Raw genomic sequence first — 54,606 nt, 5'->3', positions numbered from 1 at the left:
TACCAGAAAAGCCAGCGCCTGCTGGCTGCTGAACAGGCGGCAGGCGATGCGCTGCGCGATCAGCGGCTGCGCGAGCTGACCAAGCGCCTGGACGATTACCAGAATCTCAACGTGCGCCTGGGCGAAGCACTGCACGAGTTGCGCGCGGTGGTTGGGCCATTGCCGGAGAAGCTGGCCCAGCTCGAGCAACGCGACCCCGGCAGCCTGTCGTTTGCCCAGGCGGGCAAGCTGGTGGCCATGGGCGCGTCGGTGGATGAGCTGACCCAGGCCTGCGGCCTCACCCAGGCCGAGGCCGAGCTGATGAGCAAACTGCACCGCGGCTGATCGCCTAGTGTCTGTTGCTCGTCAGCATCCGGCGGTGTCACTCAGGTGTGGGTCCAGCTCAGGCTGCTGCCTACCCGCGAAAAGCGGTTGAGTGGCGTGAGTGTCTGATACGCATCGTTGAACCCCGACCAGTCGAGGACGCCGTTGATGTCGCGGATCGGCAACGCCGCCAGGTTCCACGCTTCGCGGTACTGCGCCAGCTCAAGCAACCGCTGGCTGATGGTGTGGTTGAGTGCACCGGGCCCGCTGATGTGGTTCAAGGTAATGGCATAACGCTGGAAGCCTTCGGGATCGGTTGCCCGATCCGGACGGCTATCGTAGAACCGTGGCTGCGCCTCGAAGCGCTCCAGCATCGTTTGCGACACTGCATCCAGGGTCGGATTGCCCGCGTGGCTGCCGATCATGCTGTTGCCGAACTGGATGTTCATGCCCAGGGTTTCATTGGACAGGGGCACCGAAAGGATCAGGCCTCGGTCCGACGTGCGCAGCGGTACGCTATCGATGGGTTCGGCCAGCTGCCCCATGGGGGTTTTCTCTCCGGGTGCGAGGATGCTGTCGTCCATATCCATGTACAGGCCGCCTTCGCTTTTCAGAATTCGATAGCGCAGCACGTCGGATGCCGAAGCGTAGTTGGTGGCGATGCCGCCGTTGCCTTCGATGGCCGCCTGGTATTGCCGAAAATAGCGACTGCGTTTGAACGCCGTGTACAGCGGATGCGGTTCGAGCGGGATGACCCGCAGCGAGGGCGCATGCTGGGCCAACAGCTCGACATTGCGCGCATAGGCTTGCGGTGAGGTCGTGGAAAGGAACAGGCGGTATTGGTAACTGCTGTCGCGCAGCAGGGCGGCATTGCGTCCTCCGTTTTCCAGCAAGGCAGCGCTGATGACCTTGTCGCCGACCCACAGGCAGGAGATTTTCTTCGCGATGGCTTTCATGACCGGTGGGCGCAGTTCGCCAAGGCTCAGCGGCAGTGTCAGATCGACCCCCAGCGCCCGTAGGGTCTGCGCGCGCTGGGCGTCGGTGACGGGCCGCGCGACGTTCGGCAACCGCGACAGCGAGCGCCCGCCAGGCTGCGGCGCCACGTAGCACGGCGGATCGATCTCGTTGAGGTCGGTGCTCTGGACGAAGGCGTCACGCTCCACATCGTAGTGAACGGCAGCGACGTATCCGTCTATTTCACATTCCAAAAGGTCGTGCCTGCCACTGTAGCTGGGCACGCGAATGATGGCATCGCCAAGCGCCTGGTCCGCCCCGGCCACGGGTTGTACCGATTGCGGCAGGCTGAAGGCGGTCTCCAGAACCGGCTCCAGGGCCGCAAGGTGCGGAGCCTGCACCGGGCTCAGCGGATAGCCGAGCTGGCCGTTGATGCGTGCCGGGATGACGAACTCGGCACGCTTGAAGCGGAAGATTGCCGGTCTTTGGGGAATCTGCAGGTGCAGCAGTGGGGTTGCATTGAGCATCCCCCAGACCGCATCGCCGGCGCCGGCGGCGCGCTGCTCCAGGTTTTTGCCGTTGATTGCCCGATCCAGCCCAAGGCCTAGTTGAGCAAGGCCGCCCAAGGCAAAGATTGGCGCCAGTTCCGGCACCACCATCGCGATCGGGGCCAGGGTGTTGATGGCCGAAGTGAAGTAGCCGCGCCACTTTTCCTGGGTTACCGAGCTGTCGGTGTCGATGATGAACGCGGCGTCCTGCTCGCTGCGTTTCTTCTGTTGGCGGGCCATGGCCATGAACAGGTCGCCTTCGATGGGCGGGCTGTAGTAGCTCGTCCGGTAGTTGACCGTATCCTCGGGTACCCACAAACCGCTGGTGGCGAAACCGGGATGTCTGTCGGGATCGAAATGGTGGTAGGCGGGGTACAGGCCCAGACCCGTAAGCGCGGTGGCGAGGCCACTGAAACCCAGCGTGTCGGCTTCGTCGCCGGGTGGAAAGTGTGCTTCGAGCGCTCGACGCGTGTGTGGATGCTTGCAGTGCTTGGCCACCCACCGCTTCATCGACGATTCGTCGGTGAATTCGTGGAACGGCGAGCTGTTGCCGGGTATGTACAGCACCGTCAGCCCGGTCGCAGTGTTTTTCAGGCACAGCAGATTGGTCGCTGCATAGCCGTAGATATTCAGGCAGGCGACGTGTACGGCATGGGGCCGCGGCAGCAGGCCTGCAATCTGCCAGGCCAGAACCCGACCGGCATCGCTCAGGCTCGCGTGGCTCGTCTGCCTGTTGCAGGCCGCGATGAAATTGACTTTGGCCGCGTCGCGGTAGGCTTGCAGTCCGTTTTTCCAGTAGCCCTTGAGCATGTGCTTGTAGGGCGTCTGGAAGTCCATGTGCCAGATGAAGCGTTGAAACTCTTCGGCAGGAAGGCGTACGTGGTTGGCCGGGTCGTAGCCCGCCGACGATGTCTGCCGGTACAGGCCGTTGTACACCAGGTACTCGCTGCCATAGTCGAACAAACCTTTTTCATCCAGATGGTCGACCAGGGTGATCGGGTAGGGCGGCGGGGTGCCGGCCCAGGCAGCATGCAGGGCGGCGCCGATCAGATCATTGTTCGATTCGCCCTGCCAGTTCGACAGCAGCGCCTGGGTCATGGTCAGCTTGCGCACGACCTTGGCGATGCAGCGCTGGCCTTTGAATTGATAGTGCAGGGTAACGGCGTCGACCTTGTCCGGATTCAGCTCCAGGCCCTGTTTCGACGCCCACTTGCGTACCGCATCGGCAGCGGCGCGATCGGGCCTGGGGTAATCCTGGAGGGCGTCGCGGACGGCTTGCACACCCTGCGGGCTGATGAATCGGGAAGTCATGGCGGTATTCCTTTCAGAGCACGGAAAGTCGTGCCAGGCCATGATTCGTTCGGCGCATCGGGTGGACGTGGTAACTATTTAGGGCGGTTTAGGGCGGCCGCCGCCGGTGCCGATAGCAAACCGGCCCGGTAAAGTCTATCGACGCGATCGCCGTAGACTCGATTCGAGGGGTGGGAAATAGCCTTCTGGTCCAGGAGCTACAAGGCTTTGGGCGTGATGTCTCGCTCGGCCGGCGCAGGCGCCAGTTCGAAGCCGGAAGGGGTCTTGCCTTGCAGGTGCCAGGCAAAGGCGATGATCTCTGCGATGGTCAGGTACAACTCGTGGGGGATGCTGTCGCCCAGTTCCATGCGTGCCAGCATCTTCACCAGCTCGGCATTTTCATACACCGGTACTTCGTATTCGCGCGCCATGGCCAGGATCGCTTCAGCCAGCTCATCGTCGCCCTTGGCAGTGAGGATAGGTGCCTTCTGGCCGTCGTAGCGCAGGGCGATGGCTTGGCGCGGGGCTCGTTCGTTCATGCGGTTTCATCCACCCAGCGTTGTTCCAGTCGCGTACGAGCGCCTTGGGGGGCGGTGCCTTGATGGCACTGCAGATCGGCCACGTTCAAACCGCTGGCCTGCAGGCGCTGCCGCAGATTGTCCAGTTGGTTTTCGATGAGCAGGGCGGTGGCTGGTCGTTGCGCCCATAACTGGCTGGAGAGGCTGCCGTGGGCCAGTTGCGCCTGCACCTGCAGCGGGCCCAGTGCATCCAGATCGAAAGCCAGGTCCAGGCGCCAGATCTTTTCCTGGGCGGGCCTGGGCTCGTTCTTGTCGTGGGGCTGTTGGTCCGGTGGTGGGTCTTCGCGTTGCACCTTGACCTGCAGCGGGATGAAATCGTGCAGGTGGCGCATGGGGATCTCCAGTTGCCAGGTGGTCTGCGTGGCGCCATCTGGGGTACGCCCGGTCTGTTCCAGTCCCGCGAGCTGATGACTCTGCAGGCGCGCCACCGCCGCACCGGCCAGGCGCAGCAGGTGTTCGAGATCGTCTTCGCCTTCGCTTTTCTGCGCCGTGCGGGCGGGCAGGGGAAAGCTTGCCGGGACGATTTTTTCGCTGACCTGCCCCCAGGCATTCAGGGCATTGCGCACGCGCCCCGGCAGCACCTGAGCGAGCACATTGGCCGCCACCGCCGGTTGCGCCGCCGGATTGGGCACCGCAGCAGGCGCGATCTGCGCCATCAGGCGCAGCAGCGCCGACTTGAGATCGGGTGCCGGTTGGCCGTTGAGCAGATTGGCTTCCAGGAATGCGCCGCTGGCGACCACGGCCTGTGCAACGGTTTTCGGGTCGGCCATTTGCTGCATGTCCGGCAAGCTGGCCAACAGACGCTCCAGGCCCGCCCGCGTCGGCGGCGCGAGTTCCGGGTTCTGCCGCAGGCTCTGCACCGCGCTCAGGAGGCTGTCCAAGGAACCCTGCCGAGCTTGCTGGGCGCCCAATTGCTGGGCCACGGCCAGTTGGTCCATGCGCCCGCTCAAGGGCACGAAATTCAGGCTGCGGTCGCTCATCACCTGGGCGCTGAGCAGGCTGCCCAGGCGCAGCGGCTGAGGGCTCTCGATGGCCAGGATATTGCCCGCCTGAGCGGTGTTGAGCAGGGTCACCATGGCCCGATACACCGCCGGCTGCCCGGCGATCTGCGGCAGCATCTGGCTGCTGCTGACCTTGCCCTGCAACAGCGTGCCCACCGGCAATGCCTGGGTGTCGATTCGGGTCAGGGTCAGCGGGGCGCCGTTGCCGCGCTCCTGGGTGGCGACCAGGGCCGCGCCGCCGGCCAGGTGCGAAACCAGCAATGCAGTGCCCTGGGGCAGCGGTTGCAGGCTGCTGGCGGTGATCGTCGCCACCCCGCCACCGGCCAGGCTCAGGCGCAGCAGCAGTTGAAAGTCCTGGGCGCCGGCCTTGACCGACACCACCTCGGCGTCGACTGTCTCGCCCAGGGCCAACAGGTTGTCCAGTGGCTGGGTGATCTTCACCATCTCGGTGTTCGAGGCACTGGCGCGCGCGGCTCCGCTGGCAGACGGCAGCGCGGCTAGGTTGCTGATCAGGTCAGGCATGGATGAAACCTGTGTCGGTTGCGCCCTTGGGCGTGAGCTGCGCATGTATAATGCGCGGCCACTGCGGCCGGCTCTGCTATACAGTGCCATGGAAGTATAGCGGCCATGCCCTGCAGAACTTGAACACGGCTCGACGCCGTGACGTGCGATCCGATTTCATAAGGCCGAGTCTTGACCCCATACCTGGATGCCACCGATCTATCCTGCGAGCGCGATGGGCGGCTGCTGTTCGAGCGTCTGCAGGTGCAGGTGGCAGCCGGCGACATGCTTCAGGTGTGCGGCCCCAACGGCTGTGGCAAGACCAGCCTGCTGCGCCTGCTGGCCGGGTTGATGCAGCCCGCTGAAGGGCAGGTCGCGCTGACGGCGCAGACGCAGACCGCACACCGGCGCGAACGTGGCTGCCCGCTGGTATGGATCGGCCACGCGCCCGGCATCAACGAGACACTCAGCGCCGAGGAAAACCTGGCCTGGCTCTGCGCGCTGCACACCCCGGCCAGTCGCGAGCGCATCCGGGCGGCATTGGCGGCGATCGGCCTGCGCGGTTTCGAAGACGTGCCGTGTCACCGGCTTTCAGCCGGCCAGCGGCGCCGCGTGGCGCTTGCTCGCCTCCATCTGCCCGGCCCGCCGCTGTGGATTCTCGACGAGCCGTTCACTGCACTCGATGCACAGGCAGTGGAGCAGTTGGAACGGCACCTGGTCGGACACTGCGAGCGAGGCGGCATGGTCGTGCTGACCACCCACCATCTGCTGGCGCAGACCCCCGGCAGCTACCGGCGGCTGGAACTGGACGCGCAGGCGGCATGAGTGTTTTCGTCCTGTTGCTCAAGCGCGAAGCACGGCTGCTGTGTCGACGGCCCGCCGAGCTGGCCAACCCGCTGGTGTTTTTCGCCCTCGTCATTGCGCTATTCCCGCTGGCCGTGGGTCCGCAGATGCAAGTGCTGCAAGGTCTTTCCCCCGGCCTGGTATGGGTAGCGGCACTGCTGGCCGTGCTGCTGTCACTCGACGGCCTGTTTCGCAGCGATCTGGAGGACGGTTCGCTGGAACAATGGATATTGTCCGAACATCCACTGCCCTTGCTGGTGCTGGCCAAGGTGCTGGTGCACTGGCTGTTTTCCGGGCTGGCGCTGGTGCTCGTCTCCCCGCTGCTGGCGCTGATGCTCGGGCTGCCCGAGCGCTGCCTGCCGGTGCTGTTGCTGTCGTTGCTGCTCGGCACCCCGGTGCTCAGCCTGCTCGGCGCAGTGGGGGCGGCGTTGACGGTCGGGCTCAAGCGCGGCGGCCTGCTGTTGGCGCTGCTGACGCTGCCGTTGTACATCCCGGTGCTGATTCTGGGCAGTGGCGCCCTGCAGGCGTCGTTGCAGCAGCTGCCAGCCACGGGTTACCTGTTATGGCTGGGCAGCCTGACAGCGTTGTCGGTGACCTTGGCGCCTTTCGCCATCGCGGCGGGGCTGAAGATCAGTGTCGGCGAATGAACGGGCCAGGCCGCGTGTGCGTCTGGCTCATGCTTTTGGATACGGGGTCATGAAGAACAAGGTGATGAACTGGACGTGGTTTCACAAGCTCGGCTCGCCCAAGGCTTTCCATGCCCTCAGCGGACGCCTGCTGCCGTGGTTGAGCGCGGCGGCGGCACTGTTGATCGGCACGGGCGTTGTCTGGGGGCTGGCTTTCGCGCCGCCGGATTACCAGCAGGGCAACAGTTTTCGCATCATCTACATTCACGTGCCAGCAGCCATGCTTGCCCAGTCCTGCTACGTGATGATGGCGCTGGCCGGCGTGGTCGGGCTGGTGTGGAAGATGAAGATCGCCGACATCGCGCTGCAATGCGCCGCACCGGTGGGCGCCTGGATGACCGTGTTGGCGCTGGCCACGGGCGCCATCTGGGGCAAACCGACGTGGGGCAGTTGGTGGGTCTGGGATGCGCGCCTGACCTCCATGCTCATCCTGCTGTTTCTCTACCTGGGGCTGCTTGCCCTGGGGCAGGCCATCGGCAACCGCGAGAACGCGGCCAAGGCTTGTGCGGTACTGGCCATCGTCGGCGTGGTCAACATTCCGATCATCAAGTATTCGGTGCAGTGGTGGAACACCCTGCATCAGGGCGCCACGTTCAGCCTGACCGAAAAACCGGCGATGCCCGCGCAGATGTGGTTGCCGCTGCTGCTCACGGTGCTCGGCTTCTACTGTTTCTTCGGCGCCGTGCTGTTGTTGCGCATGCGCCTGGAGGTGCTCAGACGCGAAGCTCGCAGCCGCTGGGTCCGGGAGTACCTGGCCGGTGCCTTGAAAACGAAGGCCGCGCCATGAGCTTCGATTCGTTCGGCGAGTTTCTGAGCATGGGGCGCCACGGCGTCTACGTCTGGTCGGCCTATGGCCTGTGCGTGCTGGTGCTGCTGGTCAACGTGGCCGGACCGCTGCTGGCCCGGCGACGTCACCTGCAACAGGAAGCGCGACGTCTGCGCCGGGAGGGTCGACCGTGAATCCGCTACGCAAAAAACGCCTGACGCTCATCCTCGCCCTGGTGGCAGGTGTCGCGCTTGCCGTAGGCCTGGCCCTGGGTGCATTGCAGCAGAACATCAACCTGTTCTACACGCCGACCCAGATCGCCAATGGCGAGGCGCCGGTGGGCACGCGCATTCGCGCCGGCGGCATGGTCGAGCGGGGCTCGCTGCAGCGTTCCGGCGACTCGCTGGATGTCCGCTTCGTGGTTACCGACTTCCAGCGCAGCGTCACCATCACCTACCGCGGCATCCTCCCCGACCTGTTTCGCGAGGGGCAGGGCATCGTCGCCCTCGGCACCCTGAACGCTGCCGGTGTGGTGCAGGCGGACGAGGTGCTGGCCAAGCACGACGAGAAATACATGCCCCCGGAAGTCACCAAAGCCTTGAAAGACTCCGGCCGAACGGAAGCTTCGCCATGATCGCTGCACTGCTGGTGCCCGAACTGGGCCAATTGTCGATGATCCTGGCGCTGTGTCTGGCCTTGGTGCAGGCCAGTGTGCCGTTGGTTGGTGCCTGGCGCGGCGACCGGCTGTGGATGGGCCTGGCGCGGCCAGCTGCGTGGGGCCAGTTCACGTTCTTGGTGCTGGCGTTCGCCTGCCTGGCCGCAAGTTTCCTCAACGACGACTTTTCCGTGCGCTACGTGGCCGAAAACTCCAACAGCGCCTTGCCCTGGTACTACAAGTTCAGCGCGGTATGGGGTGCCCACGAGGGCTCGTTGCTGCTGTGGGCGCTGATTCTGGGCGGCTGGACCTTCGCCGTGTCGATCGGCTCGCGGCAGTTGCCGCAGGTGATGCTGGCGCGGGTGCTGGCAGTGATGGGCATGATCAGCGTCGGCTTCCTGCTGTTCCTGATCCTGACGTCCAATCCCTTCGCTCGGGTGCTGCCGCAGATTCCCGCCAACGGCCGCGACCTCAACCCCTTGCTGCAGGACATCGGCCTGATCGTTCACCCGCCCATGCTGTACATGGGCTACGTCGGTTTTTCGGTGGCCTTTGCCTTCGCCATTGCCGCGCTGCTGGGCGGCAAGCTGGACGCGGCCTGGGCACGCTGGTCACGTCCATGGACGATGGTGGCGTGGAGCTTTCTGGGTATCGGCATCACCCTGGGCTCATGGTGGGCGTACTACGAACTGGGCTGGGGCGGGTGGTGGTTCTGGGACCCGGTGGAGAACGCCTCGTTCATGCCCTGGCTGGTGGGTACCGCGCTGATCCATTCGCTGGCGGTCACCGAGAAGCGCGGCGTGTTCAAGAGCTGGACGGTGCTGCTGGCCATCGCCGCGTTTTCCCTGAGCCTGCTGGGAACGTTCCTGGTGCGCTCGGGCGTGCTGACCTCGGTGCACGCGTTCGCGTCCGACCCAACGCGCGGGGTGTTCATCCTGATCTTCCTGTTGTTCGTGGTGGGTGGTTCGCTGACCCTGTTCGCGCTGCGCGCGCCGGTGGTCAAGAGTCACGTGGGCTTCGGCCTGTGGTCGCGCGAAACCCTGCTGCTGGGCAATAACCTGATTCTGCTGGTAGCCGCCTCCATGATTCTGCTGGGTACGTTGTATCCGCTGGCCCTGGATGCCCTGACCGGCGCCAAGCTGTCGGTCGGCCCACCCTATTTCAATGCGCTGTTCGTGCCCTTGATGGCGCTGCTGATGCTGACCATGGCGGTCGGTGTGCTGGTGCGCTGGAAACACACGCCAACGGCCTGGTTGCGGGGCATGCTGGTGCCTGTGTTGATCGGCAGTGCCTTGCTGGCGCCGCTGGCAGCGTGGTGCCTGGGGGATTTTGCCTGGCCGGTATTGACCATCTTTGCGCTGGCTGCCTGGGTGCTGCTGGCCGGTGCCCGCGACCTGCACGACAAGACCCGTCACACGGGCTTTCGCCGAGGCCTGGCTGGCTTGCCGCGCAGCTACTGGGGCATGCAACTGGCCCACTTGGGCATCGCCGTCTGTGCCTTGGGCGTGGTGCTGTCTAGCCACGACAGTGCCCAGCGCGACCTGCGCATGGCACCGGGCGATGCAGTGGAACTGGGTGGCTATCAATTCATCTTCAACGGTGCCGAGTCTCATCGCGGGCCGAATTTCACCGCTCAGCGTGGCAGCATCCAGGTCCTGCGCGAGGGTATACAGGTCAGCTTGCTGCATCCCGAAAAGCGTTTGTACACCGTTCAGCAATCGGTGATGACCGAGGCAGGCATCGACGCCGGTTTTACCCGCGACCTCTACGTTGCCCTGGGCGAACCGTTGGAAAACGGTGCGTGGGCCGTACGCATCCACGTCAAGCCGTTCGTACGCTGGATCTGGCTGGGCGGGTTGCTGACGGGGCTGGGGGGATTGCTCGCTGCGCTGGACAAGCGCTATCGGCTCAAGGTCAAAGCGCGCGTGCGTGACGTACTCGGCAAAGGAGCCCCGGTATGAAGCGTTGGCTGCTGGCGCTGCCCTTGGGCGCATTCCTGATAGTGGCGGTGCTGCTTTACCGCGGCCTCCACCTGGACCCGGCACAGCTGCCGTCGGCGCTGATCGGCAAGCCGTTTCCCGTGTTCAGCCTGGCCGATACCCCGGGCGAACGGATATTGACCCGCGCCGACCTGCTGGGCAAGCCCGCACTGGTCAATGTCTGGGGCACCTGGTGCGTGGCCTGTCGGGTCGAGCACCCGCTGCTCAACACGCTGGCCCGGCAGGGCGTGCTGATCTACGGCATCAACTACAAGGATGACAACGCAGCCGCGCGCCGCTGGTTGGCGGACTATCACAACCCCTACGCGCTGGACATCAATGACAAGGACGGCACTCTGGGCCTTGATCTGGGCGTTTACGGCGCGCCGGAGACCTTTCTCATCGACGCCCGCGGGGTGATTCGCCACAAGTGGGTGGGTGTCATCGACCAGACCGTATGGCGCGAGCAGTTGGCGCCGCTGTACCAGGCGCTGCTCGACGAGGCCCGACCATGAACCTGAAACGCTGGCTGCTGACCTGCATGCTGCTGTCGAGCCTGGCCGGAGCGGCGCACGCCGCCATCGACACCTATAGGTTCGCCAATGACGACTTGCGCGAGCGCTTTCACCAGTTGACTCAGCAGTTGCGTTGTCCGAAGTGCCAGAACCAGGACATCGCCGATTCCAATGCGCCCATTGCCGGCGACCTGCGCCGCGAGATCCATCGGCTGTTGACCGAAGGCAAGAGCGACGAGCAGATCATCGAGTTCATGGTCGACCGCTATGGCGAATTCGTCCGCTACAGACCGGCGCTGACCGCGCGCACCGGTCTGCTCTGGTTCGGCCCGGCGGCCTTGCTCGTGGCCGGCGTGGGGGTGATCGCGGTGACGGTGCGCCGCCGACGTCGGCAACCGGCCACCAGCCCGCGCGATCTCGACCCGGGCGAGCGGGCTCGCCTGGCTGACTTGCTTGCCCAAAAACCGCTGGATGAAGACCGCCCATGATCGATTTCTGGCTCGCTGCCGGGCTGTTGCTGCTGGTTGCACTGAGTTTCGTGCTGGTGCCGTTGCTGCGGGCTCGTCGCGAGCAGCCCGAGCAAGACCGTACGGCACTCAACGTGGCGCTGTACCAAGAGCGACTGGCCGAGCTGAACACCCAGCAAAGGGCGGGTGTACTGACTCCCGCACAGCTGGAAAGCGGCCAGGCGGAAGCGGCCCGTGAGCTGCTCACCGATACCGACGGCAGCCAGACGGCGTCGGATGTTCGCCTGGGCCGCGCGGTTCCGCTGGCTGCGGCGCTGCTGGTGCCGGTCGTGGGGCTGGTGCTGTACCTGCATTACGGCGCCAGCGACCAGGTCGAGTTGAGCCGCGAGTTCGCCGTGCCGCCCACGTCCGTGGCGCAGATGACGGCGCGCCTGGAGCAGGCGGTGCAGATGCAGCCAGAGGCCGTAGAAGGCATTTATATCTTGGGACGAACCTACATGGCGCAGAATCGCCCAGCGCAAGCAGCGGCGCTGTTCGAGCGTGCGGCGTCTCTGACCGGGCGGCAGCCCGAGGTACTGGGGCAGTGGGCGCAGGCGCTGTATTTTGCTGCGGGCAGGCAGTGGTCCGAACCCATCCAGGCGTTGACCGACGAAGCCCTGCTGGGCGATCCGAAGGAGCCAACCAGCCTTGGCTTGCTCGGCATCGCCGCCTTCGAGAGCCAGCGCTTCGAACAAGCCATCGGCTACTGGGAGCGGCTGCTGGCAACGTTGCCGGATGCGGACCCGGCACGCACGGCATTGCAGGCTGGAATCGCGCGCGCTCGTAGCCAACTGGCGTCCGCCGACACACCGCCAGCCTCCCGGCCCACGCCCGCGCGCGCCGGGTTGAAGGTGCGGGTGACGCTGGCGCCCGCGCTGGTCGCCAAGGTGCAGCCGGGTGACAGCGTGTTCGTCTTTGCTCGCGCGGTGTCCGGGCCACCGATGCCGCTGGCGGTCAAGCGCCTGACGGTCGCTGACCTCCCGGCGCAGGTCGAGCTGGCGGATAGCGACGCGATGATGCCACAGCTGAAACTGTCGAACTTTGCCGAAGTCCAACTCATCGCCCGGATATCCAGGGCCGGCCAGCCCACTCAGGGCGAATGGCTGGCACGCGGTGCGCCGATTGCCAGTGACAGCGCCGCCGTGCAGCAATTGCTGATCGACAGTCCCGACCTTTAGAGAGATGCCATGAACCGTTTAGCTCGAATGGCCGTGATCGGCCTGGCCCTGGGCATGAGTGCCTGCGCCGTGCAGCGCCCGTCCGAACCGGAGCCACGGCCGCCGGTGCAGACCCTGCCACCAGCCGGACCGAGCACGGCGCCGACCCCGCCTGCGCCGCCCGCACCGCCTGCACCCAAGCCCCTGCCGCGCACCTCGGCCAGCTTCGCGCCGCCGCCCGGTGGTGCCAGTCACTGGGACCCGAGCCTGGGCGTCTACGTGCTTGAGGACCAACCCGACACCTACTACCGGCAGCGTACCTACTACCGGTGGAATGATGGCTGGAGCTGGGCCACCAGTCCCAAGGGGCCTTGGGAAGCCACCGACACCACCGGCGTGCCGGCCGGATTGGGCCGCAAGCATCCCTGAACCCTGGCCGCCGTGAAGCAGGCCAGCCAGCGTTGACCGCCGTTACTGGCCGGTATAGATCTGGTCGAACACGCCGCCGTCGTTGAAGTGGGTCTTCTGCACGCTGCGCCAGTCGCCGAAGGTCTTCTCCACCGAGAGGAATTCAACCTTTGGAAAGCGGTCGGTGTACTTGGCCAATACCGCAGGGTCGCGGGGGCGCAGGTAGTTGTTGGCGGCGATCTCCTGGCCTTCGGGCGACCACAGGTACTTCAGGTATTCATCGGCTGCGGCGCGCGTGCCTTTGCGGTCGACCACCTTGTCGACCACGCTGACCGGCGGCTCGGCTTCGGCGGACACGCTGGGGTAGACCACTTCGAACTGATCGCGGCCGAACTCGCGGGCGATCATTTCCGCTTCGTTCTCGAAGGTGATCAGCACATCGCCGATCTGGTTGGTCATGAACGTGGTGGTTGCACCGCGGCCGCCGGTGTCGAGTACCGGCGCCTGCTTGAACAGCTTGCCGACGAAGTCGCGGGCCTTGTTTTCGTCGCCGCCGTTCTTCAGCACATAGCCCCACGCCGACAGGTAGGTGTAGCGGCCGTTGCCGGACGTCTTGGGGTTGGGGACGATGACCTGCACGCCGTCCTTGAGCAGGTCGGGCCAGTCCTTGAGCGCCTTGGGGTTGCCCTTGCGGACGATGAACACGGTCGCCGAGGTGAATGGTGCACTGTTGTTCGGCAGGCGCGTGACCCAGTTGTCAGGCACCAGCTTGCCATTGTCGGCCAAGGCATTGATGTCGGTGGCCATGTTCATGGTGATGACATCGGCCGGCAGGCCGTCGATCACCGAGCGCGCCTGCTTGCTCGAACCGCCGAAGGACATCTGCACGGTGATCGCTTCGTTGTGTTCAGCCTGCCAGTGTTTCTGGAAGGCGCTGTTGTAGTCCTTGTAGAAGTCGCGCATCACGTCGTACGAGACGTTGAGCAGGCTGGGCGCGGCCTGGGCCAGGCCGGTCAGGGTCAAGCCTGCCGCCAACAGCGAGGCACCGATCAATTTCTTCACTGCAGTTCCCTCTTCGAGCGTTCTTGGAAATAGGCGGCATTATGCCTGCGCGGCTACCTCGACATGATGGGCACGGTTAGATCAAAAACTGCTGTGCTTATAGCGCTTTTTTGAACAAGGCATTGCCGCATTGCGAGCAGAAGGACGCTGCCTGCTCATGGCTGCCTTTGTGACACACCGCGCACTCGTGCTGCAGGCCTTCGCCACGCATGGCGTTGGCCAGTTCGGCGGTAAAGATGCCGGTGGGCACCGCGATGATCGAATAACCGGTGATCATCACCATGGCCGAGAGCACCTGGCCGATCGGCGTGGTGGGCACGATATCGCCGTAGCCGACGGTGGTCAGGGTGACGATGGCCCAGTAGATGCCGGTGGGAATGTTGGCGAAGCCGTTCTGCGGCCCTTCGACCACATACATCAAAGTGCCGAATACCGTGACCAGGGTGCTGACGCTGACCAGAAACACGATGATCTTCTGCTTGCTGCCGCGCAGGGCTGCCAGCAGGTAGTTGGCCTGCTTCAGATAAGGGCTGAGCTTGAGTACGCGAAAGATCCGCAGCATGCGCACCACGCGCACGATCATCAGGTACTGGGCGTCGCTGTAGTAGATGGCCAGAATGCCGGGCACGATCGCCAGCAGGTCGATCAGGCCGTAGAAACTGAACGCGTAGCGCAGAGGCTTGGGCGAACAGTACAGGCGCAGCAGGTATTCGACGGCGAAGATGAAAGTGAAGCCCCATTCGATCCAGGCAAACAGGTCGGCATACTGGCTGTGGACGGTCTCGACGCTGTCGATGATCACCACCAGCAGGCTGGCGAGGATGATCAGCAACAAGGTCTTGTCGAAGCGCCGTCCGGCAGGGGTGTCGCTTTGAAAAACGACGACGTACAGGCGATCACGCAGAGTGGTCATAGAAAGGTGCTTCCCGAAGAGGCGCACAGCGTAGGAGCTTTGCCGCGCGGGTGCAAGGCCGTGCGCCAAGCCTTGCCCAGCCTGGGCTAATCCGGCGTACAGCCTTTGAGCACCAGGCGCGTGATGGTGTCGATGGCGGCTTCGTAATCGGCGTCGTCCAGTTTCGCCTTGCCGGTGATCGAAGCGATCTGCCAATCGAAGTCGGCGTAGGTCTGCGTTGCGGCCCAGATGCTGAACATCAGGTGATGGGGGTCGACCGGGGCGATCTGGCCGCGATCGATCCAGGTCTGCAGGCACTGGATGTTGTGCCGAGCCTGGGCATTGAGCAGCTCCACCTGATCGGCGCTCAGGTGCGGCGCGCCGTGCATGATTTCACTGGCGAACACTTTCGAGGCGAAGGGCAGGGCGCGGGAGATATGGATCTTGGAGCGGATATAGGCACGCAGCACCTCCTGCGGCTCGCCTGCCGTATCGAACGGCGTGGACGCCTGCAGGATCGGCTCGATGATGCTTTCCAGCACCTCGCGGTAGAGGTTTTCCTTGGACTTGAAGTAGTAGTAGACGTTGGGCTTGGGCACGCCGGCCTTGCTGGCGATGTCGTGGGTCTTGGCGGCGGCGAAACCCTTGTCGGCGAATTCCTCACTGGCCGCGCGCAGAATCAGTGCCTTGTTGCGCTCGCGAATACTGCTCATGGTGGGCAAAAGTCCTTGTTTCTGCGCAGTGGACCCCGGCTGTGTTGCAGGGTCCGCGATGGTAGCACCGGCGTTGCCGGGCCCTCAACAATGGCCCGGCAGGGAACTTAGCCGACCCCCGTGCGTCAGCCACCTAACTTACTCATGAGGATGCTCCCCGTGGCCGCAGGCAATTTGCTGACGCTTCTCGACGATATCGCGACTCTGCTCGACGACGTTTCCCTGGCCGCGAAGAAAACCGCCGGGGTGCTGGGCGACGATCTGGCGCTCAATGCCCAACAGGTCACCGGGGTCAAGGCGGATCGTGAACTGCCGGTGGTCTGGGCGGTGGCCAAGGGTTCCCTGCTGAACAAGGCGATCCTTGTACCTGCAGCGCTGTTGATCAGCGCATTCGCGCCCTGGCTGATCACGCCGCTGTTGATGATCGGCGGCGCGTACCTGTGCTTCGAAGGCTTCGAGAAGGTCGTGCACAAGTTCCTGCACAAGGATTCGGCCGCCGACCTCGAGCAGCGCAAGGCCGCCATGGCCGATGCCAAGGTCGACATGGTGGCGTTCGAGAAGGACAAGATCAAAGGTGCGGTGCGCACCGACTTCATTCTCTCGGCGGAGATCATCGTGCTGGCATTGGGCGTGGTGTCCACGAGGCCCTTCCTGGACCAGGTCGGCGTGCTGGTGATCACTGCTGTGCTGATCACCGTAGGTGTCTATGGGCTGGTGGCCGGCATCGTCAAGCTCGACGACGTTGGCCTCTACCTCAAGCAGAAGACCGGCGCGGCCAGTCAGGCGCTGGGCAACGGGCTACTGTGGTTGGCGCCCGTGCTGATGAAGGTACTGTCGATACTGGGCACCATTGCCATGTTTCTGGTGGGCGGCGGAATCATCGCGCATGGCCTGCCGTTCGTGCATCACCTTAGTGAGGCGGCGGTGGCGCTGGCTGGCGGTGGTCTGATGGGCACGCTGGCGAGCACTCTGGTCGACGCGTTGACCGGCATTCTTACCGGCGCCGCGGTATTGGCAGTGGTCAGCCTGGGCAAGAAACTTTTTGTTAAATCCCGCTGACTGATCGAGTGTAATCGTGGCAGCGGGGCACGCTGAGTCTGGGCGCGACAGTGTGCTCCCGGCTCACCGTGTGGGCCGCCGACGCGGCTTGCGCCGCTGCTACAGGGTTGCGATTACTGCCTGGTAATAGAGGTTTTTGCGTAAAGTTTTAAACTATCCAATATATCGTACGCAAACTACGAGTGCTGTGGGTCAAATCAATAGGCCAGTAGTTATTCTCTGCAAGTACAACCATTGATCCGGTTGCGATAATTAAATGGGATTAACGGGGTGTTGTTGTTTCCTACCTATGACGGTGCTGTTCCGAAGTCTCCTCCCCATCGGAAGCGAGCGTGTGCCGATTCATAATTAGATCAGCCTGAGGAAACCACAATGTTCTTGCACAACAAGCGTTTGCAATACACCGTGCGTGTCGCGGCACCCAATCCAGGTTTGGCCAACCTGTTGCTGGAGCAATTCGGCGGTGCCCAGGGCGAACTGGCCGCGGCGGCACGTTACTTTACCCAGGCCCTGGCCGAGGATGATCCGGGCCGCAAGGATCTGCTGATGTCCATCGCCACTGAGGAACTCAGCCATCTGGAGATCGTCGGTTCGATCATCGTCATGCTCAACAAGGGCGCAAAAGGCCAGTTGGCAGAAGGTGTTCAGGAAGAAGGCGAGTTGTACCGTGCAATCAATGGTGCGGGCAATGATTCCCATATCACCAGCCTGCTGTATGGCGCCGGTGCTCCCCTGACGAACTCCGCAGGCGTTCCTTGGACCGCTGCTTATATAGATACCATCGGCGAACCGACTGCCGATATGCGCTCCAATATTGCCGCTGAATCACGGGCAAAGATTGTTTACGAGCGCTTGATGAATGTCACCGACGATCCAGGCGTGAAAGAAGCATTGGGATTCTTGATGACTCGGGAAATCGCCCACCAGTTGTCATTCGAAAACGCGTTGCATGCCATTCAACCCAACTTTCCCCAAGGCAAGTTGCCAGGCATGCCGGAGTTCACCAACAAGTACTTCAATATGTCCGGCGAACCCAATGTACGCGGCCCGTGGAACCAGGGTGAAGAGTGGGAGTTCGTGGCCGAGCCGGAACCGGCCGTGGACGGCGGTGACGGCAGTGCTTCGGTGGTATTGAGCGCCAAGGATGCCAAGGTGCTGGAAGCGTTGAAGTTGCGTACCGAGTCCGATCCGGACGCCAACCCGGTTACCGGCGCAGACCTGGGTTCTGGCAAGGCGCAGAACGATTTGGCCTGATTGCCACTCGGCTATCGCGCTGCAAGAAAAAACCTCCCTGCAGTACGCCTGCCGGGAGGTTTTTTCATCACAGGTTTCAGTTCTGCACGGCTGTCACCGAGCCACCGTCGACGCGCACATTGCTGCCATTGACGAATGACGCTCGCTCCGACACCAGCAGCGCGATCACCGCAGCGACTTCCTCGGCCTTGCCCCGACGTTTTTGCACGATGCCAGGGCGTTCCTCTTCGAGAAAACTCTCGATCGCCTCCTCGAATGAGGTGCCCATCTGCTGCGCGCGCTGTTCCATCATGCCATCGGTCATGGGCGTCTCGATGAAAGCAGGCGCGACGGTGTTGCACAGCACGCCGAATCCGGCTTCCTTGTAGGACAGGTTCTTGACGAACGCCGCCAGCGCAGCCTTGGCCACGTTGTACACCGCTTCCTCCCAGTACGGTTGCACCGCATTCTCCGAGGTAATGCAGACAAAACGTCCCCACTCTCGCTCACGCATTTTCGGAATGGTGGCCCGCGCCACGCGGACGGCGGAAAAGAAGTCAGTGCTCCAGGCTTCCTGGTAATCGGCGTCGGACAAAGCCAGTGGGTCGCCCTTGGCCCCGGTGACGCCAGCGGTGTGGACGACAATGTCGATCTGGCCAAAGCGTGCTTCGGCTTGAGCCACGAGATGGTCGACCTGCTGCTGGTCGGTCACATCGGCTACCACGCTCAGCACTGTCTCGGGCAACAGGGCGGCTACTCGCTCGAGCTTGTCTGCATCGTTGTCGCTCAACACGACAAAAACGCCTTCCTCGCCCAGCAGCCTCGCAGTTGCCAGGCCCAGGCCGCCGCTGCCGCCAGTGATGAGCGCCACACGCCCCTTGATTCCCAGGTCCATACCGGCCTCTCGTTCGCGCAATGAATGTGCAGTTGAGACAGGCACGTCACAGCCGGGATTCAATCATTCTTCATGGATGAGGGCCGGCAGCCGCCGCAGGTCAGAGCGTTTCGATGCGCCATGTTGCGCTGTGCAGCTTGATCCTGCGCGGCTTCAGGCTGGCTGGAGGCGTGTCGGCCAGCGTCTCGAGCAGCGCCTGGGGCTGTTCCATGGGCAGTTCCGCCAATGCCTCAGGCGGCAGCTCCCACCATTGGCTGGCGAGCAGTCGTTCGATGGTCTCGTGGTCGAAGCGGTAGCGAATAACCCGTGCCGGCGTGCCGGCGACGATGGCGTAAGGCGGTACGTCCTTGTTCACAAGCGACTGAGCCCCAACCACGGCACCCGTGCCGATGCTGATGCCGTCCATGAGCATGGCGTCGCGCCCGATCCACACGTCATGGCCCAAGGTGGTCGGGGTACTGACGTAGTAGCCGGCCACTTCGGGAGTACGGGCCGCCCGCAGGGCAAAGAGTTTGCTATGGGTAGACAGCCAGCCCAGCGGGTGGGACTGGCGGCTGTGACCGATGACCGTGCCGGCCGCAATCGAGCAGAAGCGTCCGATCTCGGACACCTCGTGCAACTCGGCACCGCTCATGATGGCGGTGTGTGCACCAATGCTCAGGCGCTGCCCGAAAAGCTTGACGTCATGCAGCTTGACGCCTTCTTCCAGGGTCAGCTCAATACCATTGCGCAGGCCCCGGCTGCCGCAGTCAAGGCGACACTTGCGTGCCGCCAGGGCCTTCTTCAGCTTGCGGTCGAGCAGGGCGCGTTTGAGAACGTTCATTGCGTGGGTCCGGATCAGTGAGGCAGACCGCCAGCATATCCCATACGCCGCCTCAGGGAATCAGACGCTCGCTGCGCAGCTTCTCGAACACATCGAAGAACGCCTGGTCACTGGCCTGGAACTCCTTGAAGCCCAAGCGGCGGCTCTTGGAAACGTCGGTCACCACTTCGATGGGCCGGCCCAGGTCGGCGTCGGTGTGCCATGGTGAAACCAGGCGGTCGATATCGGCTTCCAGCAGGCCATGCTCCTGAGCCAGCTGCTGCCACACCGCCGCATCGTCGGCCATCTGCTCGGCCAGGGGCGTGACCTGCTGCGGAAAGGGCGAAGCCTGCACACCGAACCAGTCGGCGATCTGGTGCCACATCCAGCTCCAGCGAAACACGTCGCCGTTGGTCACGTTGAACGCCTGATTGGCCGCGGCAGGCGTCGTGCTGGCCCACAGCAGTTGTTTGGCCAGTAGGCGAGCATCGGTCATGTCCGTCAGGCTGTCCCACTGCACGCGCGAACCGGGGAACACGAACGGCCGCCCGGTGGCCTTGCAGATCGACGCGTATACCGCCAGGGTGGTTGCCATGTTCATGGCGTTGCCCACCGCGACACCGGTGATGGTGTGGGGGCGATGCACGCTCCAGGTGAAGCCATCGCGCTCGGCGGCGGCGAACACTTCGTCTTCCTGGGCGTAATAGAAGTTCTCGACGTCCAGGCGGCCTTGTTCTTCACGGAAGGGCGTCTGTGGCAGGCTGCCCTTGCCGTAGTTTTCGAACGGGCCCAGGTAGTGCTTGAGGCCGGTCACCAAGGCCACATGCTTGACGCTGCCCGCCGCGCGCAGCGCATCGAGCACGTTGCGCACCATGGCGGCGTTGACACGGATATTCTCCGCTTCGGTATCCTGGCGAGCCCAAGTGGTCAAGAACACGTGGCTGGGCTTCAGCTCGGCCAGTGCCGTGGCCAGGGAGGCTGGGTCCATCAGGTCGGCCTGCACAGGGGTAACCCCTTCGGCCACGTTGGGCTTGCGCGCCAGTCCGGCAACCTGCCAACCCTGATCCAGCAGCAGTCGCGAAGTCGCGCTGCCGACGATACCGCTTGCGCCTACTACCAATGCAGAATGAGTCATGTCGTCTCCAGGTGTGAGTGGATGCTGTGGATGTGGACCGCAACATTCCGTCGGGGACTGCATCGGATGGCCTGTGGTGCGACGTCGCAGTGGTGCTGCAACGAGCGCTAGCGCTCGTCGAGTGCGAAGCGGGTCAGGCAGAAGGTGCCGACGCCGGCGTCCTGCAGACGCTGCGAGCCTTGCAACTCGGGCAGGTCGATGATCGCGGCGGCCTCGAACACCTCGGCCCCCATGCGCCGAACCAGATTGGCCGCGGCGATCAGGGTGCCGCCGGTGGCGATCAAGTCGTCGAACAGCACCAGCGAGTCGCCTTCGCACAGGCTGTCGGCATGCACCTCCAGGAACGCTTCGCCGTATTCGGTCTGGTAACCCTCGCTCAGCACATGGGCGGGCAGCTTGCCTTGCTTGCGGAACAGGATCAGCGGCTTGTTCAGCTGGTGGGCAACGATGGAACCGATCAGAAAACCGCGCGCATCCATGGCACCGATATGGCTGAACGGGGCGTCGATGTAGCGGTGCACGAAACTGTCGATCACCAGGCGCAGAGCCTTGGGCGACTGGAACAGCGGGGTGATGTCACGAAACACCACGCCGGGCTTGGGGAAATCCGGCACAGGGCGGATCAGGGATTTGAAGCTGTGTTCGTCGAAAACCATCAGTCGTAGCTCTGGCAGGGCAGGGGTCGTGCAGTATAACCCTCAGTGGTGGCCAGTACTGCCCCACCTGCCGTGCTCATTCGAGCACCGTGCCACCGGCCACGGCGCACAGGCGTTGCGCATCGAGGATGCGTACTTCCTTGCCGTGCGCTTCGAGCAGCCCACCGTGCTGGAACCGAGTGAACACCCGCGACACCGTTTCCATCGCCATGCCCAGGAAGTTGCCGATCTCGTTGCGCGACATGCTCAGACGAAACTGCACCGCCGAGTAGCCGCGTGCAGTGTGCCGGGCCGACAGATTGGCCAGAAAGGTCGCGATACGCTCCTCGGCGGTCTTTTTCGACAGCAGCAGCATCATTTGTTGATCGTCGCGGATCTCGCGACTCATCACCCGCATCAGCTGGCGACGCAGCTGCGGCAGTTGCACCGACAGCTCGTCGAGGCGTTCGAAAGGAATCTCGCACACCGACGTGGTTTCCTGTGCCTGCGCGGTCACCGGATACACCAGGCGGTCCATCCCGGACAACCCCAGCAGTTCGCTGGGTAAATGAAATCCGGTGATCTGCTCTTCACCCCTGTCGCTCAGGCTGAAAGTCTTCAAGGCACCGGAACGCACGGCATATACGGCTGCGAAGGCTTCCCCCTGGCGAAACAGGAACTCACCCTTCTTCAGCGGGCGGCCGCGCTTGATGATGTCGTCCAGCGCATCCATGTCGGCCAGTTCCAGTGACAGCGGCAGGCACAGCGGCGCCAGTCTGCAGTCCTTGCAGTGGGCCTGATGAGGGGCGCGGTTTTTCGCCGGCTCGGACATTGCTTCGATCCTTGTTGAAACGTATTGATAAGTGCAAGTTCATCCCTGCAAGGGTAACCCAGCCGCGCGCCTGCAAGCCAACAACCGCCCCCACGCTCGGCGCACCCAGGGAACTACAGGTGGCCAACGGGCTCAGCTACAACAGGAAACCCATCACGTCATTGCCCGAGGTAGACATCCATGAAAGCGCTCTTGCATGCCCTGAAGTACACCGGCCTGGTTGGAATGCTCTTCGCTGCCTCGTGCGGTGTGGGGGCTGCGCCGGGCGTCAGTGCCTCGAGCCCGGCGCCGGGTTCCGCTGCCAGCCCCGCAAGTACCACGGCCCCGGCACCTGGCACCGCCTCGACACCCGGCACTGCGCAGCCCCAGGCCAACACCACGCGCAACCCCTCCAGCGGCATGAATCGCGCGCCGGCCACTCGAAGTTCGAGTACGATCCCAAGGCCTGCGCCCTCGGCATCGCCTGAAGGCGGCGATATGCTCCAGCAGCAGCGCCAGCAAAGCGGTGAGCAGATGATCCAGGAACGCAAGGGGCGCGCAGCGGACAGTAATTGATCCCGAAACCGGAGAGACAAGTATGTCGAAGAAGATAGCGTTGGTGACAGGTGCCGGCAGCGGCATTGGCCAGGCAACGGCCCTCGGTTTGGCAGCCGACGGCTTCTGCGTGGTGCTGGCAGGCAGACGCCTGGAGACCGTGCAGGCCGTGGCTCAGAAGATCGCCGAGCAAGGCGGTGAAGCCCTGGCCGTGGCGGCCGATGTGCGTGACAGTGCCAGCGTGGATGCGTTGTTCGCCAGGGTCGAAGAGACTTACGGGCGCCTCGACGTCATCTTCAACAATGCCGGTATCGGCGCGCCCGCAGTGCCCATCGACGAGCTGGACGTGGCCAAATGGGCCGACGTACTGCAGACCAACGTCACCGGGGTTTTTCTGTGTTGTCGCGCGGCGTTCGGGTTGATGCGCCGACAGCAGCCGCAAGGTGGCCGGATCATCAACAACGGGTCGATCTCGGCGCACACGCCACGCAGTTTCAGCATGCCCTATACCGCCAGCAAGCACGCCGTGCTGGGCATTACCAAAAGCCTTGCGCTCGATGGTCGCGAGTTCAACATCGCCTGCAGCCAGATCGATATTGGCAATGCCCTCACCGATTTGTCGGCGCGCATGACCAAAGGTGTTCGCCAGGCCAATGGCGACATCGCCGTCGAACCCATGGTCGATATGGTTCACGTTGTCGACGCGGTTCGCTATATCGCCAAGCTGCCTCTATCGGCCAACGTACTCAACATGACCGTCATGGCGACCAACATGCCGTTCGTTGGCCGCGGCTGAAGTGCGCTCTGCCAGCCCGTCGCCTGGCTGGCGGGCACGTTCCACTGTCGATCCAGGCAAGGTACGGTTTATCATTCGTGCTCTTTCACCTGTGTGCGTCCTGCCGGAGCCTTGCTACCGATGTCACTGATCCATCACTCCACCTGCGCGCCGTCCGAAGACGTCAAGAGCCAATTGCTGCAGATGGTGGTCGACTACCTTACCGACATCAGCAGCCTGGGCATTACCCCGAGCAACCCTTTGTACCAGCTGTACCAATACGGCGTCGGCTATGAAGTGCATCTGTACCTGGAAGCGATGGCCGGAGGGCGTGAGGTAAAACCGGAGCTGGTGCTGGCGTTCGACCCTGCCCGACCGGAAACGCTCGACGGCTTCGCCCTGTTCCTGCGAGCCGCCCATGACCCCGCAGTGTGCACGGTGGCCTACATGGCAGTGCGCATGGCGCGGCGCAGGCAAGGAGTGGCGCGGGCGTTACTCGAGGCCATCCGGGTGCGTCATGCCCACGTCGAACTGGCGTGCGTACTGGGCAAGGTGCCCTGGTTCGAGAATCTGGGCTTTCAGGTGATCGGCGCGCAGGGGCCGCAGGTCAAGCTGAGCAGCGATGGCGGGGCAACCGACCAGCCCATTGCCGTGCTGGATGTCGCACCTGTCTACGCTTCGCTGGAGGTCCGACAGATTCATGCCTATCTGCTCAATCAGCATGGGCGCAAAGCCATGCTCGAGGCCGAAAGAAAACGCGACCGCCAGCTCGACCAGATGACGCGCCAGGCCGCGACATTCGCCAGGGATGCCTTGCAAGGCAAGCCACGCTGACGCGCTTTACCCATCAATGCATGTGCAGTGAGGTCGTCACCTTGCTCAACAGCCGTTCGTTGGTCCACGGCTTTGGCAGAAACTGAACATTCGGCCCCAGATCCAGGTCGCGACCCGAGTAACCCGAGGTCAACAGAATCGGCAGGGTAGGCCAGCGCTCGGCGGCCATCTTGCTCAAGTCGTAGCCGTCCATATGCCCCGGCATACGGATATCGCTGACGACCATGTTGACTTCTCCCGGATGCGTCTCGAGAAAGTCGTAGCCTTGGTCGGCGGTTGCGAATGCCGTCACCTCGAAACCTGCATCTTCGAGCACCGTCGTCAGCAGGAGGCGGATAAGGTCCTCATCTTCAAGGACTAGAATGGAGGCGGTAGTCATGGGGGCGTCCCTTCAATGATGCGTAAGCGTCTGAACAGTCGACTGACGCAACGCCCAAGGGTTCTGTGCCTTAAAAAAAAGACTGACGGAAGGGCATAAACTGTTGCGCACAAGTTACGGATATGCAAAGAAAACGGCGCGTTTCCGCGGCCGCGACCAAAGTCATCATCGGTAGCAATTTGCCGTCGGACGAGCCACTGCCTGGCTGGCCGGTAACTAAGCGCAGGTGCTAACCTGCGGCCCGGCGCTGCGCCGTGGCCGTTTTGCTCGCGCCCTGGGCGGCAGTGCTCCGGGTGCAGCGGTATTCTTTCGAATGAGTCCGATCATGAACAAAGCAACAGGCATCATTGCCGGCATCGTCGTCATGGCTGCGGCCGCCACCCTGGGTGGCGCTTGGTATACTGGCACCCAGTTGGAGCCGGTCCTCGGCAATGCCATCGAGCAGGCCAATCGCGAATTGGCTGCCTCCTTCAGCGTCGACGGCCAGCCGGGCATGCAGATCGAATTGCTGTCCCTGGAGCGGCATTTCTTCACCAGCACCGCGCACTACCGAATCAGACTTCACGGCATGCAGGCCGAGGGCAGGCCCGAAAACCGCGAGTTGTTGCTGATCGATCATATCGAGCACGGGCCGCTGCCCTGGTCACACCTGAAAACATTCAGGTTGATGCCAGTGATGGCCGCGAGCAACTTCGCCCTCGAGCGCAACGCCGACACCCAAGCCTGGTTTGCCATGAGTCAGGAGCAGCCGCCGTTGCGCGGTCAGGCCAGCATCGGTTACGACGGTGCCAGTGACACGCGCCTGCAACTGTTGCCGCTCGACGCCCGCGAGGGCAACGACACCGTGAAATTTTCCGGCTTGAACGCCCGCCTGGTGTTGAGCGCCGACGCCAGCCATTACAGCCTGACCGGCCGCAGCGAAGAACTGCTGGCCGACATCGAAGGCCAGGCAGGTCGCCTGCAGGCGCAATTCAAAGGCTTGAGCTTCGATACCGGCGGCACCTTGGGTACCTCTGGCCTGTACCTGGGGCACTCGGAACTCAAACTTGCCCAGGCCAGTCTGCAGGGCGCCGAGATCGCCCCCGTCCAGGTGGAAAACCTTGCCGCTTCCGGCCTGATGCAGGAAGTGGAGGGCAAGCTTGACGTCCAGGCCAGCTACAGTATCGGCGCCGTGAACTATGCCAGCCGACCGGTCGGCGCGCTGCAGATGAGCATCAAGCTGGCCAACCTCGATATCGTTGCCAGTCGGGAATTCGGTGATTTCTATCGAACGGTCATCGCGCCGCAGTGGCAGACACCTTTGCCAGACGGAACATTGCCACCCTTGCGCTTGAGCATTGCCCAGCGGCAACAATTGGAAACGCTCATCGGCAGGCTGCTGGATGCCAAGCCCCAGTTGCAATTGGAACGCTTGAGCCTGGCCACCGACCACGGCGAAAGTCATTTGAGCATGACGGCTCGCCTGGCCAATCCCGCGCCGGCCAAACCCGGCTCGCCAGCCTATTGGCCCGCACTCATCGCCAATGTGCAGGCGGATCTGCAACTGTCCAAGCCGATGCTGGCAGACGTCGGCAGCCTGCAGGCCAGGCTCCAGGGGCAGACGGACCCGGCCCGTGTGGAACAGGCCGGACGGGATCTGAGCGCTACCGTCGCCGGGCTGGGGCAGATGCTCGGGCTGGTCAAGGACGAAGGCGAGCATTTACGTGCCAGCCTGCGCTACAGCGATGCCGTGGTGGATTTCAACGGCCAGAAGATGCCCCTGTCGCAGTTCGCGCAGATGCTCGGACAGTTCAGCAGCATCGGCCAGCGCTGACGGCAGGCGGCCGCCGTACGCGTCAGTCGCGTTGCGGCGGCAGCATCCGCTCGAGCATGCCGTCCCGGCGCACCGCCACGTGCCATACCGTGGCGGCGACATGCATGATGATCAATCCGTACAGCGCGAATTGCCCCCACACATGTACGGTGTTGGCGAATTTACCCAGCGCCTCGTTCTGGACGAACCCAGGCAGCGACACCAGCCCGAAAAACGGCACGTCCTGGCCATTGCCGGCCATCAGGTAGCCGGTCACTGGCATGGTCAGTAACACGGTGTACAGCAAGCCATGATTCAGATGGGCCAATACCCGCGTACCGGCACCGATCTCCGCTCGATAGGCTGGCGCCCGGTGGCGCCAGCGCCAGGTCAGCCGGATCAGCACCAGAAGGGCGACACTGATGCCCATGGATTCATGTGCCAGGTACCAGAGCACCCGAACCGGACCGGGCGGAAAATTCTCCGCTACCCATACGCACGGCAGCACCAGGCACAGCGCGGCGACCGTCAGCCAATGCAGGGCCTGGGCAAAGCCGTTATAGCGTTCGATAGCCATGCACTTACTCCTCAATACGTGACAGTCACATGCGGTGCCCGGTTGGACCGATCGACCCGAGCGGTGTCACTGTTTGTAAGCCCAACCGTCAGTCAAATCCGACACATGGTGTTATGGAAATAACTACCGACAGTCGGAAATGACTAGTGGCATCAGGCTATTATTGGATCCACGCTAAATACTGTCACACATTTGCCGATAGCCCGTGCAACATCACAGCGGACCTACCGGCCATGCAAAAAACCCTGAAATTCAGCCACAAGATTCTCCTGGCCGCTTCGCTCATCGTGACCGCAGCCTTCGCGTTGTTCACGTTCTATAACGATTACCTGCAGCGCAATGCCATTCGTGCCGACCTTGAAAGCTATCTGCACGAAATGGGCAGTGGCACTGCCACGAACATCCAGCACTGGCTCTCGGGACGCATCCTGCTGGCCGAAACCCTGGCCGAGAGCGTTGCCCTCAACCCCAGTCCAGAGGCCATAGGCGCGTTGCTCAAGCAGAAGACCTTGCTGGCCAACTTCGAGTTTGCCTATCTGGGCAATGTCTCGGGAGGTTATTTCCTCGAACCGCCCGATACCATGCCCGAAGGCTACGATGCGCGCACCCGTCCCTGGTACACCGACGCCATGAACGCGCGCCGGACCATCCTCACCGAACCTTACGTCGATGCCGCGAACGGCAAGACCATCCTCACTATCGCCACCCCATCGCTGAGCGCCAATGGTCAGCCGGTCGGTGTAGTGGGCGGGGATCTGAGCCTTGAGACGCTGGTCAAGACCATCAACTCGCTGGACTTCGACGGCAGTGGCTACGCCTTTCTGGTCAGCGCAGACGGCAAGATCCTGGTCCACCCCGACAACCAGTTGGTGATGAAGTCACTCAAGGACGTGTACCCTCAGCACACACCGCGCATCGGCAGCGACGTCACCGAGGTCGAACGCGATGGCCGTCCGTCCATCGTGACCTTCGCCAAGGTCGAGGGGCTGCCTTCGGTCGACTGGTACATCGGTCTGAGCATGGACAAGGCCAAGGCCTACTCGATGCTCAGCCAGTTTCGCAGCTCGGCGGTGATCGCTACGGTCATTGCCGTGGTCCTTACCATCGCCTTGCTTGGCATGCTCATTCGCCTGCTGATGCAGCCTTTGCACGCAATGGGCCGGGCCATGCACGACATCGCCGAAGGCGAGGGCGACCTGACCCGTCGGCTCACCCTGCACAGCGCCGATGAGTTCGGCGCCCTGGCGCTTTCGTTCAACCGTTTCGTCGAACGCATCCATGACTCGATCCGCGAGGTAGCCTCGGCCACTGGCCAGGTCAACGAAGTGGCGTTGCGCGTGGTCAGTGCCTCGAACTCCTCGATGCTCAACTCCGATCAGCAGGTCAACCGCACCAGCAGCGTGGCCGCCGCCATCAACGAACTGGGCGCCGCCGCGCAGGAAATTGCCCAGAACGCCGCCCTGGCTTCGCAGCACTCCAGTGCCGCGCGCAACCTGGCCGCCGATGGCCAGGCGGTGGTCGGCCAGACCATCAGCGCCATGAACGTACTGTCGCAAAAGATCAGCGGCTCGTGCAGCAATATCGAAAGCCTGAACGCCAGCACCGTCAACATCGGTCAGATCCTGGAAGTGATCACCAGCATTTCACAGCAGACCAACCTGCTTGCGCTCAATGCGGCGATCGAAGCGGCGCGCGCCGGCGAAGCCGGGCGGGGCTTTGCCGTGGTCGCCGACGAAGTCCGTAACCTCGCGCACCGCACCCAGGAGTCGGCCCAGCAGGTTCAGGGCATGATCGAGCAGTTGCAGGTGGGCGCTCGCCAGGCGGTCATCCTGATGAACGAAAGCCAGGGCCAGAGCGAGTCCAGCGTCACCATCGCCAATCAGGCCGGTGAGCGTCTGGTCAGCGTGACCCAGCGCATCGGCGAAATCGATGGCATGAACCAGTCGGTGGCCACCGCTACCGAGGAGCAGACTGCGGTGGTGGAATCGATCAACGTCGATATCACCGAGATCAACACCCTCAACCAGGAAGGTGTGGAAAACTTGCAGTCCACCCTGCGTGCGTGCGCCGACCTCGAACAGCAGGCCCTGCGGCTCAAGCAACTGGTCGGTAGTTTCCGCATCTGACGCCTGGGTGTGCGCCGGTAGGGCGGCCTTCAGGGATGAGGCCGTCGTACGGGCAACCGCCCTCTACATATCCACGGCAACGCTCAAGGTCAGGTTGCGCGGCTCGCCGGGCATCGCCCAGTAGTTGCTGTAGGATCGCTCGAAGTACTTTTCGTCGAACAGGTTGTTCAGGTTGACCCCCAGGGTGACCTTGTCGCTGGCCTTGTAATGCGCGAGCAAATCGACTGTGTGATAGGCGGGCAACTCGAAACGGCCCCCGGACTCGCCGGACCGATCCCCTACATAGGTGAACGCGGCGCCGATATCGGAACCGCGCAACGGCCCGTCCTGAAACTCATGGACGCCCAGCAGGCTGGCGCTGTTGCGTGCCACGCCAAGCAGGCGGCTGCCCTTGGGCACGCTGGCGTCGCCCTCGGTGACCTCGGCGTCGATCCAGGCGTAGGCGCCGATCACGCGTAGTGAGTCGGTCAGCTGGCCACTGAACTGCAAGTCGACGCCCTGGCTGCGTGCCTTGCCGATGGCGCGATTGAGGTTGCTCGCCGGGTCCAGCGCCAGCACGTTCTCTTTGTCGATGTGAAACGCCGCCAGGGTCGCGCTCAGGCGCTCGTCGAACAACTCGGCCTTGAGCCCCGCCTCGTAGCCCATGCCTTCTTCAGGGTCGAACGACTTGCCGCCGGCATCCAGCCCGCTGTTGGGCTTGAACGACGTCGAGGCATTGGCGAACAGCCCCCATTGCGGCGTGAGTTGGTAGAGCAGCCCGGCGCGCTGGGTGAAAGCATCCTGGCGCTGCAGGTTGCGATTGCCGGTAGTGTAGTCGGCGATGCGCTGTTCGAAATGTTCATAGCGCACGCCCAGCATGCCGCGCAGTTTGTCGCTGAACACCAGTTGATCCTGCAGGTTCAGCGCGTGGCTGCGCACATGCTCGCGAAAATCCGAGCCCGACCGCGCGCCTGTGGGTTTGGGCTGGCCGTACACCGGGTCGAAGATGTCGATTCGGTAGGCACCTGCGGTGGCGGTCACCCGTTCGTTCTTGCGGTAATCCTCATATTCGCTGCCAATCAACAGTTCATGCTGCACGCTGGCCGTGTCGAGGAAACCGCGCAGCTCGACCTGGCTGATGCTGTCGTGCCAATCCATGTCGCGCTCTCGAAAGCGCCGATTGACCGTATGGCCGTCAGCGTTGAGCGCGCGTGCCTCACTGGCATCGCCGCTCAGCTCGCCCTGTTTGTAGTGGCTGGCCACGCGCAGTTGCCAGTCGTCGTTGAGCCGGTGTTCCAGCGCGGCCTGGATGCGGTTGTTGTCGTTGTCGATGAAGCCGTCGTTGGGCTCGCCGAGAAAGGTCCGGCGCGAGCCTCCACCCCAGCCATTGCCCGGCGCTACCACCCCGCGGTCGAACACCGATTGGTGGCGCACCAGCTCGGCCTCCACCAGCAAGGAGGTGTCCGGATCCAGCTGCCAGCTCAGCGATGGTGCCACGTACACCCGCTCGTTCTGCACATGGTCACGGAAGCTGTGGTTGTCTTCCACCGCCAGGTTGACCCGGCTCAGCACCTGGCCCTCGGCATCGAGCGGGGTGTTCAGGTCCAGGCTGGTGCGATAGCGGTCCCAGGAGCCGGCGCTGCCGTACAGGCGCGCGAAGGATTCGGCCTGGGGTTTCTTGCTGACGATGTTGACCGTGCCGCCGGGATCGCCACGTCCGTACAGGCTGGCAGCCGGGCCCTTGAGCACCTCGATGCGTTCGATGCTGGAAACGTCCGGGGTCGCAGGGTAGCCGCGGTTGGCGCTGAAGCCGTCGCGGTAGAATTCCGAGGTGCTGAAGCCGCGCACGCTGTATTCGTAAAGCGTCAGGCCGCCGAAGTTGTTCTGCTGGGACACACCCCCGGCGTATTGCAGGGCACGTTCCACATTGCTGCTGCCCAGGTCCTGAAGCACCTGGACCGGGATCACGCTGACCGCTTGGGGAACGTCCTTGATCGCGGTATCGGTCTTGGTCGCGCTGCCCGAACGGGTCGCGCGGTAGCCGGTGACCGGACCGGTCGCGGTTTCCATATCGCCACCCGCCGTGACGCTGATGGCTTCCAGTTCGAGGGTTTCGGGCGAGGTTTCGGCGTAGGCGGGCATCCCCAGTACGCTGAAGGCGAGGCCGGCCATGGGGGCAAAACGAGGTGAGCGCATGTGCAACGATCCATTATGTTATAGTTATAATATAACGTAATGATTCGTGACGTGCATCTCCCATCTGCGCGTTTGCGCTGCTCAGGCCACCCGGCGCAGCGAAATGAACATGGCGTCGTCGGCCAGGATGGCTGCGATCATCGCGCCGGTTTCGGCCAGGCGCCGTGCCAGGTCCTCATCCGGGACGTGCAGGTCCCAGCGCGTCAACAAGTTATTCGTCAGCATCGGCATGGTGTCGACCTCGCGCAGCGCCGCGAGGAAAGCGGCAGGCGGCGGCAGGTAAGTGGTGAAGCCATCGCCCTTGAGCGCAGCAGTGTGGATGCCCAGCTGCGCGCACACTTGCGCCTTGGCAGCGATGTCGTCACGGTCGGCCTGACGCGACTGCTCGATCAACGCCGCCAGCGGCGCGTCGACCAAATGCCCACCGGCAATCAACGCCGGTCCAGTGGCCCAGGCTTCGGTCGGGCAATCCTTCATGTCCGGACGCAGTGGAATGTGCGGGTTGATCTCCATCGGATAGATCCGGCACACCAGCGGCCGCTTGGCATAGATGCCGCAGCGATTGTCGGCATCCAGGTTGCGGCAAGGTCCGACGTTGTAGGCGGCGAAGGTGATCGAGACGTAGGCGGGCGCGCTGCCGCACAGCACGGGCAGCGAACGCCGTCTGGCATGTTCCTGTTGCGCGTGGCTGAGGTTCAGGCTGTGCAGCCCGGGGCCGTTTTCCAGGAAGGCTTCGAGCAACACGATCAACTGGCCGCCGTCTTCCGCCCAATGGCGCGCCTCGGACAGCGTCAGCGGTACGTGATGGTCGCTGCAGCATTTGCCACAACCGGTGCAAGAAAAACGTGTGTCCATGCCAACCCCGTCTGTTCGGAAAGAGTGACGAAAACATGGCGTTTCGACACTGATGAACTGGACCAGAGCAGATTCCGTGCCAGCTCCCTTCAGCCGCCCAGCAGGTCGTGGGCGTCGAGCAGCCGGTAGGCCACCTCGGGGTTCTTTTCCAGGCCGCGACGGATGGCAGCCGGAATCGCTTGCCGCGTCTTGCGGCACAGTCCCGGCAGTGCGTCGATATGGATAGCGATGCCACGCATGCTGCGCACCGTGCTCGAGCCAGGCGTGACTTCGACACGCAGGCCGAGCTGGTCGAAGATACGCTGCTGCAAGCGCCGCAGGTCATCCAGGCTGTCCACGTTCTCCAGCCGTTCGAGCAGGCGCTTTTCTTCATCGCGGGTCAGGCGCAGGATGCGCAGGTCGGCATCGGGAACCGCGTGCAGGCGTTCGCGCTCGCAGATGCAAGCGCCGGGTGGGCAGGGTTGGCGAGTGGCAGGGGCCATGGTCATGAGCGCAAGCATAGCCAGACTGCGGGGTATTTGCACTGGGGCTGTCGACATGCCGGGGCCTCGTCCATACTGGCGCAAATCCATCCGTTCCCAAGGCCTTACATGTCCAGAAGCCGGCTCGCCGTGCGCCATGGCGCACTGAGCATCCTCCTTGTATTGCTCGCCGCCTGTTCCAGTCAACGCAGCAACCAACCCCCGGCACCTTCGCCCGAACAGGTGCGTGCCAAGCTCGTGCAGCTGCTGCCCGCCAAGGTCACCGACCGCGAGGGCTGGGCTGCCGATATCGAAACGGCCCTGAACGTGCAGGGCATCCCGGGCAGCGATGAAAACCTGTGCGCGGTGCTGGCCGTGGCCGAGCAGGAGTCCACCTTCCAGGTCGACCCCAGCGTGCCGGGGCTGGGCAAGATCGCCCGCCAGGAAATCGACCGCCGCGCCGGTCGGGTGCATGTACCGGGCTTTCTCGTCGACGCTGCGCTGGGCATTCGCTCGGTCGACGGCAAGTCCTATGCGCAACGGCTGGAGGCTGCGCGCTCGGAGAAACAGCTCAGCGAAATCTTCGACGACTTCACCGGCATGGTGCCCTTGGGCAGGCAGCTGTTCGGCACGTTCAACCCAGTCCGCACCGGCGGGCCGATGCAGGTCAGCATCGACTTCGCCGAGAAGCACCGCGCGCGCTACCCCTACACCGTGGACGGTTCGATTCGCCGCGAAGTGTTCACCCGGCGCGGCGGCATGTATTTCGGCATTGCCCATCTGCTTGGCTATCCGGCCAGCTACGAACGTCCGTTGTACCGCTTCGCCGATTTCAACGCCGGCTGGTACGCAAGCCGCAATGCGGCGTTCCAGAATGCCGTGAACCAGTTGTCCGGCGGCCGTCTGGCGCTCGACGGCGACCTGATTCGCTACGACTCCAGCGCCGCCAGCAACACCGAGCTGGCGGTACGCAATCTTGGCAACCGCTTGAACATGAACGACCGCGACATTCGCCGTGCCCTCGAGGAAGGTGAAACCCTGGATTTCGAAAAGACCACGCTCTTCGAGCGTACCTTCGCCCTGGCCGACAAGGCTGCCGGCAAGCCGGTTCCGCGGGCGATCCTTCCGGGCATCAAACTGCAGAGCCCGAAGATCACCCGCAACCTGACCACGGCCTGGTTTGCCCAACGGGTGGACGAGCGCTACGCCCGCTGCATGCTGCGCGCCCGCTGAGGGCCCCGGGTTCGCTTAGTCGGCGCGCAGCAGCAGCGGCTCGGCCAGGCTGTAGCCAAAGCCGCGCAGGGTCTGCAGGGCTTCGGGGCAATCGAGCTGGGCCAGCTTGCGACGAAGGTTGCACACGTGTCGCTCGATCAGCGCCGTCTTCGGCGCCTGGCCTGCGCCCCACAATTGCTGCTCGATGGACTGCCGGCTGACCGCGCCAGGGTTGCTTGCCAGCATCGCCAGCAAGCGATGCTCGCTGACGGTCAGGCTCTGCTGGCGCTTGCCGCGTCCGACCATCAGCCGCGATGGCGACAACCACAGGCGTGAAGGCGGCAGGGCAGGGGCGCGCGGCCGCGCACGGGACAGTGCCTGCAGACGCGCCAGCACCTCGGCCGAGGCGACCGGCTGCGCCAGGCACGCATCGGCCCCGGCGCGCAGGGCGGCGATACGGGCCTGACGGTCGTCGCCGGCCAGCAGCACCATCAGCGCAGCGCTGCCCCGGTGCGCCAGGCAGTGCTCCAGCGCGCCCTGGCCAGAGCGTTCCAGTGCCAGCACGATGAACCCATATTGGCCTGGCACAAGCGCCTGCGCTGCTGTGGCCGTATCGACCGTGTGCAGCGTTGTGGCGTGTTCCGCCAATGCGCGTTGCAGGGCGTTGTCGGGCGTGTCGCTGATATAGAGCAGGTTCATGTTCACACCAATGCCTTGCTTTGTCGGCACCACAGGGTCATCCGCGTGCCACCTTGTTCGCTGCTGCCCACTTCGAGGGTAAACCCATGCAGCTTGACCACCGCAGCAACGATCGACAGCCCCAGGCCGAAGCCGCTGTGCTGGCCGTCGGCTTCGCAACGATAGAAGCGTTGAAAGATCGCTTCGCGCTCCTCTGGTGCGATACCCGGTCCGCTGTCGCTGATTTCCAAACGTGTGGCGCCGTTTTCCGCCGTGGCGCCAAGCACCACCAGACCGTGCGCCGGAGTGAACTTGATGGCATTGCTGAGCAGGTTGCCCACGGCTTCGAACAGCAGCGCGCGATCGCCATGCAGCATCGGCAGCGTGTCGGGCACGTCCAGACGCAGATTGATGCCCTCGTCCTCGGCCAAAGGCAGATAGAAGTCGTGCAGTTCGTGCAGCAGCGGTTGCGGGTCGAAGGAAATGAAGCCGGAACGTCGACGGTGGTCTTCGATTTCCGAGATGCGCAACAGCCCACGAAAACGCGCCATCAGCGTGTCGGCTTCAGCGATCACATCGTCCAGTTGCAACGCTTGGCGCGAATCCGCCGGCGCCTCCTGCTGGATGCGATACAACTGGGCGCGCAGGCGGGTCAGGGGGGTACGCAAGTCATGGGCAATGTTGTCGCAGACGCCCTTGACCTCGATCATCAGTTGCTCGATGCGTTCGAGCATCGCATTGACGATCGCCGCCAGCATGTCCAATTCGTCGCGGCGGTCCGAGAGCGGCAGGCGGGTGGTCAGGTCACCGGCGACGATGGCATCGGCACGGGCCTCAATGGCGCGGATGCGTCGCAATGGCCTGCGTCGCAGCAGGTGCCAGCCGGCGATCCCGGGAATGATCGTCAGCGAAATCCCCCACAACAATGCGCGCAGGATGATGTGGGTCACCGCGAACAACGAGCCGTTGTCACGTACCAGCACCAGCCAGCGACCGTCCAGGGTACGCATGGCCACCGCGTCGCAGCTGTTCTGCGGCATCTGCGGATTGGCGCTGTCCACGCAGCTGTCCAGGTCGTGGATGCGACCGTCCAGCGGCAGGCCCCGCGGCACTTGCAGCAGCTGGCCGGACAACGGCCGCAGTTGCAGGTCGAACAGGCCATAGGCATCGAAGGTGCGATCATCGAATGCTTCGCTGGCAGCCAGCGCCTCGTTCAGCGCTTCACCGTGGAACCGCGAGAACAGATGTTGACGCTGCATCAGGGAGTGCCGCGCCAAGTCGGCGAGGTAGGTCGAGACCTCGTAGTACAACACCCCCATGAGGATGCTGCTCCAGGCCACGAACAGAAAGCTGTAGAGCGCCAGCAGCCGACTGCTGGAAGAACGCCAGCCTTTAGACAGGTTCGGCAATGACATAGCCGGAGCCTCGCACGGTCTTGATCAACGGTGCGGTGCCCGGTGGGTCGATCTTCTTGCGCAAGCGGCCAATGTGCACGTCGATCAGGTTGGTGCCCGGATCGAAGTGATAACCCCAGACTTCTTCGAAGATCATCATGCGCGTCAGGATCTGCCCGGCATTGCGCATCAGAAATTCCAGCAACTTGTATTCGGTGGGCAGCAGGTTCAGCGCCTGTTCGCCACGGCGTGCTTCGCGGGTCATCAGGTCCAGGGTCAGGTCGGCGACGCGCAGCGTGTTGTCGGCGGCGGCCACGGGGTTGTTGCGGCGCAGCAGCACCTCGACCCGAGCCGCCATCTCGTCCGAGGCGAACGGCTTGGTCAGGTAGTCATCGCCACCGGCACGCAGTCCGCGTACGCGCTCGTCGACATCCGACAACGCGCTGATCATCAGAATGGGCGTGCTCACGCCGATGGTGCGCAGGGTCGTCACGATGGCCAGGCCGTCCAGCTCGGGCAGCATGCGATCCAGGGTGATCACGTCGTAGTTGCCGCTCACCGCCTTGACCAGCCCTTCGCGGCCGTTGTCCACCCAGTCGACCTGCAGGCCATGGCTGCTCAGTTCCGCCACGATCTCCCTGGCGGTCACGGCATCGTCTTCGATGGTCAGTACGCGCGTCATGTTGGTCTCTACCCGATGATGTCTGCTGAGGATGGCGGCATTGTGACAACAATCCGCGCACGGCTCGTTGAAGTTTTTTTCATCTTGCGCCACCTCCTCCTTTCTGGGTAACCCCAAGGCAGTTCCGAGGCCGCAGGCCGACGGATAGCACGTTCGCTATGCAGGTTGCTAAAGCCTGGTTGTTTCCGGCCGATGCAACGGTCACAGCCTATAGGGACGCACTCGTCATGAACGCCTTGAACAACATCGCCAGCACCTTGAGCATTCGCCCGTCTGCCCCGAGCAACACTGCCGCGCCGGCGCCCACGGCGGTCGCCGACAGCGAGGCGACGCAGACCGCTGCCGCGCCTGCCGATACCGAGAAAGGCGCGCCGGCCGGTGGCGCTGGCGGCGCGGGCGCAGCCCAGGGCAGCAGTGGTACATCGGACACGATCAAGGCGCTGCAAAAGCAGATTGCCGAGTTGCAGAAGCAGCTTCAGGAACAGCAGCAGGAGATGGCGCGCATCCAGGCCAGCCAGCAAAGCGAAGAAAGCAAAGCGGCCTCCGTGGCCGCCATCCAGGCGCAGGTGGTCGCCACCTCTGCGGCGCTGCAGACCGCCACCGCTGGGCTGCTCCAGGCCATGCAGGAATCCGGCAGCAGCACCGCCGGTTCCATGGTCAGTACCACGGCTTGACGTCCACCCCAGGCTACTTATAAACCCTTGGTCCATGAGCTAGGCTAGGGGCAGACATCACCGAGGAGCTCCCCAATGCTGGCGCCTGCCAAGCCTGTGCATGAAGAAGAGCGCGTACACGCCCTGCATGCGCTGAACATTCTCGACACTCGGCCCGAGGAGCGTTTCGACCGTCTTACCCGCCTGGCCAGGCGGCTGTTCGACGTGCCCATTGCCTTGGTCAGCCTGGTGGACAGCGACCGCCAGTGGTTCAAGTCGTGCCAGGGCATGGCCGCCACTGAAACGCCGCGAGATGTCTCGTTCTGCGCCCATGCCATCCTCAGCGACCAGATCCTCATGATCCCCGATGCCGGCAGCGACGAGCGTTTCCACGACAACCCGTTGGTGACCGGTGAACCCAGGATCCGCTTCTATGCCGGCTGCCCGCTGAAAGTGGGCAATGGCAGCAACGTCGGGACGTTGTGTCTGCTCGATACCCGGCCACGAGTCCTCGACGCCGAGGAACGCGGCCTGCTGCTGGACCTGGCGAGCATGGCCGAGCGCGAGATTGCCGCCTTGCAGTTGGCCAGCATCGACGACCTGACCCAGCTGTCCAACCGGCGCGGGTTCGAAGCCCTCGCCGAGCATGCCCTGAGCATGTGCAGGCGCATGGGCACGCCGGCGTCGCTGCTGTTCTTCGACCTCGATCGCTTCAAGGTCATCAACGACACCTTTGGCCACGCCGAAGGCGACCGCGCCCTGGTCACGTTCGCCCAGGTATTGCGCAGAGTGCTCAGAGAAATGGACATCGTCGGAAGAATGGGCGGGGACGAATTCGTCGCGCTGCTGCTGGGCTCCAATGCCGCCGCAGGCGATGCGGTCATCGAGCGCCTGGGCCGAGCCCTGGCAGACGCCAACGCCGAGCTGCAAGGCCGCTACTCGATCACCTACAGCGTAGGTCGCATCGAGTACGACCCCGGGCGTCACGACAGCGTAAAGCGTCTGCTGGCCGATGCCGACGGCGCCATGTATGCCCGCAAGCAGGCCGCCAGGCGTTCGTGATCGGCGCGGTCAGTCCGCGGCCTGACGCATTTGCTTCTTCTGCGCCTTGTAGTCCATCGCCACCGCCGGCGGTGCACTGCTCTTGCCGGTTTCCACCCATTTGCGCAGGCGGCTGGCGTCGGCAAAGTGGGTGTACTTGCCGAAGGCATCGAGGATCACCATGGCCACCGGTCGACCTCCCATTCGCGTCACCAGCACCAGGCAGTGGCCGGCCATGTTGGTGAAGCCGGTCTTGGTGATCTTGATGTCCCAGTCGTCCTTGTTGATCAAGTGGTCGGTGTTGTGAAAGCCCAATGTATAGCTGGGTTTCTTGAACGCCACGGTCTTTTCCCGCGTGGTGCTCAGCTCGCTCAGCAGCGGATACTGCTGCGCCGCCACCAGCAGCTTGGTCAGGTCGCGTGCGGTCGAGACGTTGCTGGTCGACAGCCCGGTGGGCTCGACATAGCGGGTGTGGGTCATGCCCAACGAGCGAGCCTTGGCATTCATCGCCGCAATGAACGCACCGTAGCCACCCGGATAGTGATGCGCGAGGCTCGACGCCGCACGGTTCTCGGAAGACATCAAAGTAATGAGCAGCATGTCCCGGCGATTCAGCTCGCTGCCGAGCTTGACCCGCGAAAACACACCCTTCATTTCCTTGTTCTGGCTGATGTCCACCGAAATCACTTCGCTCATGGACTGTTTGGCATCCAGCACCACCATGCCCGTCATCAATTTGGTCACCGACGCGATGGGCACCACATGGTCGGCGTTGTTCTCGTAGACCACTTTGTTGGTCTGCAGATCGATCAGCAGGGCACTGCCCGAGGCCAGATGCAACTGCGATGGGTCACGCGGGATGGCGGCTTTTTCCGCCGCTTGCAGGTTCGGGGCGACGACAAAGGTGGTCAAGGCCAGCCACAGGCTGAAAAAAGATAGCGGGGTCTTCACGCGGAGCGCTCACTGAAAAAGAGGTAGATCGGGCTGATGATCGAGGCGGGGTCGAGAGTGTCGAATGTCACACGTCGGAAGTATGGCAAAGCGCCTGCCGATTGTCGCGCTTGTCGGGATGCACCGCGTGAAGAAAAGCTCATCCAGCTCGATGTCCAATGAAAAGCCCCGCAAGGCGGGGCTTTGTCGCAAGCGCAATGAATCAGGCCAACTGAGGGTGCTGCGCCGCAGTGAGTGTGGCGTACGCTTGCTTGGCATGGGGCAGGGAGGGCAGGGGGCCGCTGATAGCCTCGCCGTCGCGCACTACGTACCAGCACGCCAGAAGGCCCAGATCGCGCAACTTTTCCGGGACTGCACTGCCGACTACCGACATGATTCTTAATACAGGCATGAGAGACCTCCGTGGTTCCTGCCGACCACCTTACGAAATCGACCCGCACCTTAGAAATCACCTTGCTCGATAGTCACCATCGACAATCCCTATCGCGCTCACACCGCGCGACTCACCAGCGCGGCGGGCCGTAGTAGACCGGCGGAGGCCCATAGTAGCCGCGCGGTGGCCCGTAGTAACCACGCGGCGGCGGTGGTGCCGCATACACGGGGTAGGGCTGCGCATACACCGGCTGCGACTGGACATACACTGGCTGCTGTACATAGACAGGCTGTTGCACATACACCGGTGGCGGGCTTTGCACATACACCGGTTGCTGTTCCACATAGACCCGCTGCGGTGCATTGGAGGTGACCACCGCGCCGACCACGGCCGCACCCAGTACCGCGCCCAATATACCCGGCCCGGCACCCTGCCAGCCGCCGCCATGCGCCGAGGCCTGGCTGGCCATCGCCAATGTGCCGACCAACAGAGCGATCTTGGGAAGTTGACGCATCATGATAGATTCCTCGTGTTTCGCACCCCTGGCGTTCGAACCTGCGATAGGTCCAAAGCATTTCGCCGGGAACACGACTATGACAAAAAATCAGTCGAAAGCGTCCCTGTCCATGGGTAAATTTTGTGTAAGGGCATGGCGTCGTCAGCCCGCTTTCATACGTCACACGCTGCCCGGAGGCCACCGATGTCCATTTCTCCCAACCGCGATACCACCCTGTGCATGTCCCTCGCCGCGCGTCCCGGAACGTTCGGGGTGCGCTTCCACAATCACCTGTACGACCAGTTGGGTCTCGACTACTACTACAAGGCCATGACCACACGCGACCTGCCAGCCGCCATCGGCGGCATGCGCGCCCTGGGCATCCGTGGCTGCGGCGTGTCGATGCCATTCAAGGAAGCCTGCATACCCCTGGTGGACGAGCTGGATGCGTCGGCAGCGGCCATCGAGTCGATCAATACCATCGTCAATGACAACGGTCACCTGAAGGCCTACAACACCGACTATCTGGCCATCCGCCAACTGCTCGACACGCACGGCGTCGATCCCGAAACCACCTTTGCCCTGCGTGGCAGCGGCGGGATGGCCAAGGCCGTGGCTTCCGCATTTCGCGACGCTGGTCTGCGCAATGGCTTGATCATCGCTCGCAACTACGAAACCGGCCGCGCGTTGGCCGACGCCTGCGGTTATCCCTGGCAGGCCGAGCTGGGCGATTCGCGCCCGCAACTGCTGGTCAATGTCACACCGATCGGCATGGCCGGCGGCGAGCAGGCCGACGAGCTGTCGTTTGAAACCGCCGCCATAGAAGCGGCGCAGCGGGTATTCGATGTGGTCGCGATGCCTTGGCAGACACCATTGATCAAGGCCGCGGGCGAACTGGGCAAACCGGTGATCACAGGCTTGGAAGTCATTGCCATCCAAGCCCTTGAACAGTTCGTGCTCTACACCGGCGTGCGTCCAACGGCCGAGCAACTGCGTCTGGCCACCGAGTACGCCCGCAACTGATCAGCGCGTCATTCCAGCCGCGACAAGCGCTCTTCGAGTACGGCGATGCGTGCCTCCAGCTCGTCGAGGCGGGTATCGTCAGGCCGCGAACCGCCGCGTTCGGGTGTCGCAGCACGGGCGTTCATGATTGCGTCAATGGCAGCCGGATCGCCCAGGGCGTGGGAGTAACGATCTTCGCGCTGGCCTGCCTGGCGCGGCACATGCACCGCGAAACCGCGGCTGATCAATCGCTCGAGTTGATGCAAGATCTGCTCGCTGTCCTCGAAGTCGTGCAGGCGAGCACTGCGCGACAGCAGCTCGCCAACGGTCTGCGGTCCCCGCAGGAACATCAGGCCCATCAGGATGACCTGGGCGGGCACCAGCTCGAGTGCCTTGTCCAGCCGGTGTTCCCAGCGATCGGCACGGCTACCCATCACCAGTCGGGTCATCTGCCGGCCTTCCAGAGCGCGCAGGCTCTGCCCGATCTGCCCCTGGGTGTACTGGCTCACTGGCTCGCGACTGGTCTTCTGGTTGCAGGCCAGTACCAGCGCATTGAGCGTCAGCGGATAGGTTTCCGGATTGCTGGCCTGCTTCTCGATCAGCGCGCCCAGCACGCGGATCTCGATGGCATCGAGCTGCAGTGGTTCGGAAGCGTTTGTTTCAACGTCGGTCATGGCGAAACCCCAAGCAATCATCGCAGGCAATCATAGACGGCCAGTATGCTATAAAAGCCGCGCGAAAAGACGTCTGCCCGGCTGCCCGCCGCCGCCCGTGGCGCGGCTATGCGCGCGACGGCACGTCATCACCCGGGCGGGCGCCAAATTTGGGGTTGCTGCGCGTCAAAACCGGCCTTAGACTGCCGCCCCTCTTGACCATGTGCCCTGTGGTGCTTGAAGAATTCTGCCTGCGTCGCTTCCGGCGTCGCGAGCTTCCTGTTTTGCCCTAGCGCATTATTCGTTTGCAGAGAAATCAATGACAAAGGAAAAGTTGCTGGCCATGCCGGCTGATGACTACATGAACGCCGAGCAACTGGCCTACTTCACCGAGCTGTTGCAGGCCATGAAGATCGAGACCCAAGAGCGTATCGAGCAAAGCCGTGTAGCCATTGAAAGCCTGGATACGCCGGCCGATCCCGCCGATGCCGCTTCCGTGGAAGAGGAGCGCCACTGGCTGGTCAATGTCATCGATCGCGACCAGCGCCTGCTGCCGCAATTGGAAATGGCCCTGGGCCGGATCAACGACGACAGCTTCGGCTGGTGCGACGACAGTGGCGAGCCGATCGGTCTCAAGCGTCTGCTGATCAGCCCCACCACTAAATACTGCATCGAGGCGCAAGAGCGCCACGAGCAGATCGACAAGCATCAGCGTCAGGCATGATCACGCCCGCGCAGGCACCTCTTACGCCTGCGGATGCAATGCCACGTTGAGCTCATCGACGATGGGCGCCCATTCTGCGTCGCTGTGCAGCTCTTCTTTCAAGAAGTTGCGTTGCTGTTCACTCCAGAAGGGCGCATCTATCAGCTTGGTGTCTTGATCCAGCTGATGCTCGGCAATGAATTTCTGAATATCGGCCTCGTCGCTGGCCAGGCCTAGTTGATCGAAAAGGCCAGTAAGGCTTGGGTTCGGCAGATCCATGATGACTCCTCTGCGGCCGTTTCCAGCCATGATTGAAAGGTTACCCAGTATCTGAGGCGAGGCCCTCGCCAGAGTTCGCTTGCGATGCCGGATTTGTCTGCAGTACTGACGGACAGAAGCACTGGCCTGTGCACCGTTTTCCGTCCAGGCCGCAGCCATGCAACAAACTTCTTGACCGCGGCGGGGTTCGATTCGGTACTATTCGCGGCAGATCACCGTCATGCGCATCATCGCTCGGATCATGTTGGTCGCCGGCTGCTCGATGCAGCTCCGGCGCCGCTCAGCCACACATGGCCAGGCCTGCCTTTTTCCTTCGCGGTCATCGGCAATTTTCCCTGCAGCAGGGTCGACGCTGCGCATCCCGGATCAAGGTTCGATCCTTTAGTCTTTCGTTAGCAGGTCGGTGGCAGTCATTGCACGTGCCGCCGACCGTTCGGCGCTCCCCGCGTCTTCAGGTTATTACCACGCGAACAGCGTTCGGTAGTCTGTGTTTCGATTTGAGGATTCTTCATTGGCAGTAAGTAATCTGGATATGCACGCACTGTTTGTGCTCGGCGACTTGCGTGCGAAGTTGGTCAAACTCTTTCAGTCGCGTTTCGTCTATGTCACCGAACAAAGCGCTGAAGGCATCTATATGGCCGAACTCGATACCGAGTCCGCACTGGTGGTCGATGACAAGCCCAGGCTCGAACTCAAAGTAGGCGACCATTTTCGCGCCGCGGTCTTGCCCAGTCGCGAAGGTGGCAAGTTCGAACTCAAGTTTCGCGACATCAAGCTTACCGTTTACGGGCTCGGCGAGTATGCCTTCGTCAGCATGGCGCAGGGCGAGGGCATCGTGTTCAAGGAAGGCCAGACGGTGATGCTGGTATTCGCCGCCCACGAGCGCATCGAGGAAAACCTCGGCAAGACCTTGAAGGCGGCAACCGCCAAGGCGGCTAAGTGGCGCAAGGGTGAGTTGGCCTTCAAGGCCAGCGAGTAACGCCTCGGGGAACCTGCGCTACAGTAAGTTGACTTACCCAAGTCATCGACTGTTTACCGAGGAACCCCGCATGAAAGGACTACGTGCCTGGCTGGCCGCTTGTGGCGCCGGCTTCTGGCTATCGACTGCAGCCATCCCGGCTCACGCGCAGCCGGCGCCCATACACTTCGCCGATCTGAACTGGGAAAGCGGCAGCTTCATCACCGAACTGCTGCGCTACATCGTCGAGAAGGGCTACGAGCTGCCCACCGACACCCAGCCCGGCACGACCATCACCCTGGAAACGGCCCTGGCCAAGAACGACATCCAGGTCATTGCCGAAGAGTGGGCGGGGCGCAGCCCGGTATGGGTCAAGGCCGAAGCCGAGGGCAAGGTCATCGGTGTGGGCGATACCGTCAAGGGTGCCACCGAGGGCTGGTTCGTTCCCGAATACGTGGTCAAGGGTGACGCCGCCAAGGGCATCAAACCGCTCGCGCCAGAGCTGCGCAGCGTCGCCGACCTGGCGCGCTACAAGGACGTCTTCAAGGACCCGGAAAGTCCCGACAAGGGCCGCTTTCTCAATAGCCCGATCGGCTGGACGTCCGAAGTCGTCAACGCGCAGAAACTCAAGGCTTACAAGCTGACTGACGATTATGTCAATTTCCGTTCTGGCTCCGGCGCTGCGTTGGATGCCGAAATCGCGTCGTCGATCCGCCGCGGCAAACCGGTGCTCTTCTACTACTGGTCGCCGACGCCGCTGCTGGGGCGTTACAAGCTTATCCAGCTCGAAGAACCGCCTTTCGATGCCAAGGCCTGGGGCACTCTTACCGATGCCGACAACCCTGCGCCGCTGCCGAGCCGCTCTCTACCTTCCAAGCTGTCCATAGGGGTGTCGAAGGCGTTCCAGCAGGAGTATCCGCAGCTGGTCGATTTCTTCGCCAAGGTCGATCTTCCCATCGATCCCCTGAACAAGGCCCTGGCCGACATGAGCGAAGCCCGCACATCGCCTCGCCAGGCCAGCGAGGCGTTCATGAAAGATCATCCAGACGTGTGGAAGGCATGGCTACCTGAAGAGGTCGCCAGCAAGGTCAGCTCCAGCCTCAAGTAGTCAGTGACCACTGTCGCTGCGGTGGCTGCTGACTTCGGCAGGCACCGCTTCCCCCGCGGTACGCTTGCGGAACAGCGCGGCCCGAGCCAGCAGCAGCGTGGTCACTGGCACGGTGATCGACAGTAGAATCGGGATGAGCCAGGCATGCACCACTGGCCCGTGCTTGAGCCAGGAAAAGTACAGGATCGAAGCCAGCGCCACGCACCAGGCGCCCAATGTCGACGCCAGCGCGGGCGGGTGCATGCGTTGGAAGTAGTCCTTGAAGCGCAGCAGCCCCAAGGCGCCGGTGAAGGCGAACACGCTGCTGGCCAGCAGCAATACCGCTGTGGCCACCTCCACCCAGAACGGCAGTATCTGTACCGAATTCATTCGATGACTTCTCCGCGCAGCAGGAATTTGGCCAGCGCAAACGAGCCCACGAAACCGAACAGGGCGATCAGCAGCGCTGCCTCGAAATAGGTGTCACTGGCGTAGCGTATACCCAGCACCAGCATGACTAGCATGGCCAGGATATACAGGTAATCCAGGGCCAGTACCCGATCCTGGGCCGACGGCCCCCGGAACAGTCTCACCAGGGTCAGCAACATGGCCAGGGCAAAGATGAACAGGCTCGCGACAATGGCATTGGACAGCAATGCGCTCATTGGAAAATCTCCATCAGCGGGCGTTCGTAGGTGTCTTTGAATTCCTTGATGAACTGCGCCTCGTCATCCAGATCCAGCACATGCATCAGCAGCACGCTGCGATCCAGCGCCAGCTCGGACCACACGGTGCCGGGAATGACGGTGGCGACGGCCGCCAGGGCGGCAAGGCCGTTGGCATTGTGCAACTGCAGCGGAATCTCGATGAAGGCCGAGCGGGGCGCGCGAACGTCCATTGTCCATACCCGCCAGAATACCTGCATGTTGGAAACCAGCACGCCGCCACCTACGCGCAGCAGCAGTCGCAGCATCACCATGGGCCGACGGATCCGTACCGCCTGAGGCCGCAAGGGCGACATCAGCAACGGCGCCAGCCACCCAAGCAGCGCGGCCAGCAACAGGTTCCCGGCGCTCAGGGACACATTGAGCAGCAGCCATAGTACGGCAAGGGCCATAGACAAAAGGGGGGCGGGGAACAGGCGGCTCATGGTTCACCCTCCAGGCTGGCAGCAGTCGGGCTGGGTATTGGCTGAGCGCCCAGCACGGTCATCACGTATTGCTTGGGATCGTCGAGCATCGCCGCCGTGTCCGCCGTGTACCGCAACAGTGGCTCGGCGCGCATCGCCAACACGACGCAAAGCCCCAGCAAGACCATGATCGGCACGCATTCGTTGAGCCGCAGCAACGGTGAAGGCCGCTCGTGGGGCGTCCAGAAGCGCTGCATGCCGACCCGTGCCAGCGCGATCAATGACGCCAGCCCGGAGAGAATCAGCAACGCCAGGTAGGCCCATGCGGTTGCACTCAGGGTCTGCTCGCTGGCAACACCCAGACCCTGCGGGTTGAACAGTGCGGAAATCAGGTTCAGCTTGCCAATGAATCCGGAGAGCGGCGGCATGCCGATGATCAGCAGTGCGCAGGCAATGAAGCTCAAACCCAGGAAGGCCATGGTCCATGGGATCACCTGACCCACCACGGCTTTCTGCTCGTCATCCAGGTTGATGCCCTTGGGTGGATGCAAGGCCTCGACTGCTGCTGGCAGCGGGTCGGCATCGTACTCTAGCGGGATTTCGTTGGCCGAGCGCGAGCGCTCGATCAACTCGGCCAGCAGGAACAGGGCGCTGAGCGCCAATGTCGAGCTGACCAGATAGAACAGCGCAGCGCCGATCAGTCCACTCTGCCCGAAACCGATGGCCGCCAGCAGGATACCGGCCGACACCATGATGCTCAGGCTGGCCATGCGCTCCAGGCGCTGCGCGGCAACGATGCACACTGCGGCCACGGCGATGGTCGCCAGCCCACCGTAGATCAACCACTGGCCACCGAAGTGCGCCGAGGCCCCGGCCTGTCCGGAGAACAACAGTGTCCACAGCCGCAGCAGGGTGTAGAAACCCACTTTGGTCATGATCGCAAAGAGGGCCGCAACCGGGGCACTGGCGGCGGAATAGGCCGGCACCAGCCAGAAATTCAACGGCCACATGCCGGCCTTGGCCAGGAAGGCCGTCGCCAGAATGGCCGCACCGGCATGCAGCAAGCCGCGATCCGCCTCGGGCACCAGCGGAATCTTCAACGCCAGGTCAGCCATGTTCAGGGTGCCGGTGACGCCGTAGATCATCGCCGCGCCGATCAGGAACAGCGACGAGGCAAGCAGGTTGATGGCGATGTAGTGCAGCCCTGCCGATACTCGGGCTCTGCCGGAGCCGTGCAGCATCAGGCCGTAGGACGCGGCCAGGAGCACTTCGAAGAACACGAACAGATTGAACAGGTCAGCCGTCAGGAACGCTCCGTAGAGCCCCATCAGCTGAATCTGGAACAACGCATGGAAGCTGGCGCCGGCCCGATCCCAGCGCGCCATGGCGAACAGCAGGGCGCAGACCCCGACGATGCCCGTCAGCACCAGCATCAATGCCGAGAGCCTGTCCACCACCAGCACGATACCGAATGGCACCTGCCAGTTGCCGGGCAGGTACACGCCAATCGAGCTGGCCTGGCCTTGGTCCTGCACCCACCACATCAGGTAACAGGCGATTGCCAGTCCCAGCATGCTGGAAATGACGTTGATCCGCGCTTTCAGCGGACGGTGTTTTTCTCCGAGCAGCATCATCACTGCTGCCGTGAACAACGGCAGCACGATGGGCGCGACGATCAGATGGGGCATCCAGCTCATTCCTTGGGCTCCCGGCCGTCTACGTGGTCAGTGCCGGTGAGGCCCCGCGATGCCAGCAACACCACCAGGAACAACGCAGTCATCGCAAAACTGATGACGATCGCCGTCAGCACCAGTGCCTGGGGCAGGGGGTCGGTGTAGTTGAGCAGGTCCTGCGGCACACCTTCCTTGATGATCGGCTCCTTGCCGATGAACAGGCTGCCCATGCTGAAGATGAACAGGTTCACCCCGTAGGACAGCAGGCAAAGGCCCATGACCACCTGGAACGTCCGCGGACGCAGGATCAACCAGACACCTGACGCAGCCAGGACGCCGATCGCGATTGCAATCACTTCTTCCATCAGACGGCTCCTTTGGGGGCGATGCCCTTGGGCAGGCTCGACGGGCGATGACCACGCACCGACTGGTGGCCCAGGGCGGTCAGGATCAGCAGGGTCGAACCCACTACCACGGTGAATACACCAATGTCGAAAAACAGCGCGCTGGCCACGTGCAAGTCACCCAGCAGCGGCAAGTGCAGGTGCGCGGTGTGCGTCGTCAGGAATGGATAGCCCAGTGCAATCGCACCCAATCCGGTGACGGTCGCGAACAGCAGCCCGGTACCCATCCAGCGCAAGGGACGCAGTCGCATCTGGGCCTCGACCCACTGCGTGCCTGCCACCATGTACTGCAGGATGAACGCCACCGACAGGACCAGGCCGGCGACGAAGCCCCCGCCCGGTTGATTGTGTCCGCGCATGAACAGGTACATCGACACGATCACGGCCACCGGCAGCAACAGGCGGACCAGAACCGCTGGAACCATCATGAAACCCAGCGCCGTATCGTCCGCGCCACGTGGGTTGATGAGGTCGGTAACCACGTCGGGTGCCAGCGAGCGCTGCTGAGCAGGCAACTGCATGCTTTCCTTGGGTGGGCGGAAGCGTCGCAGCAGGGCGAACACGGTCAGTGCCACGGCGGCAAGGACCGTGATCTCGCCCAGGGTGTCGAAACCGCGGAAATCCACCAGCATGACGTTGACCACGTTGGTCCCGCCGCCCTGGGGCAGGGCACGGCTCAGGTAGAACTCGGAAATGAAGTTGGGTGTTGCACGGGTGAGCATTGAATAGGACAACATCGCCATGCCGCCGCCCACAACCAGGGCCAGCACCAGATCGCGCAGACGCCGCAGCTTGGCGCGGTCGAGAGTGGCTCGTGACGGTGCGACTTCCTCGATCCGCCGAGGCAGCCAGCGCAGGCCCAGCAATATCAATACCGTGGTGACCACTTCCACCACCAACTGAGTGAGCGCCAGATCAGGCGCCGAGAACCAGACGAAGGTGACGCAGGTCATCAGCCCGCACACGCTGACCATGGTCAGCGCAGCCAACCGGTGGTATTTCGCCTGCCAGGCGGCGCCCAGCGCACAGGCAATGGCAATCATCCAGAGAATCACGAACACGCCCGAACCTGGAATTTTCGGTCGATCACCCCAGCTCAGGCCGCTGTACAGCATCGGCGCCATGCCCGCCAGTACGGCGACCAGCACCAGCATGAACAGTTGCGCCTGCAGGCGTCGGGTAGTCAACAGCAGCTCCGCCCTTCGCGCCAGCCGCATCATCACCACCTGGGAACGCTCGAAAAGGCGCTTGCCATTGAAGCGTTCGATCACTGGTGGATAACGCAGGCGACCATGACGGAACTGATTGCGCAACAGTACGTAGAGCAGCACCCCCGCGCCCATTGCGATCAGGCTCATGACCATCGGGGCGTTCCAGCCATGCCAGATAGCCAGGCTGTATTCGGGCAGCTCGCCGCCCACTACCGGCAATGCTGCGGCAGCAAGGAACGGCGCCACCGATTGCGCGGGAAAGATGCCGACCACCAGGCAGGTCAGCACAAGCAACTCCACCGGCGCACGCATCCAGCGCGGTGGTTCGTGGGGCACATGGGGTAGATCGGTCGCTTTCGGACCGAAGAATACGTCCACCGTGAAGCGCAATGAATAGGCGACGCTGAAGATGCCGGCCAGCGTTGCCACCACGGGCAGAGCGATCTCGACCCAGGCGGTGGAGCTTATGAACACCGTTTCGGCGAAGAACATTTCCTTGGACAGGAAGCCGTTCATCAACGGCACACCGGCCATGGATGCGCTTGCGACCATGGCCAGCGTGGCCGTGAACGGAATCAGACGGAAAAGCCCGCTCAGGCGACGTATGTCCCGGGTGCCGCTCTCATGGTCGATGATGCCCGCAGCCATGAACAGCGAAGCCTTGAACGTCGCATGATTGAGAATGTGGAACACCGCCGCCACGGCTGCCAGCGGGCTGTTGAGCCCCAGCAGCAGGGTGATCAGGCCCAGGTGGCTGATCGTCGAGTAGGCAAGCAGGCCTTTAAGGTCGTTCTGGAACATCGCCGCATAGGCACCAAGCACGAGGGTACATGCTCCCGCCCCACTCACTATCCAGAACCATTGCTCGCTGCCCGAAAGCGATGGCCACAACCGCGCCAGCAGAAACACCCCGGCCTTGACCATGGTTGCCGAGTGCAGATAAGCGGAAACCGGTGTAGGTGCGGCCATCGCATGGGGTAGCCAGAAATGGAACGGAAACTGTGCGCTCTTGGTAAGCGCACCCAGCAGGACCAGAGTCAGCATGACCGGATACAGGCCGTGCGCGCGGATGACGTCGCCCGCCACGAGCACCTTGTCCAGGTCGTAGCTGCCCACGATATGACCCAGCAGCAGCACCCCGGCCAGCAGGCACAGGCCACCTGCGCCGGTCACCATGAGCGCCATGTAGGCGCCGCGGCGTGCATCGGCGCGATGATGCCAGTAACCGATCAGAAGAAAGGAGAACAGGCTGGTCAATTCCCAGAAGAACACCATCTGGATCAGGTTGCCGGAGATCACCAGGCCGAGCATGGCGCCCATGAAGGCCAGGAAGAAGGCGAAGAAACGTGGTACTGGATCTTGCGGCGACATGTAGTAGCGCGCATAGAGCGCGACCAGCGTGCCGATGCCCAGCACCAGCAGGGAAAAGAGCCAGGCAAACCCGTCCAGGCGCAGCACCAGGTTGAGCCCGAGACTGGGCAGCCAGAGGAATTCCTCGCGTATCACACCGCCGTTGGCGATTTGCGGATACAGCATGGCTACCTGTACCGTGCCGGCCAAGGCTACCAGTCCAGCCAGAAGCGATTCGGCGTTGCGCGCGTTGTGCGGCAGAATGGCTGCCACGCAACTGCCTACGAAGGGCAGAAGCAATAGTACTATCAAGGACATAGGCTTCTAATCTGCAGGAATATTGAAAACGATCATACGGGCTCGCAGGGTGATCACCAACCCGCAAGCTGTGGCAGAATCGTACAGGCATGCTGTAACGACTTGTTTTTTTATGACAAATTTTTACCACCGTTAGCTCCGCCACAATTGCGTCGATCAGCGGGACTACTCACAGCGAGCGCGAAACCCTTTGGTCAAAGACCCCAGTTCCAAAGCTTCGGTGCTTCAGCATGTCAGCCATAACGTGCGGCGCTTGCGTCAGGCCGCTGGACTTTCCCAAGCGGCTCTCGCGGAACAGTCCGGTGTCAGTCGCCGCATGCTGGTGGCCATCGAAGCCGGCGACAACAACGTCAGCCTGACCACTCTGGATCGCGTCGCGCAAGCGCTGGAGGTTGCCTTCAGCGACCTCATCCAGCCTGGCGAGAACCGCGACCCCAGCCGTATCAACGAGCTGGCGTGGGTCGGCACCTTGCCGGGCAGCAGGGCTGTACTTCTGGCCAGTACGGTGGCCAGCAAGGAGGTAGAACTCTGGGAATGGCTGCTGCAGCCCGGCGAATCCTATGCATCGGAGGCGGACGCCGAAGGTTGGAGCGAGCAGATCTACGTCTGCGAGGGACGCCTGACCATCATATTGGCGGGCCGCACCCGCGAACTCGCCGCCGGCGAGTTTTTCGTCTACCCGAGCAATCAGCCCTACGCGTACCGCAACGACAGCGAAACGGCGGTCCGCTTCGTACGTAACGTCGTCATCTGAACTCATCCAGGCGGCTAGGTGACCGCAACGCCATCGAGCAGGTGCGAAGCGTTCTTCCTCGAGGTTGCCCTGCGCTGCTGCCTTCGCCATTATCCGTCCACACGATCTGCCTCCAACATCTGCCTAAAAGATCCAGCACCCGAACCGGAGCCCGAATGAGCCTGACACCTTCCGCCCGCTTTCCCGTTGCCGAGCGCTTGCGCGACATGCGCGCGCTCATGCTTCGCGAGGGCATAGATGCCTTGCTGGTACCTTCGGCGGACCCGCATCTATCCGAATACCTGCCGGAGCACTGGCAGGCCCGCCAATGGTTGTCCGGTTTCCAGGGCTCGGTCGGAACCCTGATCGTGACCGCCGAGTTCGCCGGTCTCTGGGCCGACAGCCGCTACTGGGAGCAGGCACGGGTCGAACTCGCCGACAGCGGCATTGAATTGGTCAAGCTGATCGCCGGGCAACCGGGCCCACTGGATTGGCTGGGCACTCAGGTGCGCGCAGGCGGCACGGTCGCAGTCGACGGCGCGGTCATGGCAATCGCCGCCGCACGGCAGTTGCGAGAAAAGCTCCAGCAGACAGGTGCGTCACTGCGTACCGATACCGACCTTTTCGCTCAGGTCTGGCTCGATCGCCCGGCATTGCCTGCGCAATCGATCTACGCACATGCCGCACCCTACGCTGTGCGCGAGCGCGGCGAAAAACTGAAGACGCTGCGCGAGCAGATGCAGGCGCATGGCGCCCATTGGCACTTGTTGGCAACCCTTGACGACATCGCCTGGCTGTTTGACCTGCGCGGGTCGGACGTACCCTATAACCCGGTATTCGTCGCATTCGCCTTGATCGGCGAGCGCTCTGCCACGCTGTTCACTGCGCTGTCCAGGGTCGATAGCAGCGTGCGCGACAGCCTGGAGCAGGACGGCATCGAGGTTCGCGACTACGCCGACATCGCATCGGCGCTGGCCGCTGTGCCGGTAGACGAAAAGCTGTTGCTCGACCCGGCCCGCGTCACCGTTGGCATCATCGAAAACCTCGGGACGGGTGTGGCCCTGGTAGAAGCACTCAATCCAACCACCCTGAGCAAATCGCGCAAGACCGCACCCGAAGCGGAACATATCCGCCATGCCATGGAGCAGGACGGGGCGGCACTGTGCGAGTTCTTCGCATGGCTGGAAGGTGCCTGGGGCCGCGAACGTATAACCGAATTGACCATCGACGAGCGGCTGACCGCTGCGCGCGCGCGTCGACCCAATTTTGTCTCGCTCAGCTTCTCGACCATCGCGGCGTTCAACGCCAACGGTGCAATGCCGCATTACCGCGCAACCGAACAGGCCCATGCCGTGATCGAGGGTGACGGTCTGCTGTTGATCGACTCCGGTGGCCAGTATCTAGGTGGCACTACCGACATAACCCGGATGATTCCGGTCGGTGCGCCCACGGCGCAACAGCGGGCGGATTGCACCAGGGTGCTGCAAGGCATGATCGCCCTGTCACGCGCTACTTTTCCCAAGGGAATCCTTTCACCCTTGCTCGATGCCATCGCGCGCGCGCCGATCTGGGCCGATCAGGTCGACTATGGGCACGGCACTGGCCATGGGGTGGGTTATTTCATGAATGTTCACGAAGGGCCGCAAGTCATCGCCTATCAAGCCGCGACGACACCGCAGACGGCCATGCTGCCGGGGATGATCACATCGATCGAACCGGGCACCTACCGTCCTGGGTGTTGGGGGGTGCGTATCGAGAACCTGGTCCTCACCCGCGAAGCCGGCCAAAGCGACTTTGGCCAGTTCCTCGACTTCGAAACCTTGACCCTATGCCCGATCGATACGCGCTGCATAGATGTTCAAGAGTTGTCGACAGCTGAGCGCCGATGGCTCAACGACTACCATGCCGAAGTGGCCCGGCGAGTGGCGCCGTTGCTGGCAGGCGCCCCATTGGAGTGGCTGCGTGAGCGCACTCTACCCGTGTGAAGAGCCAGATCAGTCGGCGGCCACGGCAGGTGCATGTTCGGCACGAATCGTCAGCGTGGCTCCGACTGAGGCCATGATGATCGCGCCTATGGCCAGCCATTGGGTAGTGCTCAGCACTTCATGCAGGAACAACAGCCCCGACAGCGCTCCGATGGCCGGCTCCATGCTCATCAACGTACCGAAGGTTCGCGCAGGCAAGCGCGTCAGTGCGACCATTTCGAGGCTATAGGGTAGCGCCGTGGACAGGATTGCCACGGCGATGGCAGTTGGTATCAGTGCCATGTCGAGCAAGGCGCTGCCCGCATGCGCAATACCGATCGGCGCGATGAACACCGCAGCGATCATCACACCCAGTGCGGCGGTCTGCACGCCATTGTCGGCACCGGCCTTCTGCCCGTACAGAATGTACAACGCCCAGCACACGCCTGCCCCCAGCGCATAGCAGACGCCGACCGGATCGAGCCCTGCCTGCGCCTCACCTATGGGTATCAATAGCAGCAGTCCGACGACTGCCAGGGCAACCCAGGCAAAATCCACAGCCTTGCGCGAAGCCAGAATGGCTACCGCCAACGGCCCGGTGAATTCCAGGGCCACGGCGATCCCCAGCGGTACGGTGCGCAGCGACATATAGAAGAGCAGGTTCATGCAGCCAAGGGCGATACCGTAGATCATCACCGTCTGCAGCGTTGTCCAGGTCAGCTTGGCGCGCCATGGGCGCAGCAGTACCAGCATGAACAGGCTGGCGAAGATCAGACGCAAAGCGGTCGTACCTTGCGCACCTATCAACGGAAACATGCCCTTGGCCAGCGAGGCACCAGTCTGGATGGACGCCATGGCTATAAGAAGAAGAGCGATAGGGTAGAGCTTGGTGGTCAGCGAAGGCGAAGTCATGTGTCGGCTACTTGGCAGGTGTGAAAGGCATGAGTGCGGCGTATCATGGCCAAGGCGGATAAAATGAGCAATATATTGCCCATTTTATATTTCCTGAACTTTTCCTGTATTGGCTATTGACGCCCGCCGGAATCACTCTATAATTCGCCCCACTTCCGGCGCAGCCGAAACGATAAACTCTTTGTTAATCAATAAGTTGAGCGTTTCAGATGATCTGGAGGGGTTTCGATCGTCAAGGTCGGAAGCGGTGAAAAAGGCAGTTGACAGCGGTTTGAAACGCTGTAGAATTCGCCT

59 protein-coding genes (1 of these 59 only partly in view) are annotated in these 54,606 nt (G+C 62.9%); 27 read left to right on the top strand and 32 right to left on the bottom strand.

All coding sequences use genetic code 11. The annotated features are described in order from the left end of the window. Positions 1 to 324, top strand: the 3' portion of a protein-coding gene (locus IFT80_RS16860; protein ID WP_049858773.1) for a DUF2802 domain-containing protein. It extends 69 nt beyond the left edge of the window; the window shows 324 of its 393 coding nt (coding positions 70-393); its start codon lies beyond the left edge, outside the window; it ends in the stop codon at positions 322 to 324. A gap of 41 nt (positions 325 to 365) precedes the next feature. Here the strand turns inward: IFT80_RS16860 and IFT80_RS16855 are convergent, their stop codons facing one another. The 3 genes from IFT80_RS16855 to fliK all read right to left on the bottom strand — a co-directional run bounded on the left by IFT80_RS16855 (position 366) and on the right by fliK (position 5,196). Beyond that, the gene (locus IFT80_RS16855; RefSeq protein WP_192137923.1) at positions 366 to 3,116 is read right to left on the bottom strand and encodes a dermonecrotic toxin domain-containing protein; all 2,751 of its coding nucleotides are present in this window, start codon (positions 3,114 to 3,116) and stop codon (positions 366 to 368) included. Between the two features lie 197 nt (positions 3,117 to 3,313). Continuing rightward, a complete protein-coding gene (locus tag IFT80_RS16850) occupies positions 3,314 to 3,634 on the bottom strand; it encodes an EscU/YscU/HrcU family type III secretion system export apparatus switch protein (RefSeq protein WP_185794520.1) in 321 nt (106 codons plus the stop codon). Next, positions 3,631 to 5,196 (bottom strand): flagellar hook-length control protein FliK, encoded by a 1,566-nt coding sequence (gene fliK / locus IFT80_RS16845; protein WP_192137922.1) that lies wholly within the window; start codon positions 5,194 to 5,196, stop codon positions 3,631 to 3,633. The genes IFT80_RS16850 and fliK overlap by 4 nt, the downstream gene beginning before the upstream one ends. Positions 5,197 to 5,367: 171 nt before the next feature. Between fliK and ccmA the strand changes: the two genes are divergently transcribed. The 10 genes from ccmA (at position 5,368) to IFT80_RS16795 (ending at position 12,711) form a co-directional block, all read left to right on the top strand. Continuing rightward, positions 5,368 to 6,000, top strand: a complete 633-nt coding sequence (gene ccmA, locus IFT80_RS16840) for a cytochrome c biogenesis heme-transporting ATPase CcmA (RefSeq protein WP_192137921.1) — start codon at positions 5,368 to 5,370, stop codon at positions 5,998 to 6,000. Next, the gene (ccmB, locus tag IFT80_RS16835; protein WP_122475867.1) at positions 5,997 to 6,665 is read left to right on the top strand and encodes a heme exporter protein CcmB; all 669 of its coding nucleotides are present in this window, start codon (positions 5,997 to 5,999) and stop codon (positions 6,663 to 6,665) included. Before ccmA ends, ccmB begins: the two co-directional genes overlap by 4 nt. Before the next feature lie 61 nt (positions 6,666 to 6,726). Then, on the top strand, positions 6,727 to 7,491 hold the full coding sequence (locus IFT80_RS16830) for a heme ABC transporter permease (RefSeq protein WP_185794566.1): 765 nt from the start codon (positions 6,727 to 6,729) through the stop codon (positions 7,489 to 7,491). Next, a complete protein-coding gene (gene ccmD / locus IFT80_RS16825; protein ID WP_192137920.1) occupies positions 7,488 to 7,664 on the top strand; it encodes a heme exporter protein CcmD in 177 nt (58 codons plus the stop codon). Before IFT80_RS16830 ends, ccmD begins: the two co-directional genes overlap by 4 nt. Continuing rightward, entirely contained in the window at positions 7,661 to 8,104 is a 444-nt protein-coding gene (gene ccmE, locus IFT80_RS16820) for a cytochrome c maturation protein CcmE (protein WP_192137919.1), read from the top strand. The genes ccmD and ccmE overlap by 4 nt, the downstream gene beginning before the upstream one ends. A gap of 11 nt (positions 8,105 to 8,115) precedes the next feature. Continuing rightward, entirely contained in the window at positions 8,116 to 10,086 is a 1,971-nt protein-coding gene (locus tag IFT80_RS16815; protein WP_192138038.1) for a heme lyase CcmF/NrfE family subunit, read from the top strand. Beyond that, positions 10,083 to 10,619, top strand: a complete 537-nt coding sequence (locus IFT80_RS16810) for a DsbE family thiol:disulfide interchange protein (protein WP_122475859.1) — start codon at positions 10,083 to 10,085, stop codon at positions 10,617 to 10,619. The genes IFT80_RS16815 and IFT80_RS16810 overlap by 4 nt, the downstream gene beginning before the upstream one ends. A 2-nt stretch (positions 10,620 to 10,621) precedes the next feature. Then, entirely contained in the window at positions 10,622 to 11,107 is a 486-nt protein-coding gene (locus IFT80_RS16805; protein WP_163007433.1) for a cytochrome c-type biogenesis protein CcmH, read from the top strand. After that, on the top strand, positions 11,104 to 12,303 hold the full coding sequence (gene ccmI, locus IFT80_RS16800; RefSeq protein ID WP_192137918.1) for a c-type cytochrome biogenesis protein CcmI: 1,200 nt from the start codon (positions 11,104 to 11,106) through the stop codon (positions 12,301 to 12,303). The genes IFT80_RS16805 and ccmI overlap by 4 nt, the downstream gene beginning before the upstream one ends. A 9-nt stretch (positions 12,304 to 12,312) precedes the next feature. Continuing rightward, a complete protein-coding gene (locus tag IFT80_RS16795) occupies positions 12,313 to 12,711 on the top strand; it encodes a hypothetical protein (RefSeq protein WP_122475853.1) in 399 nt (132 codons plus the stop codon). Positions 12,712 to 12,753: 42 nt separating this feature from the next. On the opposite strand, the gene IFT80_RS16790 is transcribed toward IFT80_RS16795, so the two are convergent. The 3 genes from IFT80_RS16790 to IFT80_RS16780 form a co-directional block, all read right to left on the bottom strand. After that, positions 12,754 to 13,752 carry a sulfate ABC transporter substrate-binding protein gene (locus IFT80_RS16790; protein ID WP_122475851.1) on the bottom strand — a complete coding sequence of 333 codons (999 nt, stop codon included), beginning with the start codon at positions 13,750 to 13,752 and terminating at the stop codon, positions 12,754 to 12,756. A gap of 97 nt (positions 13,753 to 13,849) precedes the next feature. Continuing rightward, on the bottom strand, positions 13,850 to 14,665 hold the full coding sequence (locus IFT80_RS16785; RefSeq protein ID WP_122475850.1) for an ion transporter: 816 nt from the start codon (positions 14,663 to 14,665) through the stop codon (positions 13,850 to 13,852). 86 nt (positions 14,666 to 14,751) lie between these two features. After that, positions 14,752 to 15,357, bottom strand: coding sequence for a TetR/AcrR family transcriptional regulator (locus tag IFT80_RS16780; protein ID WP_185794528.1), 606 nt, complete (start codon positions 15,355 to 15,357; stop codon positions 14,752 to 14,754). A 159-nt stretch (positions 15,358 to 15,516) separates the two neighbouring features. Between IFT80_RS16780 and IFT80_RS16775 the strand changes: the two genes are divergently transcribed. Continuing rightward, positions 15,517 to 16,416, top strand: coding sequence for a DUF808 family protein (locus IFT80_RS16775; RefSeq protein ID WP_192137917.1), 900 nt, complete (start codon positions 15,517 to 15,519; stop codon positions 16,414 to 16,416). A gap of 372 nt (positions 16,417 to 16,788) precedes the next feature. Further along, positions 16,789 to 17,670: a manganese catalase family protein gene (locus IFT80_RS16770; protein WP_192104629.1), complete on the top strand. Its 882-nt coding sequence runs from the start codon at positions 16,789 to 16,791 to the stop codon at positions 17,668 to 17,670. A 76-nt stretch (positions 17,671 to 17,746) separates the two neighbouring features. Here IFT80_RS16770 and IFT80_RS16765 read toward each other — a convergent pair whose 3' ends face one another. The 5 genes from IFT80_RS16765 to fnr all read right to left on the bottom strand — a co-directional run bounded on the left by IFT80_RS16765 (position 17,747) and on the right by fnr (position 21,948). Next, entirely contained in the window at positions 17,747 to 18,544 is a 798-nt protein-coding gene (locus tag IFT80_RS16765; RefSeq protein WP_192137916.1) for an SDR family NAD(P)-dependent oxidoreductase, read from the bottom strand. A 100-nt stretch (positions 18,545 to 18,644) separates the two neighbouring features. Beyond that, entirely contained in the window at positions 18,645 to 19,367 is a 723-nt protein-coding gene (locus tag IFT80_RS16760; protein ID WP_192137915.1) for a CatB-related O-acetyltransferase, read from the bottom strand. A gap of 52 nt (positions 19,368 to 19,419) precedes the next feature. After that, positions 19,420 to 20,481: an SDR family oxidoreductase gene (locus tag IFT80_RS16755; RefSeq protein ID WP_192137914.1), complete on the bottom strand. Its 1,062-nt coding sequence runs from the start codon at positions 20,479 to 20,481 to the stop codon at positions 19,420 to 19,422. 107 nt (positions 20,482 to 20,588) lie between these two features. Further along, entirely contained in the window at positions 20,589 to 21,137 is a 549-nt protein-coding gene (locus IFT80_RS16750; protein ID WP_122475837.1) for an adenine phosphoribosyltransferase, read from the bottom strand. A gap of 76 nt (positions 21,138 to 21,213) precedes the next feature. Beyond that, the gene (gene fnr, locus IFT80_RS16745; protein ID WP_192058234.1) at positions 21,214 to 21,948 is read right to left on the bottom strand and encodes a fumarate/nitrate reduction transcriptional regulator Fnr; all 735 of its coding nucleotides are present in this window, start codon (positions 21,946 to 21,948) and stop codon (positions 21,214 to 21,216) included. 180 nt (positions 21,949 to 22,128) lie between these two features. On the opposite strand from fnr, the gene IFT80_RS16740 reads away from it, so the two are divergent. The 3 genes from IFT80_RS16740 (at position 22,129) to IFT80_RS16730 (ending at position 24,091) form a co-directional block, all read left to right on the top strand. Further along, on the top strand, positions 22,129 to 22,503 hold the full coding sequence (locus IFT80_RS16740; RefSeq protein ID WP_122475833.1) for a hypothetical protein: 375 nt from the start codon (positions 22,129 to 22,131) through the stop codon (positions 22,501 to 22,503). 22 nt (positions 22,504 to 22,525) lie between these two features. After that, positions 22,526 to 23,278: an SDR family oxidoreductase gene (locus IFT80_RS16735; protein ID WP_122475831.1), complete on the top strand. Its 753-nt coding sequence runs from the start codon at positions 22,526 to 22,528 to the stop codon at positions 23,276 to 23,278. Positions 23,279 to 23,398: 120 nt separating this feature from the next. After that, on the top strand, positions 23,399 to 24,091 hold the full coding sequence (locus IFT80_RS16730) for a GNAT family N-acetyltransferase (RefSeq protein ID WP_192058236.1): 693 nt from the start codon (positions 23,399 to 23,401) through the stop codon (positions 24,089 to 24,091). A gap of 13 nt (positions 24,092 to 24,104) precedes the next feature. Here IFT80_RS16730 and IFT80_RS16725 read toward each other — a convergent pair whose 3' ends face one another. After that, on the bottom strand, positions 24,105 to 24,470 hold the full coding sequence (locus tag IFT80_RS16725; protein ID WP_122475828.1) for a response regulator: 366 nt from the start codon (positions 24,468 to 24,470) through the stop codon (positions 24,105 to 24,107). Between the two features lie 325 nt (positions 24,471 to 24,795). Here IFT80_RS16725 and IFT80_RS16720 point away from each other — a divergent pair, with 325 nt between their 5' ends. Beyond that, positions 24,796 to 26,283 (top strand): YdgA family protein, encoded by a 1,488-nt coding sequence (locus IFT80_RS16720; protein WP_163007414.1) that lies wholly within the window; start codon positions 24,796 to 24,798, stop codon positions 26,281 to 26,283. Between the two features lie 22 nt (positions 26,284 to 26,305). Here the strand turns inward: IFT80_RS16720 and IFT80_RS16715 are convergent, their stop codons facing one another. After that, entirely contained in the window at positions 26,306 to 26,839 is a 534-nt protein-coding gene (locus IFT80_RS16715; protein WP_192137913.1) for a cytochrome b, read from the bottom strand. Positions 26,840 to 27,072: 233 nt separating this feature from the next. Here IFT80_RS16715 and IFT80_RS16710 point away from each other — a divergent pair, with 233 nt between their 5' ends. After that, complete coding sequence (locus tag IFT80_RS16710) at positions 27,073 to 28,965, top strand: methyl-accepting chemotaxis protein (protein WP_192053379.1); 1,893 nt, start codon at positions 27,073 to 27,075, stop codon at positions 28,963 to 28,965. A gap of 63 nt (positions 28,966 to 29,028) precedes the next feature. Here IFT80_RS16710 and IFT80_RS16705 read toward each other — a convergent pair whose 3' ends face one another. From IFT80_RS16705 to IFT80_RS16695, 3 genes are all read right to left on the bottom strand, one after another. Then, the gene (locus IFT80_RS16705; protein ID WP_192137912.1) at positions 29,029 to 31,140 is read right to left on the bottom strand and encodes a TonB-dependent siderophore receptor; all 2,112 of its coding nucleotides are present in this window, start codon (positions 31,138 to 31,140) and stop codon (positions 29,029 to 29,031) included. An 81-nt stretch (positions 31,141 to 31,221) separates the two neighbouring features. Continuing rightward, positions 31,222 to 31,995, bottom strand: coding sequence for a YkgJ family cysteine cluster protein (locus IFT80_RS16700; RefSeq protein WP_122475818.1), 774 nt, complete (start codon positions 31,993 to 31,995; stop codon positions 31,222 to 31,224). A gap of 89 nt (positions 31,996 to 32,084) precedes the next feature. Then, positions 32,085 to 32,483: a hypothetical protein gene (locus tag IFT80_RS16695; RefSeq protein WP_192137911.1), complete on the bottom strand. Its 399-nt coding sequence runs from the start codon at positions 32,481 to 32,483 to the stop codon at positions 32,085 to 32,087. Positions 32,484 to 32,585: 102 nt separating this feature from the next. On the opposite strand from IFT80_RS16695, the gene IFT80_RS16690 reads away from it, so the two are divergent. Next, on the top strand, positions 32,586 to 33,689 hold the full coding sequence (locus IFT80_RS16690; protein WP_122475816.1) for a DUF1615 domain-containing protein: 1,104 nt from the start codon (positions 32,586 to 32,588) through the stop codon (positions 33,687 to 33,689). Between the two features lie 15 nt (positions 33,690 to 33,704). On the opposite strand, the gene IFT80_RS16685 is transcribed toward IFT80_RS16690, so the two are convergent. From IFT80_RS16685 to IFT80_RS16675, 3 genes are read right to left on the bottom strand one after another with little or no spacing between them, the layout of a single operon-like run. Continuing rightward, positions 33,705 to 34,367: a response regulator transcription factor gene (locus IFT80_RS16685; RefSeq protein WP_192137910.1), complete on the bottom strand. Its 663-nt coding sequence runs from the start codon at positions 34,365 to 34,367 to the stop codon at positions 33,705 to 33,707. 2 nt (positions 34,368 to 34,369) lie between these two features. Continuing rightward, positions 34,370 to 35,761, bottom strand: a complete 1,392-nt coding sequence (locus tag IFT80_RS16680; RefSeq protein ID WP_122475812.1) for a sensor histidine kinase — start codon at positions 35,759 to 35,761, stop codon at positions 34,370 to 34,372. Next, a complete protein-coding gene (locus IFT80_RS16675; RefSeq protein WP_122475810.1) occupies positions 35,739 to 36,422 on the bottom strand; it encodes a response regulator transcription factor in 684 nt (227 codons plus the stop codon). Before IFT80_RS16675 ends, IFT80_RS16680 begins: the two co-directional genes overlap by 23 nt. A gap of 227 nt (positions 36,423 to 36,649) precedes the next feature. On the opposite strand from IFT80_RS16675, the gene IFT80_RS16670 reads away from it, so the two are divergent. Both IFT80_RS16670 and IFT80_RS16665 read left to right on the top strand, forming a co-directional pair. Then, the gene (locus IFT80_RS16670) at positions 36,650 to 37,096 is read left to right on the top strand and encodes a hypothetical protein (protein WP_122475809.1); all 447 of its coding nucleotides are present in this window, start codon (positions 36,650 to 36,652) and stop codon (positions 37,094 to 37,096) included. A 75-nt stretch (positions 37,097 to 37,171) separates the two neighbouring features. Beyond that, a complete protein-coding gene (locus IFT80_RS16665; protein WP_185794544.1) occupies positions 37,172 to 38,137 on the top strand; it encodes a sensor domain-containing diguanylate cyclase in 966 nt (321 codons plus the stop codon). A gap of 9 nt (positions 38,138 to 38,146) precedes the next feature. Here the strand turns inward: IFT80_RS16665 and pbpG are convergent, their stop codons facing one another. The 3 genes from pbpG to IFT80_RS16650 form a co-directional block, all read right to left on the bottom strand. Then, entirely contained in the window at positions 38,147 to 39,067 is a 921-nt protein-coding gene (pbpG, locus tag IFT80_RS16660) for a D-alanyl-D-alanine endopeptidase (RefSeq protein WP_192053387.1), read from the bottom strand. 202 nt (positions 39,068 to 39,269) lie between these two features. Then, the gene (locus IFT80_RS16655) at positions 39,270 to 39,458 is read right to left on the bottom strand and encodes a hypothetical protein (protein ID WP_122475803.1); all 189 of its coding nucleotides are present in this window, start codon (positions 39,456 to 39,458) and stop codon (positions 39,270 to 39,272) included. A gap of 112 nt (positions 39,459 to 39,570) precedes the next feature. Continuing rightward, positions 39,571 to 39,957 (bottom strand): hypothetical protein, encoded by a 387-nt coding sequence (locus tag IFT80_RS16650; RefSeq protein WP_122475801.1) that lies wholly within the window; start codon positions 39,955 to 39,957, stop codon positions 39,571 to 39,573. A 183-nt stretch (positions 39,958 to 40,140) separates the two neighbouring features. Here IFT80_RS16650 and IFT80_RS16645 point away from each other — a divergent pair, with 183 nt between their 5' ends. Continuing rightward, entirely contained in the window at positions 40,141 to 40,959 is an 819-nt protein-coding gene (locus IFT80_RS16645; protein WP_192137909.1) for a shikimate 5-dehydrogenase, read from the top strand. Between the two features lie 8 nt (positions 40,960 to 40,967). Here the strand turns inward: IFT80_RS16645 and IFT80_RS16640 are convergent, their stop codons facing one another. Next, on the bottom strand, positions 40,968 to 41,612 hold the full coding sequence (locus IFT80_RS16640; protein ID WP_192058260.1) for a YceH family protein: 645 nt from the start codon (positions 41,610 to 41,612) through the stop codon (positions 40,968 to 40,970). Between the two features lie 298 nt (positions 41,613 to 41,910). Between IFT80_RS16640 and IFT80_RS16635 the strand changes: the two genes are divergently transcribed. After that, a complete protein-coding gene (locus IFT80_RS16635; protein WP_122475798.1) occupies positions 41,911 to 42,315 on the top strand; it encodes a TraR/DksA family transcriptional regulator in 405 nt (134 codons plus the stop codon). Between the two features lie 21 nt (positions 42,316 to 42,336). Here IFT80_RS16635 and IFT80_RS16630 read toward each other — a convergent pair whose 3' ends face one another. Next, positions 42,337 to 42,573, bottom strand: a complete 237-nt coding sequence (locus IFT80_RS16630; protein WP_122475796.1) for a DUF2789 domain-containing protein — start codon at positions 42,571 to 42,573, stop codon at positions 42,337 to 42,339. A gap of 198 nt (positions 42,574 to 42,771) precedes the next feature. Then, positions 42,772 to 42,933, bottom strand: coding sequence for a hypothetical protein (locus tag IFT80_RS16625; protein ID WP_163007413.1), 162 nt, complete (start codon positions 42,931 to 42,933; stop codon positions 42,772 to 42,774). A gap of 151 nt (positions 42,934 to 43,084) precedes the next feature. Between IFT80_RS16625 and IFT80_RS16620 the strand changes: the two genes are divergently transcribed. Together IFT80_RS16620 and IFT80_RS16615 are read left to right on the top strand one after the other, a co-directional pair. Further along, positions 43,085 to 43,552, top strand: a complete 468-nt coding sequence (locus IFT80_RS16620) for a hypothetical protein (protein WP_122475794.1) — start codon at positions 43,085 to 43,087, stop codon at positions 43,550 to 43,552. A gap of 70 nt (positions 43,553 to 43,622) precedes the next feature. After that, a complete protein-coding gene (locus IFT80_RS16615) occupies positions 43,623 to 44,639 on the top strand; it encodes an ABC transporter substrate-binding protein (RefSeq protein WP_192137908.1) in 1,017 nt (338 codons plus the stop codon). On the opposite strand, the gene IFT80_RS16610 is transcribed toward IFT80_RS16615, so the two are convergent. From IFT80_RS16610 to IFT80_RS16585, 6 genes are read right to left on the bottom strand one after another with little or no spacing between them, the layout of a single operon-like run. Continuing rightward, positions 44,640 to 45,008 carry a Na+/H+ antiporter subunit G gene (locus IFT80_RS16610; protein ID WP_122475791.1) on the bottom strand — a complete coding sequence of 123 codons (369 nt, stop codon included), beginning with the start codon at positions 45,006 to 45,008 and terminating at the stop codon, positions 44,640 to 44,642. After that, the gene (locus IFT80_RS16605; protein WP_122475789.1) at positions 45,005 to 45,283 is read right to left on the bottom strand and encodes a K+/H+ antiporter subunit F; all 279 of its coding nucleotides are present in this window, start codon (positions 45,281 to 45,283) and stop codon (positions 45,005 to 45,007) included. The genes IFT80_RS16610 and IFT80_RS16605 overlap by 4 nt, the downstream gene beginning before the upstream one ends. Then, positions 45,280 to 45,768, bottom strand: coding sequence for a Na+/H+ antiporter subunit E (locus tag IFT80_RS16600; RefSeq protein ID WP_192137907.1), 489 nt, complete (start codon positions 45,766 to 45,768; stop codon positions 45,280 to 45,282). The genes IFT80_RS16605 and IFT80_RS16600 overlap by 4 nt, the downstream gene beginning before the upstream one ends. Next, complete coding sequence (locus tag IFT80_RS16595; protein ID WP_192058267.1) at positions 45,765 to 47,444, bottom strand: monovalent cation/H+ antiporter subunit D; 1,680 nt, start codon at positions 47,442 to 47,444, stop codon at positions 45,765 to 45,767. The genes IFT80_RS16600 and IFT80_RS16595 overlap by 4 nt, the downstream gene beginning before the upstream one ends. Further along, positions 47,441 to 47,785 (bottom strand): Na+/H+ antiporter subunit C, encoded by a 345-nt coding sequence (locus tag IFT80_RS16590; protein WP_043186251.1) that lies wholly within the window; start codon positions 47,783 to 47,785, stop codon positions 47,441 to 47,443. The genes IFT80_RS16595 and IFT80_RS16590 overlap by 4 nt, the downstream gene beginning before the upstream one ends. Next, positions 47,785 to 50,703, bottom strand: coding sequence for a monovalent cation/H+ antiporter subunit A (locus IFT80_RS16585; RefSeq protein WP_192137906.1), 2,919 nt, complete (start codon positions 50,701 to 50,703; stop codon positions 47,785 to 47,787). The genes IFT80_RS16590 and IFT80_RS16585 overlap by 1 nt, the downstream gene beginning before the upstream one ends. Before the next feature lie 190 nt (positions 50,704 to 50,893). On the opposite strand from IFT80_RS16585, the gene IFT80_RS16580 reads away from it, so the two are divergent. Both IFT80_RS16580 and IFT80_RS16575 read left to right on the top strand, forming a co-directional pair. Then, positions 50,894 to 51,457 carry a helix-turn-helix domain-containing protein gene (locus IFT80_RS16580; RefSeq protein WP_122475781.1) on the top strand — a complete coding sequence of 188 codons (564 nt, stop codon included), beginning with the start codon at positions 50,894 to 50,896 and terminating at the stop codon, positions 51,455 to 51,457. A 155-nt stretch (positions 51,458 to 51,612) separates the two neighbouring features. Then, positions 51,613 to 53,421, top strand: coding sequence for an aminopeptidase P family protein (locus IFT80_RS16575; RefSeq protein WP_192137905.1), 1,809 nt, complete (start codon positions 51,613 to 51,615; stop codon positions 53,419 to 53,421). A 9-nt stretch (positions 53,422 to 53,430) separates the two neighbouring features. Here the strand turns inward: IFT80_RS16575 and rhtA are convergent, their stop codons facing one another. Beyond that, the gene (rhtA, locus tag IFT80_RS16570) at positions 53,431 to 54,312 is read right to left on the bottom strand and encodes a threonine/homoserine exporter RhtA (protein ID WP_192137904.1); all 882 of its coding nucleotides are present in this window, start codon (positions 54,310 to 54,312) and stop codon (positions 53,431 to 53,433) included. Between the last annotated feature and the right edge of the window lie 294 nt (positions 54,313 to 54,606).

This window comes from Pseudomonas sp. CFBP 8771 (assembly GCF_014841695.1).
Classification (GTDB): domain Bacteria; phylum Pseudomonadota; class Gammaproteobacteria; order Pseudomonadales; family Pseudomonadaceae; genus Aquipseudomonas; species Aquipseudomonas baltica.
This window is presented reverse-complemented; position numbering and strand designations above follow the sequence as displayed.

Bases quoted from the DNA above. Each gene is read 5' to 3' on its own strand.
- IFT80_RS16600 (WP_192137907.1), bottom strand. From the start codon at position 45,768: ATGAGCCGCCTGTTCCCCGCCCCCCTTTTGTCTATGGCCCTTGCCGTA.
- IFT80_RS16695 (WP_192137911.1), bottom strand. From the start codon at position 32,483: ATGACCATGGCCCCTGCCACTCGCCAACCCTGCCCACCCGGCGCTTGC.
- IFT80_RS16740 (WP_122475833.1), top strand. From the start codon at position 22,129: ATGAAAGCGCTCTTGCATGCCCTGAAGTACACCGGCCTGGTTGGAATG.
- IFT80_RS16700 (WP_122475818.1), bottom strand. From the start codon at position 31,995: ATGGACACACGTTTTTCTTGCACCGGTTGTGGCAAATGCTGCAGCGAC.
- IFT80_RS16665 (WP_185794544.1), top strand. From the start codon at position 37,172: ATGCTGGCGCCTGCCAAGCCTGTGCATGAAGAAGAGCGCGTACACGCC.
- IFT80_RS16590 (WP_043186251.1), bottom strand. From the start codon at position 47,785: ATGGAAGAAGTGATTGCAATCGCGATCGGCGTCCTGGCTGCGTCAGGT.
- IFT80_RS16575 (WP_192137905.1), top strand. From the start codon at position 51,613: ATGAGCCTGACACCTTCCGCCCGCTTTCCCGTTGCCGAGCGCTTGCGC.
- IFT80_RS16770 (WP_192104629.1), top strand. From the start codon at position 16,789: ATGTTCTTGCACAACAAGCGTTTGCAATACACCGTGCGTGTCGCGGCA.
- IFT80_RS16615 (WP_192137908.1), top strand. From the start codon at position 43,623: ATGAAAGGACTACGTGCCTGGCTGGCCGCTTGTGGCGCCGGCTTCTGG.
- IFT80_RS16710 (WP_192053379.1), top strand. From the start codon at position 27,073: ATGCAAAAAACCCTGAAATTCAGCCACAAGATTCTCCTGGCCGCTTCG.
- IFT80_RS16780 (WP_185794528.1), bottom strand. From the start codon at position 15,357: ATGAGCAGTATTCGCGAGCGCAACAAGGCACTGATTCTGCGCGCGGCC.
- IFT80_RS16735 (WP_122475831.1), top strand. From the start codon at position 22,526: ATGTCGAAGAAGATAGCGTTGGTGACAGGTGCCGGCAGCGGCATTGGC.
- IFT80_RS16675 (WP_122475810.1), bottom strand. From the start codon at position 36,422: ATGACGCGCGTACTGACCATCGAAGACGATGCCGTGACCGCCAGGGAG.
- IFT80_RS16760 (WP_192137915.1), bottom strand. From the start codon at position 19,367: ATGAACGTTCTCAAACGCGCCCTGCTCGACCGCAAGCTGAAGAAGGCC.
- IFT80_RS16715 (WP_192137913.1), bottom strand. From the start codon at position 26,839: ATGGCTATCGAACGCTATAACGGCTTTGCCCAGGCCCTGCATTGGCTG.
- IFT80_RS16670 (WP_122475809.1), top strand. From the start codon at position 36,650: ATGAACGCCTTGAACAACATCGCCAGCACCTTGAGCATTCGCCCGTCT.
- IFT80_RS16655 (WP_122475803.1), bottom strand. From the start codon at position 39,458: ATGCCTGTATTAAGAATCATGTCGGTAGTCGGCAGTGCAGTCCCGGAA.
- IFT80_RS16765 (WP_192137916.1), bottom strand. From the start codon at position 18,544: ATGGACCTGGGAATCAAGGGGCGTGTGGCGCTCATCACTGGCGGCAGC.
- IFT80_RS16625 (WP_163007413.1), bottom strand. From the start codon at position 42,933: ATGCGCAGCGTCGACCCTGCTGCAGGGAAAATTGCCGATGACCGCGAA.
- rhtA (WP_192137904.1), bottom strand. From the start codon at position 54,312: ATGACTTCGCCTTCGCTGACCACCAAGCTCTACCCTATCGCTCTTCTT.
- IFT80_RS16635 (WP_122475798.1), top strand. From the start codon at position 41,911: ATGACAAAGGAAAAGTTGCTGGCCATGCCGGCTGATGACTACATGAAC.
- IFT80_RS16645 (WP_192137909.1), top strand. From the start codon at position 40,141: ATGTCCATTTCTCCCAACCGCGATACCACCCTGTGCATGTCCCTCGCC.
- IFT80_RS16605 (WP_122475789.1), bottom strand. From the start codon at position 45,283: ATGAGCGCATTGCTGTCCAATGCCATTGTCGCGAGCCTGTTCATCTTT.
- IFT80_RS16855 (WP_192137923.1), bottom strand. From the start codon at position 3,116: ATGACTTCCCGATTCATCAGCCCGCAGGGTGTGCAAGCCGTCCGCGAC.
- ccmD (WP_192137920.1), top strand. From the start codon at position 7,488: ATGAGCTTCGATTCGTTCGGCGAGTTTCTGAGCATGGGGCGCCACGGC.
- IFT80_RS16630 (WP_122475796.1), bottom strand. From the start codon at position 42,573: ATGGATCTGCCGAACCCAAGCCTTACTGGCCTTTTCGATCAACTAGGC.
- IFT80_RS16755 (WP_192137914.1), bottom strand. From the start codon at position 20,481: ATGACTCATTCTGCATTGGTAGTAGGCGCAAGCGGTATCGTCGGCAGC.
- IFT80_RS16640 (WP_192058260.1), bottom strand. From the start codon at position 41,612: ATGACCGACGTTGAAACAAACGCTTCCGAACCACTGCAGCTCGATGCC.
- IFT80_RS16720 (WP_163007414.1), top strand. From the start codon at position 24,796: ATGAACAAAGCAACAGGCATCATTGCCGGCATCGTCGTCATGGCTGCG.
- IFT80_RS16850 (WP_185794520.1), bottom strand. From the start codon at position 3,634: ATGAACGAACGAGCCCCGCGCCAAGCCATCGCCCTGCGCTACGACGGC.
- IFT80_RS16610 (WP_122475791.1), bottom strand. From the start codon at position 45,008: ATGAATTCGGTACAGATACTGCCGTTCTGGGTGGAGGTGGCCACAGCG.
- fliK (WP_192137922.1), bottom strand. From the start codon at position 5,196: ATGCCTGACCTGATCAGCAACCTAGCCGCGCTGCCGTCTGCCAGCGGA.
- IFT80_RS16705 (WP_192137912.1), bottom strand. From the start codon at position 31,140: ATGCGCTCACCTCGTTTTGCCCCCATGGCCGGCCTCGCCTTCAGCGTA.
- IFT80_RS16650 (WP_122475801.1), bottom strand. From the start codon at position 39,957: ATGATGCGTCAACTTCCCAAGATCGCTCTGTTGGTCGGCACATTGGCG.
- IFT80_RS16685 (WP_192137910.1), bottom strand. From the start codon at position 34,367: ATGAACCTGCTCTATATCAGCGACACGCCCGACAACGCCCTGCAACGC.
- IFT80_RS16730 (WP_192058236.1), top strand. From the start codon at position 23,399: ATGTCACTGATCCATCACTCCACCTGCGCGCCGTCCGAAGACGTCAAG.
- ccmI (WP_192137918.1), top strand. From the start codon at position 11,104: ATGATCGATTTCTGGCTCGCTGCCGGGCTGTTGCTGCTGGTTGCACTG.
- IFT80_RS16795 (WP_122475853.1), top strand. From the start codon at position 12,313: ATGAACCGTTTAGCTCGAATGGCCGTGATCGGCCTGGCCCTGGGCATG.
- IFT80_RS16725 (WP_122475828.1), bottom strand. From the start codon at position 24,470: ATGACTACCGCCTCCATTCTAGTCCTTGAAGATGAGGACCTTATCCGC.
- IFT80_RS16595 (WP_192058267.1), bottom strand. From the start codon at position 47,444: ATGAGCTGGATGCCCCATCTGATCGTCGCGCCCATCGTGCTGCCGTTG.
- ccmB (WP_122475867.1), top strand. From the start codon at position 5,997: ATGAGTGTTTTCGTCCTGTTGCTCAAGCGCGAAGCACGGCTGCTGTGT.
- IFT80_RS16785 (WP_122475850.1), bottom strand. From the start codon at position 14,665: ATGACCACTCTGCGTGATCGCCTGTACGTCGTCGTTTTTCAAAGCGAC.
- IFT80_RS16750 (WP_122475837.1), bottom strand. From the start codon at position 21,137: ATGGTTTTCGACGAACACAGCTTCAAATCCCTGATCCGCCCTGTGCCG.
- IFT80_RS16810 (WP_122475859.1), top strand. From the start codon at position 10,083: ATGAAGCGTTGGCTGCTGGCGCTGCCCTTGGGCGCATTCCTGATAGTG.
- fnr (WP_192058234.1), bottom strand. From the start codon at position 21,948: ATGTCCGAGCCGGCGAAAAACCGCGCCCCTCATCAGGCCCACTGCAAG.
- IFT80_RS16690 (WP_122475816.1), top strand. From the start codon at position 32,586: ATGTCCAGAAGCCGGCTCGCCGTGCGCCATGGCGCACTGAGCATCCTC.
- IFT80_RS16680 (WP_122475812.1), bottom strand. From the start codon at position 35,761: ATGTCATTGCCGAACCTGTCTAAAGGCTGGCGTTCTTCCAGCAGTCGG.
- IFT80_RS16585 (WP_192137906.1), bottom strand. From the start codon at position 50,703: ATGTCCTTGATAGTACTATTGCTTCTGCCCTTCGTAGGCAGTTGCGTG.